The following is a 57135-nucleotide window of genomic DNA, read 5'->3' as shown; positions in this document are numbered from 1 at the left end:
CCGAGCAAACGCTCTAATTGCTCTTGGCGCCAGGACAGTGGCCGGGTCACACCACGGCCCACGATGTCCTTCATCTGGGAGAGCTGGTGGTTGCTGAAGCTCACAGGGGCTGACGTTCTGGCCAGACGGGTCTAGCAGTGGTGCAGCGGCACCCGAGGGATGAAACCAGCGCTGCCGTGGTGGTCCGGGACCGTCATCTACCAATTGATCGTGCGGAGCTATTCCGACGGGAATGGTGATGGCATCGGTGATTTCAAAGGCCTGGCGGCCCGATTGCCCTACCTGCGCTGGTTGGGGGTGAAGACGCTCTGGCTCACACCCATCTACCCCTCGCCGTTGCGGGATGGGGGATACGACATCACCGACTTCAAGGGCATTCATCCCGACCTTGGAGATCTGGCCTCCTTTCATCGCTTCCTGACCGCGGCCCATGGACAGGGCATGCGGGTGATGCTCGATCTGGTGCTCAACCACACCAGTGATCTTCATCCGTGGTTTCAACGCGCACGCTGGGCCCCACAGGGAAGTCCAGAACGGGATGTGTATGTGTGGAGTGACGACCCCCAGCGCTACAGCGATGCTCCGGTCTTGTTCCGCCATTTCGAAGCATCGAACTGGGAATGGGATCCGGTTGCGGAGCAGTACTACCTGCACCGTTTCCTCAGCCATCAGCCCGATCTCAACTACAACAATCCCTGGGTCCAGGAGACGATGCTGGAGGTCGTGGACTTCTGGCTGGAACGGGGGGTCGATGGCTTTCGCCTGGATGCCGTTCCTTTCCTGTTTGAAGCCGAGGGAACCCGCTGTGAAGGGTTACCAGAAACCCATGCCTTCCTGAAGCGCTTGCGGCAGAGGGTGGATGCCCATGGCCGCGAAGTTCTGCTGCTGGGAGAGGCGATTCAGCCTGTGGAAGAAGCCGCCCCGTATCTGGCGGATGATGAATTGCATGGGGCGTTCAATTTTGTTCTGACGGCCCAGCTGTTTGCGTCGATTGCCAGCGGCAACACCGGTCCCCTGCGGACGTGTCTTGATCAGGCTCAGAAGGCGGTGAAGGGTCCGCGCTGGGCCTTGCCGCTCCGCAACCACGATGAACTGTGGCTGGGTGATGGGCACTTGATTCCCCAGGAGGTTATTCAGACGATTCGGGTTGGTTTGCCGCAGGGGCAGGGGCATTGGTTGAACTGGGGCATCAACCGTCGCTTGGCCCCGTTGTTGAACGGCGACCCACGCTCCAACCGATTGCTCCACGGTTTGCTGTACAGCCTCCCGGGGATGCCATGTCTTTATTACGGCGATGAACTGGGCATGGGCGATTGGCCGGGGTTGCGCGATCGCGATCCGAACCGAACTCCGATGGCCTGGACGCCGGCAAGGAACGGTGGCTTTTCCACGGCCCCTGATCCGCTGCTGGTTCTGCCACCGATTACGGCCCCTGGCTACGACTACCGCGTTGTCAATGTGGAGGTGCAGAAGCAATTGCCCGGTTCCCTGTTGAACTGGCACCGGCGCATGCTCACCTGCCGTCGTCTGCTGCCGGCCCTGCGTCATGGGGATCTGCGGCTGTTGCCGAGCTCCCATCCGGGGGTTCTGGTTTACGTGCGTTTCACCGAGGCGATGACGGTGTTGGTGGCGGCCAATGTGACCGCGGCGGGTGCCTCCCTCGGTCTGGATCTGTCGGAATGGGAGGGCCAGAGGACGCGCGAAGTGATGTGGGGGTGTGAGTTCCCCTTGGCCGGCGAGAACTGGTTCATCAATCTCCCTCCCTATGGCTTCAACTGGTGGTTAATCGGTGAAGTGGAGCCGGAAGCGACGCCGGATGCATGAACAGCGAGCCTTCTGGCGAGGGAGGCCACCGGTTCCAGTCGCTGGAGATCGGCATGGATCGCGAGGCAGCTGAGCCCAGGCTTTCCCGAGAGGGGTATCAGTTCGATGGCTGCGTCGGTTGGACGTTCCTGCTGGGGATGGATCAGCCAGGCATCGAGGATGCGGTCCTTCAGCAGTTGCGTGAGGTGTTGGGTGCGCTGGATGCGGGAGCTGCCGATCAGCCATCCCGGCGGCAGCGCCAAGTTGAGTTTCGAGCCCTCCTGCCGATGGGCCTCAAGTCGGAGTCGCCTCTGATCGCGAAGCCGTGCTGCCTGATGAACCTCACGCTCCAGCTGCAGTAATTCGGTGTCACCGCTGATGCGCCATTCGCCTTGGCTTTTTCCCACCTGGATGGCAAAGACATCAGCGCATCTGCGCTGATGTCGGCTCACGGTTGTTTGGTGCTGGGCGATCGTTTGGGCGACGGACTGCCCTGCCTGGAGCCACATCAGGCAATCCAGGCTGCTCAGCTGTTCGACCGAAACCATGGCTCTGACTGCCCCCGCTGATCCTTGGTGGCGGTGCTGTGTGACGCAATCCCCACTAATGGGGAGATGGTGGTTGTTCAGCGATGTCAGCGCGGCTTGGGCAGCACCAGCGCGGCTCGGGTTCCAGCTCGATTCGGATTGTTGGTGAGTTCGAGTTGGCCGTTATGGCTTTCCATCGCCGACCGAACGATGAACAGCCCCAGGCCGCTGCCTGCTTCTTTGCTGGTGGCAAGCGGCAGATCCGTGCTGATGTTTTCAGCCAGGCCAGGACCGTTGTCGCTAACGACGATCGTCCAATGGTTCGGTTGCTCGATCAGCGTGAGCACAATCTCTGGCTGGTCGATGCTGCTGTGGGAGTGGCTGAGTGCTTCGATTGCATTCTTGAGCAGATTGATCAGGGCGATCTGCAGCTGGATCGCGTCACCGTCGATCCAGGCCGGTGGTCCGTCGCCACCGTCCAGAGGGGCCGGCGCTGTGATCCATGTCCGGGCGACTCGAACATTCGATCGGATGTACATCAGGCTGTTTTGGATGACATCGCGGAGGTCCAGACGGACGTGCTTTCCGGTGGAGCTGCGCAGCATCGCTTTGATCTGATCGGTGATCTGACCAACCCGCTCGGCTTGTTCGTTCAGCACGGCGATCTGCCGCTGCATCTCACGCGGAAGGGCCTGCTGTCCCTCGGAGTTCTGCGGCCTCAGGAGGGACTGTGCAGTCAGTTTGATGATGCTCAACGGCTGATTGACTTCATGGGCAATGGAGGCGGCTTCCAGGCTGACCTTCAATTTGTTGCTCATGAGGGCCAGGGTCTGTTCGTCCTTGGCGTGCTGTTCGCGGTACAGAGTCGTGATCTGCTTTTCTTTCGCGGACAGGTTGTCGGTCAGCTCATTGAATGCCTTCACCATGGCTTGAATGGCGGTGTTGAGCTCCAGGAGTTCCTGTCCGCTGTCCGGGTTGAGCTCGCAGCGATAGCCAAGGTTCAAGGTCTGAGGATCGCCGTGTCGGCGGATCTGTTCTTCGGTGCTCTGGCTGGCCTGCTGTAGGGCCAGCAGCGGCTGAAGAATGCGCTGGATCAGGCGTCTGTTGATCACCAGAGCGCTGGCCAAGGCCGTCAGGCTGATCGCCATGGCAATGCCCAGATTGCGATTGGCTTGGCCGATGGCACGATCGGCGCTGATGGCGGTGAGCAGAACCCAGTTCAGACCGTGTTCTCCGCCCCAAGGGGTTGCCTTCAGCATGAACGCGGATCCGTCCTGATGATGCAGCTGTGGTGCGGTGTTGAAGGACCCTTGTGCCCCTTGCTTGTTGGGCGTGCTCTGCGATGGGCCGATCAGGCGATGGAAGGCCTGAGGCAAAGGCTTGCGGATCTCACTTAATGACCTGCGCTTGGGTTGGCCTGCGCCTTGGGTGACTGGGATGGCGGGATTTGAGCTGGCGATCAAGGTGCCATCAGCTTCAACAATCAGTGCTAAGCCCACTTCATTGCGCCAGGCTTGCTGGAGCCAGGTGCTGAGCTGATTGATCACCATGTCAACCCCAATGACACCCAGGAGTTGTTGATCAGGGTTGTAAATCGGAGTGTTGTATGAGATCGAATGGATCTCTGGTTGATCTTCCCAGGAGTAGACCTTGCTCCATGTCGATGTTCCTGCACGAACGGTATCGACATACCAGGCTTCCTCGTGCGTGGCGCTCATTCCCGGGATGATGGCATCTTTCTGGTGACGTTTGCCGTCCTTGGAGAGGTTGAACACCGTGATTTGTCCGCGTCCAAACCGTTGGCTATCTTCGTTGTGCAGGAGCTGATTGTCTGCTGTTTTTTCTAGGCCGAGAAAGGACCCATCGGTGGCGCCGTAGTTGATGTAGTCGACGGAGAATGAATTGAGTTGTCGCCAGAAGCGAAGCCCCAACTTGTCGAAGTCCTTCAAGAGTGTTGGGTCCGCTTTGATCGCCGCTTGATTCAGCTCATTGAGGTGGATGGGTTCCCTCAGTTTGCTGCTGAGTTTTTCGGTGATGCGGACCACAGGGAGTGTGGTCCGGTGGTTTTCACTGCGCTGCAGTCCACTGTTTCGACCGAGTGAGTAAGTCAGAACTCCCAAGGCGCTGGCGACCAGGATCAGTTGCAGGCCCGTCGAGCGTGAAAGCTGTTGGGCAAGGCTCAGGGGGGCCCGTGGGCTCATGGCTGATGAAGAATCTGTCGGGTGAGGGAGGCCTCGCGGACCAATTCGGCTCCGCTGAGCTTCAATTTCTGAGCAATCGCCTTGCGATGGGATTCGATCGTGGATGTGGCGCTCTCAAGGATTAAGGCGATTTCCTTGGTGCTTTTCCCTTGACCAATCAGCTGGAAGACTTCCTGCTGACGTGGTGTCAGTGTCTGATAGGCCGGTTGAAGAATGTCATGGAGGCACTCCCGTAGAGCCTCAAAAGAATGGCGTTTGTCGATCACACCTCGGATTGCTTTTTTCAGGCTGTTTGGACACAGAAAGGTGTCGGCTGAGCCCGAGAGGATGATGAGCTGGATGTTGGGATTGTGCTGAATCAGTGTTTCGCCAAAGTCGCTGCCATTGCCATCGGGAAGTTGCAGGTCGAGGATGGCAAGGTCCATGGGGTGTTGGCAGAGAAGAGCCCCGGCCGCCTCAACTGTTTCTGCTTTGAAAACCTGCGTGACTTCGGTGAATGAATTCACAATGGTGCTGAGCAGGTCCAGAAGAATGGTCTGGTCTTCAACGATGAGGCAGCGCAAGGGTTTGCTCTCCTTGTTTCACATTAGATCCGATGATTGGTGCGAAGCACGCACACCTCAACAGTTCAGGGTCAAGTTGATTCCCGTCTGGTCTCCAATGGGGAAGCCTGCTTCGTCGAGCAAGGTTTCAACGGCGGGGCTCAGTGCATCGGCTTCCTTTTGATCCACCATCGCCAGGCGGCATCGACGGGCCAGCACGTCTGTGCTGTTGCGGGCGTGCTCGTGCTGGATGGCATGGCGGACTTCCGCTCGGCAGACCGGAATGACAGCGCTGAGGGGCTCCAGCTCAGCGGCAGGCTGCCCCCCGACGATCGCGAGGGCTTCGAGTCCAAAGCTGCTTTGCAGATGGTCGACCTGCGCCGTTCGATGTGGGGTGTCGGGCAGGGCCTCCTGCAGTTGGAGGCGTTGTTCCAGGAGCCCCTGTCGGGTCAATGCAGCAGTTTCAGCACAGCCGAGCAGCGGCATCGCTGTGGGTGGCGGCAGTTGGCATGCCAATTGCTGTTCCACCGCTTGGAGGGTATCGAGGGCCATGGGCCTGCAGGTGGTCCATTTCCCGCCCATAACACTCACCAGGCCACAGGGCAGGGATTCCACGTCGTGTTCCCGCACCACACGGCTGCTGTCGAGGTCGGCTCCGGCGGGTTTCAGCAATGGACGTCCTCCCGCCCATCGACTGGTCACGGTGGGGTTTTGGAGCGTTGGGAACCACGTCTTGATGTACCCCAGCAGGTACTGCTCTTCTGCCTCGGAGGGGCCTGTGGCCTCCTTTACCCCGCAGGATTCATCGGTGGTTCCGATCAGGGTTCGTCCGAAAAACGGGAGCATGAACAGCACCCGTCCATCCGCGGTTGAGGGCACCAACAGCCCGAGGCCGTCGGGACATAACTCTTCGGCAATGACCAGGTGACTGCCGCGGCTGGTCAGCATCCTTGGCTTCGCGCTCGGGTCGGCCATGCCGCGGATGGCATCGGCCTGAATACCGGTGGCATTCACGATGGCGGATGCTGTCCAGCGTTGCCGCTGGCCGCCACTGTCCTCGCTGATCGCGGCGGTGAGCCGTCCCTGGTGATTGCGCTCAAAATCCACCACCCTGCATCGGGTCTTGAGCTGCGCTCCATGCCGTTCGGCACTGAGCGCCAGCAATAGGTTCAGCCGTGCGTCGTCAAATTGCCCATCGCTGTAGGCCACACCGCTTAAGCCAGCCTTCAGTTGTGGCAGGGCCTGGGCCATGGCCTGCCGCGATAACAAACGACTGGATCCGATGCCCTGGCGCCCGGCCAAGGCGTCATACATCCCGAGGCCGAACCGGTAATAGGCCTGGTTCCAAATCGCTTGCGTCGGGAGTGCCAGTTCCAGGCGTCGGGCCAAGAAGGGTGCCTGCTCCAGCCAGTGTCCCCGCTCAAGCAGCGCCTCACGCACCAGCCTGAGCTGGGAGAGGTCCAGTGTTTTAAACGCCAGCTCCAGGTAGCGCACACCGCCGTGCAGCAGTTTTGTGCTGCGGCAGCTCGTGCCTCCGCCGATATCCCCGGCTTCGAGGATGGCAACCGAGAGGCCGCGGCGGATGGCCTCATAGGCGACGCTGGCTCCGCTGGCTCCACAGCCGATCACGAGTAGGTCGACGGTCTGATCACTCATGCCAGTTGAGGCTGCGGGTCACGGCGTCACTCCAGCGTTGACACCAGGTTTGGCGTTGGTCCTGGTCGATGGCGGGTGTGAACAACTGGGCTCCGTCTCGACGGGCGCTGTTGAGGCTCTCCAGGTTTGGAATCACGCCGGCTTGCAGACCCGCGAGGATGGCCACACCACGGGCCGTGCTTTCCAGGCTGGCGGGCCGCCGGACGGTGAGTCCTGTGCTGTCCGCCTGGGCCTGAAGCAGGGGATCCGATGCGGCGGCGCCACCGTCCACCGCCAGCTCGCCGAGACCGTGGCCAAGGGCCGTTTCGGCCAGCGCGACGAGGCTGGCCACGGACAGGGCAATGCCTTCGAGAGCGGCCCTGGCGATGTGGGGCCTACGGCTGTCACGGGTCAGGCCGATCAACAGTCCCCGGGCCTGGGGATCCCAGTGGGGTGTGCCCCAGCCGGTGAACGCTGGCACCAGCATCACGCCTGCGCTGTCGGGAACCTCCATGGCCAAGGCATTGATCTCCTGGGCCTCATCAATGATCTGCAGGCCATCCCGCAGCCACTGAATCACGGTGCCGGCGTTGAACAAACTCCCTTCCAAGCAGTAGGTGGGGCTGCCGGTGGCATCCGTCCAGCCCAGCGTGCTCAGCAACCCCGACGATGACCGCCGAATCTGGTTGCCAGTGTTGATCACCAGGAAGGCGCCGGTGCCATAGGTGCATTTGCTTTCCCCGGGTTGCAGGCAGAGCTGACCGAGGGTGGCGGCCTGCTGATCCCCCAGCAGGGCCTGGATCGGCAGCCCTGCGAAGGGCAGTTCTGGGCTGATCTTCCCAAAGTCTCCACGGCAGGGCAGCAGCTCCGGAAGAGCCTCCGCGGGGAGCCCGGTGTGCTCTCTGAAGGCGTCCACCCAGCAACGCTGCTCCAGGTCCATCAGCAGGGTCCGGCTGGCATTGCTCATGTCGCTGGCATGTCGCTGCCCACCGGTCAGGTTCCAGAGCAGCCAGGATTCCACCGTGCCGAAGCAGAGGTCACCGGCCTGTGCTGCTGCGGCGGCCTCGTCGTAGTGGTCGAGCATCCAGCGGATCTTGCTGGCACTGAAATAGGGGTCGAGCAACAGCCCCGTGCGCTGGCTCCATTCCTCGGCCAGACCTTGCCGCTTCCAGTCCTCACAGATGGCTGCGGTGCGTCCGTCCTGCCAAACCAGTGCCGGTCCGCAGGGCTGCCCTGTGCTTCGTCTCCAGAGGATGGTGGTTTCTCGCTGGTTGGTGATGCCGCAGCTCACCACCGCGTCGCGTTGCTGCGGGCTGATCGCCGCGTCCAGATCGCGCAAGGCTGCGCGTTGACTGCTCCAGATCTCCAGCGGGTTCTGTTCGACCCAGCCATCGGCGGGATAGTCGATCGACAACGGAGCACTGGCGCTGGCCACGGGTTCCCCGTGGGCATTGAACAGGACCGCCCGCGAGCTGCTGGTGCCTTGATCTAATGCCAACAGCAGAGGCTGATCTGTCATGGCCATTCCCTTTGTCTACTGCTAGCGAGAGGATCGTCAGCTGCAAAGGCCATGGGTCAGCCAACGCCGTTTCAGGACCCGCCGGCGTGGGTGGCAGACGCTGTGATTTACCAGATTTTTCCCGATCGATTTCGCCGCAGCGGTCGGGTTCATGAACAACGGCCACTCACGCTTCAGGCCTGGGGGAGTCCGCCGTCGGACCAGGATTTTCAAGGAGGGGATCTGTACGGGGTCATCGAGGCCCTGGATGGGCTGCAGGCGATGGGAATCACCTGTCTGTATCTCACACCGATTTTCAGTTCAGCCGCCAATCACCGCTACCACGCTTACGACTACTTCCAGGTTGACCCTCTGCTGGGGGGGAATGCCGCTCTCGATGCTCTGATCGTCGCGGTGCATCAGCGGGGCATGCGTCTGGTTCTGGATGGCGTGTTCAATCACTGCGGCCGCGGTTTCTGGGCCTTTCACCATTTGGCTGAGAACGGAGCCTCGTCGCCGTATCGGACTTGGTTTCATGTGCACCGCTGGCCGATTCAGCCCTATCCATCGGAAGGCGAGGACTGTGGTTACGCCTGTTGGTGGGCCCTCCCGGACCTACCCAAGTTCAACCATGCCGATCCAGGGGTTCGGCAGCATCTGTTGGCGGTCGGCCGCCACTGGCTGGAGCGCGGAATTGATGGCTGGCGTCTGGATGTGCCGGCAGAGGTTCCTGCGGACTTCTGGGTTGAATTTCGTCAAGTGGTCCGTCAACAGAATCCGGAGGCCTGGATCGTTGGAGAGGTCTGGGGGGATGCCCGGACCTGGCTGCAGGGGGAGCACTTTGATGGTGTGATGAATTACCGGCTCGGCTGGAGCAGCCTCTGCTGGGTGGCGGGGGACCAGTTGCGACAGACCTATCGCAATTCCGAGTACCCGCTGGAGCCCCTCAGCACTGAGGACCTTCTTGATCTCTGGACCACGACGCTCGGTTGGTACCGGCCTGCGGTGAATCGCGCCCAGATGAATCTGCTTGATAGCCACGATGTTCCCCGCGCACTGCATTCCCTCAACGGGGATGTGAGGGCCTTGAAGCTGGCGCTGCTGTTGTTATTTCTGCAGCCGGGTGCTCCCTGTGTGTACTACGGGACGGAGGCTGGCTTGGCGGGTGGTCCGGACGGCAGCATCGCCACAGGACCCGGTCCCAACTCGCGGGAAGCTTTGTCGTGGCAGGACGACTGGCCCATTGACCTGCGGACCTTCATCAGCGAGTTGACGACGCTTCGGCATCGATGGCCTCTGATTAAGGAGGGTGGCCTGGTCTGGAGCAGTGCAGGATCCGATGGTCTGGTGGGTGACGCGCCTGGGCTGCAGGTGGTGATCAATCGGAGCCGGTCGGATGTTCTGGAATCAGTCCATGGCGAAGGCTCTGTGGTTTGGAGCATCGGGTCGCGTTCGGAAAGCGATGCCCTTGGACCTCAATCCGCTCTGGTGCGCACCCACAACGAGCTCAACAACAGGGAGGTCGTCGCGAGCTCTTGACGTCACACCCGGTGCCTGGGTGTGAATGAAGCCCTTGACGAGACTTGAACTCGTGACCTCTCCCTTACCAAGGGAGTGCTCTACCGCTGAGCTACAAGGGCATGTGGAAGGTGGGCCGGGTTGGATTTGAACCAACGTAGGCAGAGCCAGCGGATTTACAGTCCGCCCCCATTAACCACTCGGGCACCGACCCGAACCACACCCCAAGAATTTACCAGGGGACGTGTCCCCTCCAGCGCAATCCATACGATGGGACCAGTTGAAATGGGCTCCAGGTCATGCACCTGCTGCTGCTGAACGGGCCAAATCTGAATCTGCTGGGTCAACGAGAGCCGGGGATCTATGGGCGAGACACCCTGGCCTCCATTGAGGCAGCCTTAACGGCCGAAGCGGGAGACCAGGGAGCCCAGCTCGAGTGTTTCCAGAGCAATTTCGAAGGTGCTCTGGTGGACCGGATTCACCAGGCGATGGGAATCAGCCAAGGCATCCTGATCAATGCCGGTGCCTACACGCATACTTCGATCGCATTGCGCGATGCGTTGGCGGGGGTTGCCATTCCCTATGTGGAGCTGCATCTCAGCAACACCCATGCGCGTGAACCCTTTCGTCACCGCTCCTATTTGGCTGATCGTGCCCTAGGGGTTGTCTGCGGGTTTGGCGCGCAGAGCTACGTTCTTGCTCTTCAAGGCTTGATTCACCACCTTCGTCAGCAGGAATGACAGCGCTGCTTCCCGATAAGACCGTGGCTTCAATCCGGTGGCTTGCCGCTCCAACCAGCTGGAGTTGGCTTGAGCAAGCCAACTCCAACCTGATCAACCTGCTGATTGACCATGCTCACTGTGAGCGCAAGGCCGCAGGTTCGGCTGTTCAGATGATGTTCCGGTATCTCTGTGAGCCGGGATTGGCTGAGGTTCTTAGTCCAATCGCGCAGGAAGAGCTCGAACATTTCGATCAAGTCCTTGCTTTGGTTAAAAAGCGTGGACGTTATTTAGAGCCTCTTCAATCACCTGAGTATGGAGCCAAGCTGGCTAAATCGATCCGTAAAGGCGAGCCAAATCGAATGCTGGATTCATTTCTCGTCGCCGGGTTGATTGAAGCGCGGTCCCATGAACGGATGGCTTTACTTGCCGAACATTGTGAAGATCAAGAGTTGCGATGTCTTTATTCTTCTTTGCTGACGAGTGAAGCTCGACATTTTGGTCAGTACTGGCTGTTGTGTGAACAGCGTTGGGATCGTGCTTTGGTTACGGCACGATTAGAAGAACTTGCCATCATTGAAGTCGAAGCATTAACGGGATCTCTCCAGAATCCAAGTGATGTGCGGATGCATTCTGTAGGCGTTGAGCCAATCAGCTGACATCCTTTTGGGCTGGGCTTAGCATGGGTTAGTCGTATTAATCCTAGGTGATACATCTCGATCCTGATTTTCGTTCCTTAAGCCTGCAGCAGCGAGAGACTGTTCTTCACTCTCTTTATGCCGTTGCTGAGCATGGCAAGGCTGAACGCAGTTCAGGAGTCATGCAGCGTGATTTGATTCATGCGATTGGTTCAAGTCTTTTGGCTGTGCAATCGCAACCTGATCCTGGTGCAGACTCATTGGATGCATTGCAGGCTGCAGTTAAAGACTTGCCTGAAACAGTCCGACATCGACTGTTTCATTTGTTTGTTTTGTCTGAGGTGATTTTAGATCCACTGCCTGCTGAAGCGACAAAGGCTTTGAAAGATGTTGCTGAATTGATGGGTATTAAGGACGACTTTATTGATGTTGTACGTGACTATGGACAGGGTGCCTATGCGATTGCCGCTTCTGATTTGCATCGTAAGGGCTACCTGGGGACTCCTCATTTGATTGAGAAAGGGTCACACATGATGCGAGTCCATAAAACGCTGACCGATCCATTTGAACAAGATGAAGAAGACCCTGACCTGTTGAAGCAATGGCTTGATCTGGAAGCTTGCTCAGAAGGGAGCCTTGGTCGAACCATTTGGGAATACTATTTAGGCCGCGGCTTTACTTTCACAGGGCAACAGGGCAGTGTGAATCCATCGATTGCTCAGCACGATTGGATTCATGTTCTTGCTGATTATGCAACGACCATTGAGGGTGAGTTAGAGGTCTTTTCTTTCATTGGTTCCGCTATTCCTGATCTCAAAGGATTTTCTTTTCTTGTTGCGATTATTGGATTATTCGAGACCGCTCGTTTGGAGTCGTGGGGCGGCGGTGTGCTGAATGCAGATCGTGGACATTTGGAAATCCCTGGCATGCCAGAACGGGTTGCTGACGCTATTCGACGTGGTCGGATCTGTAATTTAGACGTTATGTATGGAATTGACTATTTTGATTATAAGGATATGCCGATTGATGAAGTTCGTAAAACCCTTGGAATTGTCCCTAAGTCAAGTGATCTCGATTCTCCAGGGGTATGGCATCCCGATGGGATCACGAGTTATCAAAGGGAGCATGGAGACTCCAAATATCAGCCGCCTTTATCGAATTAGCCTGAAAAGGTGCTATCGATCTTGTGAATTGCTGGGTCTGAGTGCCCGTGCTCGAGCAATTAGATGTGTCAGGATATGACCATGGCTTGGCTTAGTCATGGTTGGTAAGACTAATATAAATCGATTTCTCTTCCTCTAATGAATTTATTTAAAGTCTCGCTCTTTGCGCCAGTAGCGTCCGCAGCCCTGCTGCTTTCAGGGCTGACCCCTGCGTCTGCTGAGACTCATTCCGGTATTGAGGATTCGCAGGCCTCGATCACTGAAGTCAATCAATATGCATCGTCCTCGGACGACCAAATCACCTCGGTCACAGCATTTGGGGACGTTTACCCCACAGATTGGGCCTATCAAGCCCTGAAAAATCTTGTTGAGTCATACGGCTGCGTCGCAGGATATCCAGATGGAACTTTTAAGGGCAATAGAGCAATAACTCGATACGAAGCTGCCGCACTGTTGAATGCATGCCTGGACAATGTCACAGCAATTACCGATGAGATACGAGCATTGATGCGAGAATTTGAAGTTGAATTGGCAGTCCTGAGAGGACGTGTAGACGGATTAGAAGCCAGAATTGGTGAATTAGAAGCAATGTCGTTTAGTACGACGACCAAATTCAATATGTTTGCTGCATTTACAGTGAACTCAATTGATTACAGCGGTAGTTCGGCCGCAAAAGACTATAAAACAAGATATGGCGGCACAACAATGAACTATTCATTGTTGCCGATTTTGAGAACCAGCTTCAGCGGTAAGGACATGCTGGAAGTCTGGATGCAAGCCAGTAATATCGGCGATGGTGAACCTGCTTATACCGGTGGTGCTGATAACCCAACCTGTGCTGCCGGATATGGTGGCACAGCATCTGCTTATTGTATTCCTGGCCCAAAAGACAATACGCTTAGTATTTATCGGATCTTTTACAAGTTCCCCATTGGTGATGATTTTACGGTGACTGTTTCTCCGTTGATGGATACCTTTGATTATTTAACTGTTGGCTCTGCTGCATTGTCGCCAAAAGCAGGTAAGTGGGTTGGTTTGAAAAACCTGTATACCGATGCCATCACCATGACAAATGTCCCTGGTGTGTATCCCTATGTTGTCGGTGGTGGTGCGGCAATTAAATATTCTAAAAATGGCTGGTCCGTCGATGCCGGTTACAACTCCAAATCAAGCAATTCTTCTGACCCCGAATTTGGTCTCTTTGGTGAGAATGCTGCAAACAAATATGCCGTCCAGGTGTCTTATACCAGTGAGAGAGCAGGTGTCCAGGCAGCATGGACACGTACCAAGTTCAACGAAATGCAAATGGCTTCGACCCATTACTACAACATGGGTACGCCATTAACGAACAATCCGTTTACGAATAATAGCTTTGATGGAACCTCTGAGATGGTTCTCAACACGGCTGGATTGGCGGGCTATTGGTACATCACTGAGGACTTCTCCTTGAGTGGTGGCATGTATCTCGGTTTCTATGAATCGACAGTCGATACAATGTATGCCGTTGATGGCGATCAAGCTGAGTCCAAAGCTTGGATGACAACCCTGCAGTGGGAACGGTTCCTTTCGGAGGATACCACCATTGCATTTTCATTCGGTCAGCCCAACTCTGTTTACTCCAATGACAGCAATCTTGGATCTGACCCCGAGCGCCCTTGGTTCGCTGTTGGTTCTTTGACCTGGCAAGTCAATAACAACATGACAGTGACACCCATGCTCTATTGGATGAAGGGTTTAGGTGGCAAACATGATCCCGATGGTTCTGCTTTGGGAGCAACTGTCATGACCAGCATCTATTTCTGATCACGACGCGTACTGATGATCAGCCGGGCACATACCATGCCCGGCTTTTTTATGTGTTCGTGATGTCTAGATGTCAGGTGAAGGTGGTTGAACTCCTTTGAACGCTGCAATAATAGGTGCCGTATCACAGTAAGACTTCCAGCGTGTGATTTTCCCGTGTTGGATGGTCATCCAAGAGGCGAAAATAATCTCAAATGTGATGTCTGTTGAGATTATTCTTGCTTTATCTCTGACTAAGCCAACGGCTGTATTTCCTTCGCAAACCAAGCCAGCACTCTTGAATTCGAGGACCTCACACACTCCATCGCGTTTCGAGAATTGCTGTTGAACTTGTTCAAGACCAATAGCAGTCCCAATCCAGGGAATAATGTCGCTGCCTTGTTGGATTGGTGGAACATTGATCCAGACAATGTCTGGATCAAGTAGGCTCATCGCCTTGGCATAGTCTGCTTGATCTAAAGCGTCAAACCAGGCTTCGGCAATCCGTCGTGTTTCAGTCATCTTGAAATGGTGAGAATGTTGTAAATTTACAGCCAATTGATCTTAACTCTGGCCGCTGCCATTGATGCGATGTTTGATCTTTTGAGTTAGGGGGTGAGTTGTGCCAAAAACCTGGCATGCGACGTCATATTCATTTTTACCGTCATGGGCAATATGCCCCAATGTGCAGAGTGGGTGCTCCAAGAGGATCTGTGCACACTCTTCGAAGCCATGCCATAAAGCATCAATTAAAGGTGTATATCCATTGATTTGCCCTTGAACATTGACGACAGCTTCTGTGATCTTGGGTGACTTAAGGATTTCCTTGAGAACATCTGCTCGACCATTATAAGTCGCTTTGTGAAGAGGATAGCCTTTAAATACCCAGTCGAAGACATCAACTTCTGCGCCCGCCTCGACTAAAAGTCGAACAATGTCGAGATGGTTGTCTCGTGCTGCAATGATCAGAGGGTTATGTCCATCACTAAAGGTGTTGACATGGGGATAAACAGATTCGATATCCTCTTGCTTCTCAATCAGTGCATGTACGCAATCTGAGTCGCCCTTCTGAGTTGCAGCCATAACTGTTTGCGACTTGATTCTCTTTTGACAGTTCTCTTGATAGCTTTCAAGGGCTGCCCTTATCTCTGCCATAATCTTTTTGCCAGTATCTGTTGACTGCACATTTGTTTCGTAGTCAAGATGATCCCAGAGAGAAAAGCCGTAGTGCGTGGTTGTATTGAGGTTTGGCTCGCATTGAACCAGATGTTTCACTACATCCGGTGCTAAATACCAAAGTGCATCCATAATGGGTGTATGCCCCATCGTGGGAGTTACAGCATCGATGAAGGCTCCTGCATCCGTCAAGATCTTGACAATGGTTGAATTTTGACCTTGGCAAGCTTTATGCAAGGCCGTAGCTCCTGTTTTACTATCCGCTGTATAAATGTCGGCCCCATGATCAACAAGGTATTGAACGGTCTCCACTTGTGCACGGCAAGCGGCCATCATTAAGGCCGTCAAACCTGTCTTTGCATCACGTACATTCACATCAAGACCTGATTCAACAAGCGACTTGATAGCAGCCAAATTATTGTTTTCAATCTCATTGATAATTTGTTGAGATTGTATGCTGCGTCGACGGGCTAATAATGGACTCCAGTCGACATAGCCCTTGATGGATTGAACAAAGCCAGCGCTGATCTGGACGACCAACAACTCATCGAGCGTAACGCTTTGGTTGGTTTCACGACAGATTGCGGATGTTTTGATTTCCGCCGTTAGTCGATCACCATCAAAGACACTATTTTTGATGTCATAAGCTCTGATATCAATTAACTCACTTTTTTTATTGAGGCATCTGCCAATGGCTTCAACCCCTTGGTGGCGACCCACAAAAGCTAAGGTGGCGTTGGACGTATTTTGGGGATACTCCAGAATACTTTGCTCAGACAAAAAAACTGCCAGCTGTTGGCAGTCCCCTTGGGCCAGTGCTTCAAGAATGGGCTGAACTGTCGTGATCTCTGGATTGTTGGAATCTCGCATGGCATCCGAAGCAAGTGTGTTGAGACGGTCTTGTTAATCATTGAGTGGACCAACAATCCATTCCGAGCGCACGGCAAGGCTGACAACTCCCCACCATTCGCTGAGACCTTCCAGCTCGGGGTTGAGAAGTTCCTGAAACTGCGTTGAGGTCACCATGGCCTTGAGCTCAAGGAGGCTTTTTGTACTGAAATGAGTGACTGCATCAAAGGGGGGCCGCCACATTGCATTGTCATAAAAACGCTCTCGAGTCAGGCAATGTAAAACACTTGTTAGCTGTGGAATTTTGGCATCTTTAATTCTTCTCGCATGATCTTTGGTGTAACGAGATCTAAATGTTTCTAGGTCCAGATCTCTACTTTTCTTGTGAAAAAGCAAAATCTTATAGTCTGGAAAATCTTGATCGCTGATATCGTCACCAAATGTTCTCTCTGGGTCCGTGTCAATGACGAGTGTTTGCCACGATGCGGCCCAATTGGGCTCGTCTCGAAGTGCTCCATCCAGGTATTCGGATGTCTTGAGTGAATCAGCTTGTGTTTGTTCATTTTCCAGCCAAACCTCAGCAATTCCAGAGTAATGAATCTCTTTCTCTTGACCAGGAATATTCATTCGTGAGCCGATTTTGTATTGCGCGACTTGTGGTATCTTGCGGGCATATTTTAAGGCGTGTTGATATCTCCAGTAATCCTGAAACTCTTCTTCTGTTAAGCCTGGTCTGGGGGAAGCAAGGATGTGTTGGTGAATCATGGATTTATTGTGGATGTAGCAATTTTTTGTTCATAGCATGCCATTGAATGATTTCATGATGTTGTGCTTTTGCTCTGCATCGAGTGAATTGCAAAGCAGCATGGATTTTATCTTTGAGAAGAATGCTCGTTGACTCCGCCAGGTTGGGAAAAATCTCTGGAGGATTCATAATATGGACAGACTTTGAGTTGATTTTTTGATTTGTTAAGTGGTGGATTTATTTCTTGCTGTCTTTATCAGATGTATGTGCTGATAAAAACATGCATTCGCTCGCGTGATTGCCAAACACTTTTCTGCAGGAGCATTTGGCAAGGCCATTGAACTTAAAATGAGTCGGTGCCCGTTTTAGAGCTTGATCCAAACATTCATGGCCCAACGCCTCGACGAGCTATCGTTTCCCCAACGGGCCCATTTCACGTCAGCCAAGTCATCCTCATGAACAAACGGTAGCGTGTTAGCCCGAGCCTCCAATGTATCCACTGTAAAGTTGATTCCATACGATTTAGCGATATCAATAACTTCCTGTTGGCTCTGGACGGCTTTGATTTTTTCTTGTAGCTCGTTATCAGATGCCAGCTTTTTCAAAAAAGTGGCTAGATTTTGCTGATTCTCAGATCGTCCCTCATCCCACGTCCAGACCTCGCCATAGGCTGTCGATGTTGAGGGCAGGTCGACGGTGTCGGGACCTTGAGAAGATTTGCTCATTGCGAAGCCAGTGTGATCTCTTCCTTACATGCTATCCACGGCAATCAATATGAACAACCATATCATTGAGTGCTGACTTGTTTTGTTTTGTCTAGTTAACCCACATTTGCCTGATCGGCAGTTGTCTTTTCGAAAGACAGAGAGACAAAGTATCACATCATTTTAGATAATGCTTTGTGAAATCCTTTGTTAGTTTGGATGATTTTTAGTATGACGAGTACAGCCTTCCCAAGCCCCACTCCATTTGGATAAGGCCCCATCCTGGTGAGGTGATTTGTTCTCTATCTCATTTCTACTATGGCAAATTTCACAATGTCCGCGACCCTCAAGGCTAAGCCTGAGTATCGAGACAGGATCATAGAAATCATGAAAAGCCCCAAAGGGGTCGTCGTCGGACGGGAGGCCAAGGGAAATATCTTTTTTGATATCAGTCTCGACGATCAGGACCCCAACCTCTTTCATGCCTATGAGAACTGGCATACCAAAGAGGAATGGGAAGCCTTCATGCAGCTCAAGGATGGTGATGGTGTTCTAATCGCGACCCATGGAATTGATTTCGACTGGTTGTCGGAACCTCCTGTCTTTAATCCAGGAACATCTCTTGGCTGAGTTTAACGATCATTTCTCGTCGGCTAAAAAATTTTAGACTTGAGAAATAAAAAAGCACAAGGTGTTCAACCTCGTGCTTTTTTCATCTGTTTGTAGACGATTCAGCTCAGAGCTGGTGAGCTACGCCAAAGTGCTTGTAGATCTGCTCTCCTTTCATTAACCACGTATCGGCAACAGCCCATCGCCCCGTCTTGCTTGATGTGATGACGGCTTGAAAAGAGATGACCTCTTCGGAGTCTAAAAAATTATAAAGACGCTCAACACCAATCTCACCTTGATAGTCTAAGTATTTTGTAAATGCATCAATCAATGCCTCTGTGCCTGTGATCACATTCGGAGGTGGAAGCTCCAGGAAAGGAAAGGCGTTGTAGAGCGTTGCGTCAGAGGTGTAGGTGTCTCGGACCATGCCAGCCATGTCCTTGGCACCGATGTATTCCATGTGCTTGTCAAAAAATGCTTTACCGTCGCCTGGCTTGTAGGACATTTTGGTTGGCAAAAAAAGAATCCTTTTCCTAATCTAGTCATGGCGTGGAGTGCAGTTAGGTAATTCTCTAATGTGTTGCGGAACTTAATTCAATGTGTTGCTTAGGTGTTGGCTAGCCGACAAACTGCGCGCATCAAAAAAGGAGGGAAGCAAATGCTTAGCCCTCCATCATGAATCCCCTGAGATTGCAAGCTGATCAATCAATGGATTGGCTTGCGTTCATTCATCTGTGAAGCCTTGACTAACTTCAATGATTCTCCCGTCGGGATCTTTGATCCAAGCTGTACGCCAGCCAGGGATAAATGCATCAAAATCCAATGGGCCCAGGGTAATGGTTAGCGGTGTTATCGCCGCCAGCTTTTTGTCGACGTCATCAACTTTAAAAGCTAAGTGACGAAAACCTGGAAAGGTATGGCCATCATTGATGGCGTCATCAACCGGTGAGTCCTGATCTGCGGCGAAGAGCTCGAGATAAAAGGAGGAGTCAGCCATCTTGATGAAAATGATTTCATTCCCATCAGGTAGTTTGGCAACTCTGGCACGCCGAAAACCGAAGTTCTTGCAATACCAATCCTCGGTTGTTTTCTGATCTTTGCAGGTTAGGGCAAGTTGTGAAATAATCTGTAGCATCGTGAATCAAGCGACTGACCCGTCGGGATATTGAGTCATTCCTGCAAAGTGAATCTGGATTTCTCCCTTGTCGTTGAGAACCCAGCTGTCTGCAAAGCGCATTTTTGCTTCACCATCTGGTGTTTGCATCGTAATGGCTTCAACAATCATTAGGGTTGTTGGATTCTCTGTTTCTGCCCAAAAAGCAATCTCAGTGTCTAATCCCTGGATGCCGAGGATGCCCTGAAAGTGAACCTCAAGCTCTTTGCGCCCGCGAAAATATTTCGGGGTTTTTTCAAAGCTTGATATGAGTAATCCGTCCTCTGCATACTGGGCCAGCAGGCCATTGACATCCTTTTTGAGGATTAGATTAATGTGCTCTCGATACAAATTGCCAAGCTTGGACTCAGGAACGTTTTTCATGGCTGATGTGAGGTTTACTGCAAAGAGGTGGGGCACCCGAAGCTTTTAAAGCTTGCAAGAACCTGGCTCGTAGGTCATTCCATTCACAATATATTTGGAAACCGCCAATTTGCCATCACTGAGGCGTTTGACCTCCCATGTTTGATCGGCATCCATCATGAGGCGGGTGCTTCGTGCTTCTGGGGCATTCCAGATGCTGGCATGCCAGTTCACCACAACATGGGCTTCACAAGTGTTATCACTTTGCTTGGTAATATCGGCGACCTTCAGTGTGTGCTCTTCATCAAAAAAGATATTGATGACATTGTTGTACCAGCCTGTATAGCCTTCAAAGCCCGTCACTGTGGCTTCTGGAAAGACCAGTTGCACATCGTCGGTTAACAGTGGTCGAAAGCTTTCCAATGGAGCATGAATGTCGAGCAGACGATACCAATTCGCCGCAAAAAACCAGAGCTCAGGATGGGTCAACATGGAGTAGTGGTGGTGAAGTTCTGTAAAGAGTGGTGTGCGGTCGCAGTCCTTGTCTTGGTGAATGATCAGTGGCTAACGCCAACCCTCACGATTCAACAAGGTGTCATTGACCGGTGCCCTTGAGGGCATTTCAACCGTTTTCTGCGAGAGAAGTTTGGCTTTTGCCGATCCACACTTGTGGTGCATTTCGAGCATAGCCAGGGTTTTTCGATCGACCACTCCACCCAGCCTTAACCGGTCGTGCAGCTCTGCATTCCATGTGTTTGGGCCCGTTTTTTTGAGGACTCCTTCCTTTGCTGTCAACGCGTCGTGTCACGTTCCGCATCATTGCTTGCACTGTGTAGCGCCTTGATTGATCAGCTCTTTTGGCGGCTCGGGCAAGTCAACTTGTTTTCTCAATGTTTGTGCTACGGCCTTGCAGCTTTCTGCGCCTTGTGGTGCGCGCTGTGTAAATTTGTCGCCAACATTGTGGCGAATCCTTTTAGTGTGAATCTGCGGGTCTTATCGATCTCCCGTCAAGATTCACGATCTCATTGACTTGTCTCACTCCACCTCGCTGCTTGGTTGCCTGAGATTTTCGCTGGAGCAGGACCAACCGATTGCTCTGGCCACGGTGGTTGGGATTCAAGGTTCTGCTCCGAAGCCCCTCGGCTCCAGCCTTGTGGTTCGTTCTGATGGCACGGTCATCGGTGCCGTGAGTGGTGGCTGTGTGGAATCTGAGGTCGTACTGGCTGGAGAGCGTGTGCTGGCGTCCGGTCAGTCAGAGCATTTGACGTTTGAGGCTGCCGATGGTGATGACCCCTTTAGTACAGGTCTGACCTGCGGAGGGGTGATTCAAATCGTGGTTGAAAGGGTCGATGCTGATCGATGGCCGTATGCCAAAGAACTGCTTGATGCGATCGACTGTGATCAGCCATTGATGTTGGCAACACGGCTTGATCGACCTGGGCAACAATTGTTACTGACCCGTGATGGTAGTTATGGCTCACTCGAGCTTCCACAACTCGAAGCGCAATTAACAGATTCCTGGACCCATCGCCCTCGACCGAGTTTCTCGAGGTCATGGCCGAGCCATGCCTCTCTTGCGTTTGATGAGGAGGGTGTCACCGTTGTGATTCGTGAGTTTTTTCCACGTGCTCAGCTTTGGATTTTCGGTGCGATTGATATCAGCCAGTCTCTCGCACTCTTAGGCCGAGATTTAGGCTTCTGCGTGACTGTCTGTGATGCAAGACCTATTTTTGCCACGGAGGCCCGCTTCCCAATGGCGGATCGTGTCGTTTGTGAATGGCCTCATCACTGGCTTGAACAGCAGACGATTAGCGAGCAGACGGTTATTTGTGTGCTCACGCATGATGCCAAATTTGATCTTCCGATTCTAAAAGTCGCCCTACGCAGTGAGGCTCAATATGTTGGAGCAATGGGTTCGCGAAAGACGCATGCTGATCGGATGTCCCGCTTGATTGATGCTGGCTTGACTCAGGATGAGCTTGCACGATTGCGTTCACCCATTGGACTTGACCTGGGCGGTCGTTCTCCACAGGAAACTGCCCTTTCAATTCTTTCCGAGGTTGTGATGTTGCGTGAAGCACGCACCGGACGCCCTCTGATGGACATCCAGGGAACAATCCACTCGTCCATTGAATGACCTTGCACAATTTTGGATTGGTCTTGGCTGCCGGCTGTGGCCGTCGTTTTGGTCAGCCCAAGGCTGGTGTCATTTTTAACGGAGAGCGTCTTGTTGATCGTTCAGTCCGGTTATTGCATGAGGCTGGTTGCGACAGTGTCACCGTTGTTCTCGGCGCCTGGATCCAGCCGCTCACCGATTGCCATGTCGTGGTCAATGCACACTGGTCATCTGGCCTAGGGTCATCACTTCGCTGTGGCTTGCAGACACTCACCCGTCAGCATGGTGAACTTGAATCTTCATCTTCCAGGGCCGTTATAACTCTGGTTGATCTGCCTGGTTTGACCACCGCTGCGATTCAAAGAGTGTTGGATGTTGAGAGCGGACTCGTTGCGGCAAGTTACTGCGGCCAGCAGGGTCATCCGGTTGTGATTGGCCAGTCCCATTGGCCTGCCGTCATTCCATTCCTCGAAGGCGATCGTGGTGCCGGCAGTTATCTCAAGAGGCACCGTGATGAATTACGCCTGGTGGAGGTGAGTGATCTCGCTTCAGGGGAGGATTGGGATGAGCCTTGGCTTTCTCCTTGGGGTCGTGCTTAACAGATTGGGTGGCTTCAACGAAAGCCTTCCATCCCAGGCTGGCGCACCGTGTGCGACCCGGTAATTTGCTTAGGGGGGAGAGTGCTTTCAGTGGATGTTGCCCATGGAAGTGATGTGAATGATTGAGCATCTGTTGGAAGTTATGAAAAATTTGATGTGCCTGATCGATGGTTTTGCCATGAATGGCGTCAATCATGAGTTCTGTTGAGGCGATGCAAACGGCGCATCCCTCGCTCATATGGCAGGCTTCGCTGATGCACTCTTCCTCGTCAGACACCTTGATCGTGATTTCAACAACATCTCCGCATAATGGATTGATGGCATATCCTCGGCCTGTGTATGCATCCACGCGTCCGCGATGACGGGGGTGGCTCGATCGTTTACGAATGATGTCTCTGTAGTTGTTTCGTTCGTGTTCGGTCACTAGTCGTGAGGGTGGAAATTGACATCATGTTTCTAGTTCGGATTCTAGTGACATCCCCCTAAAATTCACTCTGTATTGAAGTCGTGTTGGATGTGGCTGTTTCCATGGATACCCAGGGCCGTCCCCTTGGTGTTTTGCGTTTATCTTTAACAGCTCTTTGCAATCTTGCCTGTCCCTATTGTTGCCCTGACGCGCTGGAACCACCTGGTTTACTGACGCTTTCACAACGCGTTCAACTCGTCGAAGCCTTCGTGGCCTTGGGAGGCCACACACTCCGTTTGACGGGTGGAGAGCCCCTCTTGTATCCAGATCTTGAGGCGCTGATCCGGGAACTGCAGCGTCTGAAACACGCGAGCTCTTCGGCAAGGTTACGAGAGATTGCTCTCACGACGAACGGAGTTTTGCTGTCGGAGCAGCGAGCGATTCAGCTTCGCGAGGCTGGTCTCGACCGGATCACGTTCAGTCTTGATGGCACAACGGCGGAGGCTGTGGCTCGGATGGCTGGTCTGAAGGGTGGAGACGCCGCTGGTCAAATTGTGCTCAACAAGGTTGTGGCTGCCATTGAGCATGCACGTCATGCGGGATTCGATCCTGATCGGGGACAGATCAAGCTCAATGCTGTGATGACACGTTCTGGGAATGCTGATCAGTTGCTTGGATTGGCGTCTCTCGCTCGACAGCGTGGTGTTGAACTTCGTCTGATTGAGTTCATGGATGTTGGCAATCGCAATGGCTGGAGTCCTGAGGGTGTTCTGACTGCTGATGAGATGGTGAAGACCATTGATCATCACTGGCCATTGGATCCCCTTGATCGTCACCCCCACGGCACCACCCTGCGTTGGCGATATCGGGATGGCCATGGCCTGTTGTCTGTCATTGCCTCAATCACGTCGCCCTTCTGTGGTGACTGCAATCGTCTTCGTGTTACCGCTGATGGCAAGGCCTATACCTGTTTGTTTGCCACTCCCGAGAGTGGTATCGACCTCAAGCCATTGTTCGATGCCTCTCTTGGTTCTGGAGCTCTACGGGACGGGTTGCTGGCTCTCTGGTCGCGCCGCCAGGATCGTTACAGCGAAGAACGGATGGAGCACAGATCTGATCACAGTGTTGAACAGTCGGCTGAACCACGTGCGGAAATGGCTTATCTCGGTGGCTAGTGATTCAGCTAAAGCGGTGCAAGACCTAAAAGCTTGATGGACGCAAAGACAAGCACAAGTGCGAGACAACGCCGGATCCAGGTCACGGGCCAATGACGACTTCCCAGACGGGATCCGATTGCTCCAGCAATCAAAACAATGATCACCCACGTCAGCAGGTTCTGACCCATCAGCTGCTGGAGTCCTGAAGGGTGTGCCAGCGACCAGCCTGTCAGGCCAGCGGCGGAGTTAATCAAAATGAACAGAACGGAGACGGCAGACGCTTCCCGTGTGGAACACCATCGGCACAACAACATCAGTGGAGTGAGGAACACGCCACCACCTGTCCCTGTACAACCTGCGAGAAGTCCCAGTGCCCCACCAGTGGCGAGCACAACTGATCGTGCAGGTCGGGTCAGCCGGATCGGATCCTGTACTTCGGTCCCGATCCGCCAGGCTGAAAGCAAAAGGACCCCGCCAACGAGGGGACGAAACCAATGGCTTGGGAGATTGATCCACCCGCCAAGAACCGCCATGGGAAGCGACAAAAGGTAGACCGGCCAAAGGTCTCTCCAGGGCAAGTGACCTGCCCTCAGAAAATTCCAACAGCCAACACTGGCTACCACCAAATTCAAGATCAATGCAATTGGTTTGATTTGCTCTGGTGTGGCATTGGCCAGGGCAAACACCGCAATGTATCCCGATGCTCCAGCATGTCCGACAACGGCATAGGCAAAGGCCACGATTGCCAACGCCATAGAAACGAGCGGCATCCCAATTTCTGATGGTGGCAAGAACCCTACGAGTGGCGTCGACATCAAAGCCACCACAGCTGAGATGATGACAGTTGTGAATGGAAATTTCGACTCATCCCCTGAGATTTCACGTCACGTTTAAGACATTGTGTTGGGATCAGGTCCAATACGCTGCCCCTTCTCAAGTGATTGAATCAGATTGAGGTCTGACTGATCCAATACGATCTGGCTCTCTAAATTCTGCTTGATTCTGCTTGGATGAACGGATTTGGTGACGGGTAAATTTCCTATTTGGTGATGCCAAGATAGGATGACCTGTGCTGTGGTGGACTGATATTTTTTGGCAATACTTTGAATTATTGCGTCTTCGAGGAGGCTCCCCCTTGCGAGGGGACTCCAGCTCACCGTTGCGATCCCGAGATCAGCATGATAATTCCTAAGGGACTCTTGTTGGAGCCATGGATGACATTCAATTTGATTGAGTACTGGGGTTTCTCCCGTGCTCTCAATGAGTTGCTTTAAGTGTTCTTGATTAAAGTTGGAGACACCGATTGATTTGACTAGTCCTTCATCCCTTAAGGCAATCATTTCCTTCCATGTCTCGATAAACAGACCGCGTGAGGGTACTGGCCAATGGATCAGCAGGCAATTAAGGTATGTGGTGTTCAGCTTCTCTAGGCTTTCAAGACAAGATTGCCTGGTTCTGTCACGACCTTGCGAATCATTCCATATCTTTGTTGTTATGAATAAATGATCTCGATGAACACCACTGCGCTTAATTGCCTTGCCCACACCTTGCTCATTTTTGTAGATCGATGCAGTATCGATGTGCCGATAGCCGATATCAATCGCCGATAAGACCGGATCCTCGACCATGTCATCGGGAATCAGGAAGACGCCAAACCCATCGGCTGGGATCTTATTTCCGTCTAGCAGTTGTCTGGTTTTGCCCATGGCTGAGAAGTGGTTAATTTAATTGACTTGCTGCATTGCTTTTTTGGTGAATGAACAGACAAGATTTGTCAGATAGTCGGGATTAGCCGATGAGTTTTTGATCGCCGGAGTTAATGCTTTGCCAACTATTTTCGGGTCGATTGAGGTTGCGCTTCTTGCTTCCTGGATATGCGTCTCGACTGCCGGTAATCTTGAAGGTATAATTTCCCGTCCATACACGATAAAGTTTTCAGCTTGAACTTGGCTTGGATTGCCAGATATCATTGTTGCGATTCCGCAAAGAGGTAAACGGCTGACTGGATCTGTAACTTCTTGGACAAATACGCTGCCCTGGTATTTCTGAAGGTGGATTGCCGTGAGAACGGATTGTTTGGGTTTCTGCTCCGGATGTGAGACTGTCATTGCCTCTTTCCCATTGGAGAATTCAAACGTGGCTCCATGGCTCAGAAGCACGGCAAGCACTCCCATGGAACTGCTTGCATAGGAGAATTCATCGCCGATGCTTGTTTGATTACAGTATTGACGGTTTCCTATTGTTCCAATCGCTTTCTTTAATGCGGGGAATGTTTTGCCGATAGAATGATGATCCAGAAGAGTTGCTAAAGAAACGGAGGATCCGATTTCGACTGCCCCGTCACCTTTCTCATTGATCAGTTTAAGGCTTTCGATGCGATCTACTGAGATAATTGCATCTGGATTAATGGCTCCTGACTTGAGCAAACCAATCAGAGAATGACCTCCAGACAGGATCGCCACATCACGATGAGTATGCAGTTCTTTGAACAGTTCCTTGATTGTTTGCGGTGCTTTGAATTGAAATTCGGAGGTGATCATGAGGTGTTGTTGTTGAATTCCTAGGATCTGTTTGTCGTGAATGAATTATGGTTTCGACTGCATCGCCATCCATACTTTTTCCGGAGTTAATGGCGTATCAATGTGTTTGACTCCAATGGCATTGCAGACAGCACTGACGACTGCTGGTGGGACACCATTGATGGCCACATCACCAGCGCCCTTTCCCCCATGTGGAGTATGTGGTGTTGTTGTTTCTGTCCTTGTTACATCAAACAGTGGGAGATGAGATGGGCGCACAGACCCGTAGTGCAACTCAAGAGAATTAATAACCACTCCATTCTTGTCGTGGACAATTTGTTCCATTAGTGCTTGTGAGAGGCCTGCGTAGATATTGCCATGGGTTTGCCCATCAACAATTCCCGGATTACAGACCTTGCCGAAGTCATCGACTGCGATGTATTGAACAACATCAACTTCTCCCGTGTCCTGATCGATTTCGACAAATGCAACATGACTGCCGAAGGGGAATGCAAAATCTTTGGGATCCCAGTAAGCAATCATTTCTAGGCCTGGATCGAGCCCTTCAGGCAGATCCCATGCATTGTGCAAAGCGTTTGAAATCTCAGGCAAGGTGACTTTTTTACTGGCATCTGTACGGACTGAATATTCACCTTGCTGATGAATAATGTCCTCTGCACGACAACCCAGCATATGAGCAGCCATGGTGGTTGCCTTTGCCTTCACCTTTTGGCAGGCAACGGCAACCGCTCCACCTTCAATTTGATAAGAGCGCGACCCATAACTGCCGCCGATGGGGAGATTCCCTTTGGTATCTGAATGAATCACTTCAATTCTGTCCAGATCAATCCCCAGTTCTTCGGCGACAACCTGTGAGAACACAGTCACGTGTCCTTGACCATGGGGCTGACTGCCGATGTGTAACTGTGCATCCCCACTCTGATGCACTCTTAAATGTGCCGTTCCATAGGTTCCTCCATTCAACCCAATGACGTTATGCATGTAGGGAGATGGACCTACTCCTGTGACTGCTGCATAGGAGGAAACACCAAATCCAAGTAATTTGCCTCGCGTGGCGGCCTCTTGACGCTTCTGTTCTATTTCTTTGAGATTAGCTTTGTCCAATGCTTGATCCAGTGCTAGTTCATAATTTCCAGAGTCATAGGTAAAACCAAGTCCATTCTTGTAGGGGAAATCGTCGTTTTTGATGTAATTGATCCTTCTGACATCGACTGGATCCATTCCAATTTCGTCGGCATATAAATCAATGAGTCTTTCGATGACATAAAGTCCTTCGGTTCGGCCTGCACCACGCATTGGTCCAACCATCTGGCGGTTGGAGTATGCAATGTTGACTTCGTAGAATGGATGCTCGATGGCATAAGCGCCCGTCACACTCATCCCCGTCAATGCAGCTGGGGCTCCGGGTCCGTTGAATGTGGAGTATGCGCCTAATGTGGCAAAGTTGCTGCAATAAAGCGCCGATATTTTGCCCGATTTGTCTCCTGCAATGGTTGCATCAACATCTGAACCCCTGGCATGGGTCGTTCGTCGATAGAGTCCTTCGCGTGTATCCACCCACTTGACTGGTCGACCGACACGCTTGGCCATGACCAGCGCAACGGCTGTGTCGTTGTAGATGTATCCCTTACAGCCGTAACTTCCTCCAACCTCGGGAACCACGACACGTAATTTGTTGAATGGAATGCCTAGGACCAGACCACAAAGTGCTGCTCTATTGATGTGTGGAATCTGTGTATTCGTCCAGAGGGTATAGTCTTCTGTGGTGGAATCGTAATCAGCAATAGTAGATCTCGTTTCGACTGGGCAGGCGCTGACCAATTGATAAGGAAGGTGGTGATTGACAACTACTTCTGCCTTCCCAATCGCTGCTTGTGCCGCTTCTTTATTGCCCCAGCTTACGTATTGGCAAACGTTATCTGGAATATTGTCGTGAACGATGGGTGCACCGTCCTTCAGGGCCGACCTGGCATCGAGCACATGCGGTAAAACTTCGTAGTCAACCTGAATGTTCTTCGCAGCCCTCTGTGCGGCTTCAAGGGTTGTCGCTGCCACCGCTGCGACTGTTTCACCAATATGTCTGACCTTATCAACCGCAAGAATTGTTTGCCCGGCAGGGAATCCCCAAGGATGTGGAGGGAATTTCCCTTTCTCACCCGCTGGATTCATTAAGACCGGCAGCGGGTTGTACTGTTTAATGTCCTCTCCTGTGATGATATCTAAAACACCCTCAATTGATTTTGCTTTGTCTAGATTTATTTTCTTGATCTTTGCATGAGCATGTGGGCTATCCAAAAAGACCATATGCACCATTCCTGGCATGCTCAGGTCAGCCATGAACTTGGCGGACCCATTCAGCAGAGCTTTGTCTTCTTTCCGTTTGACTGGAGATCCAAGAATTGGTGAGTTGGTCATTGCTTAAGAAACCGTCTTTGGATGGATTGGTCTTAGGAACTACCTGAATAATGCCGTGTTTACTGTTGGCCTTTGGCTGCATCCAGTGCCGCAAGAACAATGTTTTGAAAGCCAGTGCAACGACAAAGCACACTGTCCAACTGTTCTCGAACCTCCTGCTCCGTTGGTTGGGCGACACGGTCCAGTAGTTCTGTTAAGACGAGCAGAGCTGCTGGAGTGCAATATCCGCACTGAACGGCATGAAATGCTTCAAATCGGCTCTGGAGATTGTTTAGTTCTTGATCATCAGACAGGCCCTCAACGGTGATAATCGCTTTGCCGTCAGCCTGAACGGCAAGCATCATGGAACTTTTGACAGCCTGTCCATCTAATAGGACAGTACAAGCACCCGTCTGCCCAAAATCGAGTGGATTCTTGGTTCCTGTTAATCCAAGATCTTCTCGCAGAAAATCGACAAGAAGCTTGTTTGGTTCAACATGTGCCTCAATCGATTTGTTGTTGACTGTGCAAGTGATGTTCACCGTTTTAGAAAGCGGAAAGATTTGTTTGCTGTTGTCAATTAATTTGATGCAGCCAAGCTTCTCATCACATCTGACCTAGAAGGTTGCTCGCGTGATGAGAAGCTTGGTTTGATCTGCCGGCTGTTTAGCTATCGGCTTTTATGAGGTCAGCACCTTTTTCTCCAATCATGATGCAAGTTGCATTGAGATTGCAGTTGACAATAAATGGCATGATCGATGCATCAATTACGCGAAGACTGTCGACACCATGTACTTTTAATTTGGGGTTGACTACGGCCATTTTGTCGTATCCCATTTTGCAGCTGCAAGAAGGATGCCATTGGGTGAATGACGTGTCGCGGAAATACTCTTTCAGGCTTTCATCAGACTGTTTGTCTGCCCCTGGCAGCACTTCTTCCCCTCGAAGATGATCAAATGCGGCAGAATTGACAATGTCACGAGCCATCCTGAATGCCTTTAAGAGCACATTCATGTCTTCTTCACTCTCGAAGTAGTTGTGGACTACTTTCGGATTGTCGAATGGGTTTGAGGATGCGAGTTTGACACTTCCAGTGCCTTGGGCCTGGACCACTGCCGGAACCACTGTAAATCCAGGGTCTGGAGAGACGTCAGGGAACATGAATCCTCCGACGCAGAATTGAATGTCTGGAGATGCCGCTTTTTCGAGCCCTGCTCGTGAATAGGTGAAGTGCATATTTTCGCTAATAATCGAAGGAACATTTTGTGTGCTCAAGTCCACATTCTCGTTGAACTTCCATGCCATTCGACCAACGATATGGTCCTGGAGGTTCTGGCCGACCCCTGGGAGATCTTTCACCAGAGAGATGTTGTGCTCTGCAAGGTGATCCTTCGGTCCAATGCCTGAAAGCATCAGAATTTTTGGAGACTGATATGGACCAGCGCTAAGGATCACTTCTTTATTGACCCTAATGTTCTTGTACTCAGGAGTACCACGAACTTCTGAACCCAAGCGATCAAGGTTGCTTGCATATTGGATGCCAATTGCCTTAGCACCGTCCAGAATGATTTTGCTGACCTCACATTTTGTTCGCAACGTGAAGTTGCTACGATCCATTGCTGGATGAACATAACCAACAGCGGTGCTATTTCTTAGACCATCTTTTGTTGTTGCTGATTGCGTCAGTGTGGCAGTATTTCCTTGCTCGAGACTGTTGTAGTCGTAGTCAGTGGCCCCGCCATATCCTTGTTGTTTTGATGCTGCGACCCAGGCCAGGGCTGTGGGGCTTGGATCTTTCAACTTGGCGATATGGATCGGTCCTCCTACGCCGCGTGTTTCTGATGCGCCTCCTTCAAAATCTTCGAGCTTTTTAAAATAAGGGAGGACGTCCTCATAGGCCCAACCCTCATTGCCGAGATGTGCCCAATTGTCGTAATCACGTCGATGGCCCCGGACAAAAATACGTCCATTGACCGTTGATCCACCTCCAAGGACTCGGCCTTGAATCAGAGGCTTCTTGAGATTTTTGCAGTAAGGCTCTGGCTCTGTTTCTAGCCCCCAGCTCAATTCTGGCTTCCAGACTTTGAACAGGTCTGTGACCGCAGTCTCTTTGATCGCGGGGTCAACATCCATATCACCCGCTTCCAACAAAAGCACCTTGATGTTGGGATCTTCGCTTAAGCGACTGGCAACGACTGATCCAGACGCCCCAGCACCGACCACCACATAATCGTAAGTTTCGTCGAACTGAGTGTTGGTCGACATGTTACTTATGTTGAACTCAGCCTAAAGCTAGCCATGCCTCCTTTACCGGGCCTCATCCTTTACATTTTTATATGCTGCATTCAATATTTAGTGTTTTCTCGGCACACATTTGCCAACGTCTCTTATCCTTCGATCTCATTAAATAGCCGTCAAGTCATTGAAGGCTTGACGGCTTGGTTGGTTTTGTTTATCTAGATCCTATTACTGGCCGCAATGGACGCCGATCAGATCGGGTCGTACCTGGCCATCCAGCACGAGGTTGATTAGATACGGTCCGTCATGTGCCAACATTCTAGAAATGGCATCTTTAACCTGGTCTGGTCTTACGACTTGTTCCCCTGCTACTCCAAAGCTATTTGCGATTTCATTAAAGCAGATTTCAGGTTTTGAAAGATCAAATGCTATGGGGAAGTCTCTTCCCTCGATCCCTCGTTCTTGCCAGAATTTGCTGATATTCGCTTGCAGTAACCGGTAGGATCTGTTCTGACAAACTATAAACTTAGCAGCCACGTTATGCCTTGCGGCCGTCCATAAGCACTGAATGGTGTACATGCTTCCTCCATCGCCGGAGAAGCCAACAACGCATCGATCGGGATGTGCAATTTTTGCACCAATGGCTCCTGGGAAACCCGTCCCCAATGACCCCCCACGAGTCAACATTCGTTCACCAGGTTCTCGGCCGGGAAGGTATTTGTTGACGGGGGGGGAGTTGGTCAGTGCTTCATCAAAGATAATTCTGTTTTCGGGCAGCATTTCAGAGAGCGTCTTAATGAAATAGCCCGAACGCATTGATAGCTTTTTGCCGTCGTACTTCTCACTTGCATGTTGTGGGACAACTTCATAATTGTTGTCGACGTCATTGTTGATGACAGGGGATTCGCTTTCTAGTTTTTTTCTTCTCTCTTGTGCAGCATTGTGCCAGTTTTGTGGCAGCTGTTTGACCAGGGGAATTAAACCCTCGATCACAGTATGTGGCTCGGCGACGTATGAAATGTCGACCCGATGATTCTTGGCAATGTTGTTGACATCAGTGTCCACATGAATCACCGTTGCCTTTGCATCAAAGATGTCCCCTAGATGGGGAAATACTTCCGGTAGTAAATATGCTCCAAGTGTGATGCAGAGATCACACCCTTTCATGATCGGCAGGCTTGCATCCCCGAACATGTGACCTGTACTTCCGTAGTTGAGAAGGTGATCATCGGGAAAGTTGATCTCACCGCCGTCTGCCGAATATACTTTCGCACCCATTGTTTCAGCCAATTCCACCACGCGGTCGACTCCGCCGGTCCAGGCCACCCCGTCGCCTACCAGGATGATTGGATTGTTGGCCTGTTCAATCGCGGAGGCTAACTTCTCTAAATCATGATCCCTTGGCTTCGTTGCCAAGCTGGGCACATGGGCCGCGAAAATCTCTTCTGTGACCTCGGCATCCAGAATATCTTCAGGCAGGCAAAGATAGACCGGCCCACAGGGAGGAGTCGAAGCGATTTTAATGGCTCGTCTTACCATCCGGAGCAAGCTCGACGGATGCTGAACCATTGCAGACCATTTTGTGACGGGTTCCGCCATCGCCACAAGATCAGCGGCCATCTGGGCATCCATGGCCTGATATTTGATTCCTGCATCCCCGCCAATCACGACCAGCGGCGCTTGCCCCCGCATCGCTTGGTACAGATTGCCAATCGCGTTGCCCAGTCCCGGTGAACTGTGGATCTGAACCAATGCTGGTTTTAATCGTGCTCTCGCATAGCCGTCTGCACACAGGACCGCAATTGATTCCTGAAGGGTGAGGATGTACTTCATCTCTGGCACATCAGCCAGAGCATCCAAAAAACCCTGTTCGACAGTCCCTGGGTTCCCAAACATATGGTCCAGGCCATTGGCAAGAAACTGCCTCAGGATCGCCTCATGTCCTTTCATAATTGCTCGAGATGTGAGTGAAGAACGAGGCGCCTTCTAAGGCGCCCTTTTATTGTTTGGTTTACCAGCCGTAACGGCGGAGACCGTCTTCTAGAACTTTGCGCACCAGCTCTCCAACCAATGCAGAGTCTTGTGTAGAACGACCTGTCAGGAAGGGGTAATCAAGAATGGTTGACAGATTTTTGCCTACACCTCCGTGGTACTTGCCCTTGGGGCCAGTCGCATCACGAAGAATGTATTCCAGAGGGTAGAACGGAGGTCCGAAGTTAGCCGTTGTATTCATTGGCTCTCCATCAAATCCATACATTTGGGCAAAACCCGTATTCTCTTTGTAATCGTATTCTCTGGCATGTCCCGTAACATTTTTCCCCCAAATAATGCTTTTTCGATCTGTCCACTCTCTCGCAAATGCCAGACATGTCACGCAATAGCATTCCGCGGCAATCAACTTGTCTCGGTTGACATATCCGAGAATGAGATTATGCAACCTCTCATTGTTGACCATGTCTGCCATCGGTCCACTACCACCTGGCAGTAGTAGCGCATCGTATGGGTCAACAAATTCTTGCCAGAATTCTTCGCGCCTCTCATGAAAAGCTGCTAATTCGAGGCCGAAATTTTCGCCATTGAAGTATGGCATCAGAGAAATCTTCTCTGACAAATTAATTGGACTGTTTAGCAGGGTCGATTCATGGACCTCTGTCGTCCTTTTTGCATAATGTGCATCAGTAACAACTTTGTGCAGTGGTGGGTCGAAGTAGCCTTCCTCCATGCTCGGAGGTAATGCAGGTGGCTTCCGACCGAAGGGTGTCATGAAGTCGAGTTGGTACCCGGCCTTCGTCAGAACATCAAGGGGCCCTATGAGCTCCTCGCCCCAGTAGCCCCACTCTGAGAGCACAACTAGAATTCTTTTTGCCATAGTCAACCCCTGAAATTTTAGAGTGGTTGATTCACTCTTTTGGACTATAGGCATCCTGTCCGTCTTTGGCAGTCAATTGCTGTGCTTAGCGCTACTTCTTAGACTTGCCTTTATCTTTTCAGAGGCCATGCTTGGTTTATTTTTTCTTTCGTCTAACTTAACCTTCTGTTGAGTCTTGTGGTTGCGAAAAGTGTGTCATCAGTTGCGGTTTGGTGTCATTCCAGCTACTGATGGCCTACATGCAATTGGAGATCGTCCATGTTTCTGCTGCCATCTTTTCGCTCCCGCCATCTTGATGCTGATGCCATCGAGTCTGTGAGCTTACTGGGAACGATTCACCGTCGGCGTTGGAAGTGGAACCCATTTGATTCGGGTTTGGATATGGTTCAAATCTCTGACACGATTTGGCAAATCTCCCATCCCGTTGTTGGTCCTCAACCCCCTGATGTGAGTGGTCTCTATACCATTCGTCTTGTGGTTAACCATTCCCCAATGCGTCAACTTAAGACCTCTCTATCTTCCAAGTCTAATGGTGTTTGGGATCTTGAGGAAACGCGCGACGGTCGTTCCACTCGTAATATCAATTTCAAGGTTGACGTCAGTCAATCCCTTCTTTTTGAGTTTAATTCGTCGACGATGCAATTAACCATTATCCCTAGTGCAGGCGCTGAAACACTTCACCATATTGATGACTTTAGTTCCTTTCAGCTCAATGGTTTTCCATGGGATGACTTAGACATGTTCGAAAAGTTTGACTGTCGTATTAGAGGACGTGAATTCATTCAGTCTTCAGACGATTTATGGTCTATCGATGTGCCATTGCTCAAGACAGGAGGGATTGACTTCCGCGCTGATGGTGTTTATCAGTTTCTTATCCCTTCCAATCGTGACGAGGACTATGGCTTCTCTGGCTTAAATGATGGCACAAACTCTCTTGTTCAAGGTACTGGATTTGGAAGCAGTCATGGAACCTCTTTACACTCAGGCTGTACAATTAAAGTTTTTAGTGATGGCCTTTATCGTTTTAACTTACATTCTCCCAGTTCTTCCGATCCAAAATTCACTGTTGAGCCCTCTCCATCCAATCCTTCTCTTCCTACACCAAAGGTTCTCAATTTCCGTGATTCTTTTCAACTTTTAGGCAGTATCTTCCCTGACAACCAATTTGATCCTACGAATGCTGATCGTCAGATGAAGCCGCTGGCAGATGGAGTCAAGCATTCGCTTTCGACTTCCGTTCAAGCCGGTTTTCACGTTGTCAATGTTGCCATTAGTTCTGAGCTCTTCTTGGACACTATGGGCCTGGGGTGTTGGCTCGATATCCAGGATGGAGTAGCTTCAGATTCCATTGAATGTGTTACATGGCATGGAAAGCCACATGAACTCAACATTTGTTTTGAGCTCGATGTTGATTCTGACCTTGAGTTCATTTTTGACTCAAATACTGATCGACTATCCATCAAGGTTATCTCTGGTCCTGGCACCCTAAAACCTGTCTCTTCTATCTCAGAGATGTCACTCGTCGGTTCATTCGATGACGCTAAGCAAATGGATCCTTGGAATCCAACGTCATCTCTCAATTTAATGAATCCATTGCTCCCTGGATGTTTCGAGAAAGTGGTTCATCTTGTTGCAGGCAAAACCTATAGTTATAAATATGTCGCCAATCGATCTCCTTGGGCCTTGGTTTACGCGGATTATGAACTAGATTGTCATGGCTATGATTTTTCTGGAAGCATACCCGACGCTGCAGATCCTAGTAAACGTTCTCTAAAACGTTTCGGTCAATTGACCTCGCATGGAAATCCACCTGCACTCGAGTTCACGGCCACTCATACAGGCCAATATCGCTTTTACGTTGATGTTGTTTTTGGTGGATACTCGGTTAAGCCATTTGTCTAAGTTTTATACCAGATTGAAAGCAATGCAGATCCGCTCCTCATTGCTTTTGGTTGGTATCGTTTCATGTGCTAGATACGATGGGAACAAGACCACCATTCCTTCTTTTGGTGTGATTTCCAACGACTCATTGCAGGGGAAGACTAAATTCCCCTCTTTTTTTTGTCTCGAGCCTGTTTCTTCTGGAACCTTGATGTATAAAACACCACTGACAATGGCTTCCGGATGAATATGTCTTTTTTGGTATCCTCCCTGTTCTAAAATAACGGCCCAGCCACTGAGCTCATTCTTTAAACCTTTTTCTTGGCTAATCTTTCTCAAAACCGGTTTGTTAGCCATATATTCTTTTATTGTTCTTTGGAGTCTTGTCTTTGTTTCTTGGATAACACCTTCTTGGTTTCCCCTTAGTAATTCATATGTTTGACTTCCTTGGCGTGTTGGCTTGCCTGCACGATTCCACACAAGGCTTTCATGTCCTTTGATGGCGTCCTCAAGTTGGTCTAGTTCTGCTGAATTTTGTTCATAGATCTCTAAGCATTCGACCTGTTCATCCTTCTCTAGCTGGTCGTATCCCTCAACTTTGCTTCTGATCTCCTTTGGTAGTTCTTTGATCGCGGCCCAATAACGGATTGGTTCAATATTGCTTTTTTCTTCGTCTAGGATGGCAACGGCTTTTTCGTATCTGCCTGTCTCTATTGCTCCATAAATATTGGAAAGTTGGTTGCCTTGGTTTCGCTTTATTTGATTTAATTGATCAACCGCTTCCGGTGCCCCTGGCACGATTTTTAGACATTTCTCGTAGAAATATATCGCCTCTTTTGTTTCTCCTAATGCCGACAGAAATTGAGCATAGTTATAGTTGCTTATGAATGTTTCGCCATGTTCATCCACGAGTGTTTGATGGATTCTTCTGGCTGCTGTGTACTCACCTAGCTCACTTTCCGTGATTGCAAGTTGTGTTCTTACGCTGGGATCTTTGGGATTGAATCGAAGTGTCTCCATTAATATTCTTTTGGCTTCTCCTAGGCGCCCGCTTTTAATCAGTAACTGAGAATATGTGCATGTTGACTCTATATTCTCAGGATGCTTTGAGTGCAAATTTCTATAGCAATCCAATCCAATCTCTGTTGCCCCTGCCTTAATCGCACTTTCTCCTGCCATGTAAGTTACTTGTGGATGCAGAGCCTCTGCCGGTATATGTTGTATTAGTCTCTTGTATAGATCAAGGGCTTCGAGATGTCTCGATTGCATATGGAATAGACGCAGCAGGTTAAATCCCCCATTTCCCCAGTCGTTATCTCCATCTATGGCTTTTTTAAAGTATTTTTCGGCTGATTGCATGTCATTTTTCATCGCTGCTTCCACCCCTTTTCTCGTGTTGCTTTCTTTTGAATCGTTCATTTGATTTCAGTCAAAAAAAAGGCATGCGTCAAGCATGCCTCCATGTTATCTTGTTTTAAGTCGACTCTTTGTGGCTTAACTAAATTGTCGTGAACTCTTCATCTAGTTCTGCGTCTTTAAGTGATTGCGTTATCTCTGGATTCATCCCTTTTAAGGAGAGACTAAATTCTGCCCCTCTTTGTTGTTTCGTGAAGAGCAGGTAGTTCCAGCCTGTGTCGTCCACTGTTTTAAGGTTCGTCATATCCAGTACCATTCCTTTTAGCCCATTAAGCTTTTCCACCTCTTTTTTGAGGAGAGGTAGTTTGCAACGAGTTAGTTCACCATCGAGTGCAAAATTAACGATTCCATTTTCATAGTTCATTAAATCTGCACTGAATCCCAGCCCCGCGGGCTCAATTCGCACCCTTACACGCACTGCGCTCTCTGATTCTGGAAGATTAACGATTAGTTTCTTGCGGTCGAAGTCCGTATATGTTTTGTCATCGATCCAGACTTCGCTAAGTTCCACACTTCCTTCTGGTAGCAGATCGGGTGCCACGCGAAGTTTGTTGTCTGGCCATGCCTGTGGGTCAGGCTGGAAGTAGAAATCCATCGGCTCCTTATTAACCAGCAGATTCGAATAGATGGCTGCCAAGAAGCACAATTCAAAGGAATGATATCCAGCCATCGAGTGGCTGCCCTTTCCTCTTTCACCGCCCAGCGAATAGGGTTGTCCGTTCGCTAGAACATTGAAATAGATTCCACCTGCATCGTAGTCAAGGAACCAGCCGTTGTAGAACGCTGACCCTTCTCTTGCATAACGGAGATACTCTGGCTTGTCGTTGTAGACGCCAGCCATGATGTAGTAGGCGAGAATTCCCTGTTCCTGTTGCCACCAGGCTTTGCGATCATGCCATACACGCCGATAGTGCTCTTCGCCATCTTTTAGGGTTCGCTCCATCATGTCGTACCAACCACCACGTTGGTTGTCGCATCCAGCCCCTGGGATGGCATCTGCAATCTGGTGTGCAAATGTCTTGTAGCTCTCTTTCGGCATGAGGCTATGCATTCTGGTGAGGTTCCAAGCCACTTTCAGGTTGTGTCCGACAACGCATCGGGCTTGATGGATTCCCCACTTCAGGTCATGGGTCCAGTCCTCATAGAACTTCTCATTCATGAAGGGGCTGTATCCATAATCTGGAAAATGTTCGCAGATTGTGTCAAACGTATCTTCTAGGAACTTTGCATAGTCATCATCTCCTGTTGCCAGATACAAATTGATTAAATAGGCTGGAGCATGGTCACCAACAGAGTTCCAGTTCTTCTTTGCTTTGTTGACGCCTAACGACTCTGCTTTTGCATCAAAAGTGACAGGATCAACGTGCGAGTAATACCCTCCGTAGGGACCATGGTCCTTGTAATATCGATTAAGGAAGGAAATGGTGTCATCAATATCTTGCTTGATTGATTCTCCACCAATCAGTCTCCAGGTTTGTGTCGGCCCTGCCAAGGCATAAATTTGCTCGTAGCACGGAATTGCATTTCCACCTTCATCTCCCCCAGCAGTGGAACCCATATACTTCCGTACACTTCCGTCTTCCTGGATATCGATCTGGCTGTACCAGTAGCAAATCCCTTCGCTCTTGTTCTGATGCCTGAAATGACGTTGCATATATTCCGTGCCATTCTTCGCCGCTTCTAATGCTCTTTCATCTCCTGTGATCATATAGGCCGTCGCAAATCCGTAGATCAGCCGTGAGATCGTGTCAAGATTTTGGACCCCATCTTGTTTCTTGCCTTCAGCGCTCAGGTCTGTTCTGAACTTCTTGAAGTCAATTTTTTCGCCCTCAATGACTTTGAATTGTGCCTCCAAATAGAAGTTCAATAACTGTTGAATTTGATGTATCCACCAGTTCTGGTCTTCAAAGCGTAGATCTTCTTTCCCTCGGCCAAATAGAAGCATGTGTTTTGCTTCAAACTTGAGCCGATCACTCTCTGGATAGAAGAGACCGTAGACATGAATGAACCGATCTTCAACAAGAATTTGGCTTAAGTCTGGGGCCATTTGGAATGGCTCTCCCAGATTTCTTACCAGTTCAGCATATGCTGCATCGGTGACCTTAACTGTGTACATCCTGCCATCGGATGTTTCGAGTTCGATCTCTCCTTTGCAATCAAAAGTTTCGGGGTATGAGACACTTCTGATGTAGCCAGCAATCAGGTCTGAAAATGGGAAATTGACTTGGTTCTGGGTGGCCATGGAATTTTGGTTTGGTTTGGTGTGGTGTGTCTTGTACTTTGTGAAGTGGTTCCTAGATCATGTTGGCTTGCTGACAAGAACAACAATGCTCCTGCCTCCAACCGTATAGCTATTCCCGCTGATCCTGACCATATTTTCCCGCTCCGAGATATCGTTTGGTGATGGTTGCGCGGTATCGATTGAGCGATACCAACTCAGGCCCTGTAACTGCGGCAGTTCGAATTCAATACCTTCCCAATACATATTGAACATACAGTGGATATTGGCCGTTTGGTCTGTATCCTCAGCCGTATCTCCATAGGTCACAGCGAAGCACCGTGCGTCGGCATCTTGCCAACCTGGTTGATTCACTTTTGTGCCATGCCAGCTCACCTCACTTAATCCGTATTTATTTGTTTGACCAGTAAAGTACCTTCCTTTGAAGTGGTTGATATAGAGTGTTCTTTTTTTAATTAGCATTGACCAGAATCGAATCATTTCCTGGCTTGTCTCGTTCTGGATTTGATCCCAGTTGTACCAGTTGATTTCGTTGTCATGGCAATATGTGTTGTTATTTCCTCCCTGGCTGCGCATGTATTCATCTCCGCCAACGATCATTGGTACGCCCATCGAGAGCATATGAATCGTGGCAAAGTTCTTGTTTTGTTTCTTTCTCAGGTCATTGACCCATTGGTCATCTGTTTCCCCTTCTACCCCACAGTTCCAACTTAGATTGTCGTCAATACCATCATTGTTGCCTTCACCATTGGCCCAATTGTGTTTTTCGTTGTAAGCTGTTAGATCGTACAACGTAAAGCCATCATGTGCCGTGATGAAATTAACGCTATTGATGGGTTGCTCATGTCTTCCTTGGTAAAGATCAGCACTTCCTGTCATTCTGGATGACACTTCGCTGATGATTCCTGGTTCTCCTTTGATGAATCTCCTGATGCAGTCTCGGTACTTCCCATTCCATTCAGCCCATCGAGCACCTGGGAAGTAACCAATTTGGTACAACCCGGCTGCATCCCAGGCTTCTGCGATCACCTTGCTTTTGCCAAGAACATCGTCTAACTCGATTGCCCAGATCACTGGCGGATGTTCCATTGGTGATCCATCTTCCCCTCGACTTAAAACCGACCCCTCGTCAAATCTGAACCCATCCACATGCATCTCTTCAACCCAAAACCTCAATGAATCGAGGATCAGCTTTTCTCCAACTGGGTGGTTGCAATTGAATGTGTTTCCACATCCCGTGTAGTCATAGTAAAATTCTTTACTTCCATCGGGTCCAGTAAGGTAGTAGTAAGTTGCATTGTCAATTCCTTTGTAGCTAAACATTGGCCCCTGATGATTCCCTTCGTCGGTATGGTTGTAGACCACATCGAGAATCACCTCAATCCCCGCTCTGTGAAGGGCTTTGACCATATCTCTAAATTCCTTGATATGGTTGCCTGCTGTTTCGTCTACACAATATCCTTGGTGCGGTGCGAAATATCCCATCGTGCTGTAGCCCCAGTAATTAACAAGTTTCTTTCCATCGTGCTCTTTTAGGACGTCTGTGTGGTCATAACTGCAGCAGGGCAGTAGCTCTACGGCTGTTATTCCAAGTGATTTCAGATATGGAATCTTTTCAATCAGGCCCAGGTATGTACCAGGATTTTTGACTCCACTCGTTGGACTTTTTGTGAAGCCCCCTACATGCATCTCATAAATGACGCTGTCGGCCATATCTCGGTTCAGTGGTTCATCTCCCTCCCATTCATAATCATCTAAGTCGATGACGACGCTCCTCATACTCGTCTCGATATTGTCTCCTGGAACGCATGCTGAGCCTCGATTCCAAAGCTCTAATGAGTTTCCGTTTGAGTACGGGTCGACGAGAACCTTTTCCGGATCAAATCGATGTCCATTCCAGGGTTCCCGCGGTCCATCGACTCGATAGGCATAGCCCATGCCAGGCTTTACACCCTCGACATACGCGTGCCAGATGTTGAAGCTCCGATTATCACCTGGGTCAAGATCGACAACCTTGATCGGCTGCTTGTCACTTGGATTTGTAAAAATTAAAAGTTGAACGGCGGTTGCATTCGCGCTAAACAGTGAAAAATTTGTTCCCTCACTGGTCGGAGTGCTTCCAAATGGATGGGCCGAACCCCTGAATCGGCGGAACGGTGTTCCCGCCGGCTCCAGTGGACGACTTTTGAAACTTGTCTCTTGGGAGGCTTGAGTCAATGTCATGCCAGAGCAACGTTTGTCCAGTTGGTTAATATCGTCAGGAATTTCAGCTTCTAATATGTATCAAGGCTTACATGCCTCAACTTTAGTGCTGATCATTAACTCCCGACATTGTTTTCTAGCAACGCTGTTACCGCTTGCCGTGTTTTTTACAAGCCTTTACAGCCCCTAGGGTTTTCGGTGCTGTTTTTTAGTGCTGATTGGTTGACGAATGTGTTTACTTAAGCTTTTCTACGCATTTTTGTATTGCGGATTTCATGTTGTCCGTATATTCGCTGTTAATGCCCACCTTTTTTAGCCTCGCTTTCACTGCACTATTGTTGCTCGCAATAAAGCATCGCTGAGTATTTGATTCCGCCTCATGCACGATTCTCTCGATGGCTAGGGAGGCTGTGACTCCGACCCTTGGAACCTCGGTCAAATCCAGAATTAATGCCTTGTACTTTTTGATCAGACCCATGCGCGAGCTGATCCCTTTGGCCGCTCCAAAGCTTAACGGCCCCCTGAGCTTCAGCACCATAATATCTTCTTTGTAATCCTGCAGGAGTTTCTGCGATTCGTCCCTTGGGCCTTCTCGTCCGACACTTTCTGCGTTCTCTGGGTTGTCTTGCTCGATCCCTTCCAGTTGAACCTGCGTAATGCTGTCGACTGTCAATAGATTTGCAACGAACATTCCGATCAAGACACCCCAGATTAAATCCCAGAAGAGTGTCATCAGAAGAACGCCGTACATCAGTACAGCTGTTTTGGCTGATAGTCGGTGAGCTTTGAATAAAAACCCCCAGTCGATAATGTCTAGGCCAACTTTGATCAGGATTCCTGCCAACAGCGCCGTTGGGATCTGCTCGGCGAGCCGTCCTGCCCCGATCAGGATCACTAACAACACCACTGAGTGGGTCATTCCCGACAGTGGTGTTTTTCCACCCGATTTGATGTTGATCACCGTTCTCATGGTGGCCCCAGCCCCGGGTAACCCTCCCATGAAACCTGCGGCTGTATTGGCGATGCCCTGCCCAATCAATTCCTGATTGGAGTCGTGTTCCGTCTGTGTGATGTTGTCCGCCACCAATGACGTCAACAAGGAATCAATCGCACCGAGGAGTGCCAGCACCCCTCCTGCTTTCAGGATTTCCGTTGTGTGCCCTCGCCATTCTGGAAGACTGAATTGCAATCCTCCTTCAGGAATGCTGCCAATTCTTGCCACTGCTTCGTGGTCAAAACAGATGATTGAGACTGGTGTCACGATCAACAGTGCCAGCAGCGGTGACGGTATCCATTGCCTGACCCGTCCTGGTGTCAAAAAGACAATTCCCAGTGTCATCACACCGATTCCAATGGCCGCTCCATTGATTGATCCACTTGTGATTAATCCGTTGAGTGTCTGGATGACTCCTCCCGATGTCTCAATCCCTAGAAAGGGCCCTATTTGTAAGACCAATATGATGATCCCTATGCCTGACATGAAGCCTGAGACAACGGAATAGGGCACGAGCGTTATATATCTTCCCAGTCGAAATAAACCCAGGGCCATTTCCAGCACACCGCCCACGACGACAGCTGCCATGACGATTGGCAGTAATTCGCCGGCGTTCAGGTCTTGTGCAACACCCGCGGCCGCGAGGCTGCTGACCACTCCTGCCACGGTGACGCTCATTGGTCCTGTTGGTCCGCTGACCTGGGCAGGGGTTCCTCCAAAGATTGCCGCGACAAAGCCCGTGACAATTGCCCCGTACAGTCCATAAATTGCTCCGCCCGGCCCCAGCGCTGCGTTTCCGAACGCCAGGGCCAGGGGCAGTGCCACAACAGCGGCTGTCAGTCCTCCGAGTAGGTCGCCCCTCAGATTTCTGGTGCTCAACCTCTTAAGCAGATTCATTTTCCGTTCTTGCTCATCCATTCAGCAAGTTGATCGAGTTGTTGGAGGCCAACTCTCCGTTCGCCATTCGGCAAGATCCATGTTGGAACGGCGGTGATTTTTGATTCCTGGCAAAGCCGATGCTCTTTGGGTTGCTGCTTCGGTCGATCACATTCGATGTAGTTCACCTCTGCCCCGGCTTGTTTGCCAAACAAGCTCATTTGTTGAAAGCAAGCCGGGCATTTCCAGGATCCGTAAAATCTGGCCCCAATGTCTTTGAGTTGCTTGACAACTGTCAGTGCCTCTTGCGTTGAATCTCGAAGCGGTTCACCGATGCTTCCTGTCCATTCCTTGGCCTGCAGTTGACCGCAGCTCAGGGTGATCCCTAGACCAACGGCACACCACCACAACGGCTGAGTGCTCGTTTTTGCCACCGAGCGCTGGTCTTTCATCGCGACGTTCAATTTCAGCCTTGGACCGACGCTAGGTCGTGTCCCTGCGTACGGGCATCCCCCCATGGTTGTCGTGCCATCTCTTCGCGTCAGCTGAAAGACTGATTTACCTGTTTTCGTGCTCGTCAGACGCCATGGCCGGCAGTGGATATAAGGATTACTTTCAGGTTCTTGGTGTCCAGCGTTCGGACGACACGGACACGATCAAGCGCTCCTTCCGCAAGCTCGCGCGTCAGTACCACCCCGATGTCAATCCGGGTGATCGGTCTGCGGAGGCCAAATTCAAGGAAATCAGTGAGGCCTACGAGGTCCTGTCCGATCCCGAGAAGCGTCGGAAGTATGAGCAGTTCGGCCAGTATTGGAATCAAGCTGGTGGCATGGGTGGAGCCGGTGCTCCCGGTATGGATGTTGATTTCGGTCGTTACGGCAATTTTGATGAGTTCATCAATGATTTGCTCGGACGGTTCGGTGGCCCTGGTTCAGCCAGTGGCTTCCAATCCGGTGGATTTCCAGGTGGTGGGTTTCCAGGGGGCTTTGCCCGGAATCCTTCCGGAGCACGTCCTCCCGTGAATTTGGATGCAGAAGCATCTGTCAACGTTTCCTTTGCAGAGGCCTTTCGGGGTGGTGAACGCACTCTTTCCGTCAACGAAGAGCGCGTTCAGGTCCGCATTCCCCCCGGTGTGAAATCCGGATCAAGGCTGAGGCTCAAAGGCAAAGGCAACCTCCAGCCGGGGACGGGTCGTCGCGGTGATCTGTATCTCAACCTCACGGTGCAGTCGCATCCCATTTGGCGTCTTGATGGCGATCAATTGCGCGCTGATCTTCCCGTCAGCCTTGATGAATTGGCTCTCGGTGGTGCGGTCAGTGTGATGACACCCGATGGTGAGGCTCAAGTGTCCATTCCAGCCGGCACCAGTCCTGGTCGCAGTTTGCGCCTCAAGGGCAAGGGTTGGCCCGGTCGTTCTGGGCGAGGGGATCTCCTTCTGACGCTGTCATTGCGTCTTCCTTCCAGTTGGTCGGATGATGAGCGTCGCCTGCTGGAGCAGCTCCGCTCCAATCGCCGGGAAAGCCCTCGTCAAGACTGGCTTCGCTCCGCAACCCTCTGAGGGGCTCTCGCATTACGATCGGCTGCTCAGACCTGACATTGATGGAGCTCACGTACCGCCCCCGCCGCCTCCGGCGTACCCCCGCGCTCAGGGGAATGGTTCGTGAGCACAGCCTTTCAGCGGCCGATTTCATTTATCCCCTGTTTGTGCACGAAGGTGCCGATGTCGAGCCGATCGGCGCCATGCCCGGTGCCAACCGCTGGAGTTTGGCGTCTCTAACGGGCGAGGTTCAGCGCGCTTGGGATCTGGGTGTTCGTTGCATTGTGCTTTTCCCGAAGGTCTCGGAAGGGCTCAAAACTGAGGATGGAGCCGAGTGTTACAACGAAAATGGTTTGATCCCTCGAGCCATCCGTCAACTCAAATCCGAGGTGCCGGAGATGGCGATCATGACGGACGTCGCTTTGGATCCCTACTCCTGTGATGGCCATGACGGCATCGTCAGCGATGAAGGTGTTGTCCTCAACGACGAAACGATTGAATTGTTGTGCCGTCAGGCTGTGGTTCAGGCCCGTGCTGGGGCCGACCTCATCGGACCCAGCGACATGATGGATGGCCGTGTTGGTGCGATCCGTGAAGCCCTCGATGACGAGGGCTTTGAACATGTCGGCATCATTAGTTACACCGCTAAATATTCTTCTGCTTATTACGGTCCGTTCCGCGAAGCCTTGGATTCAGCTCCCCGGGCGGCGGGCTCAAAACCCATCCCGACGAATAAAGACACCTATCAGATGGATCCCGCCAATGCACGGGAAGCCATCACAGAGGCTCAACTCGATGAGCAGGAAGGGGCTGACATCATGATGGTGAAGCCTGGACTGGCTTACCTCGACATCATTCATCGTCTCCGCGAAGAGTCGGAGCTGCCGATCGCGGCTTACAACGTCAGCGGTGAGTATTCGATGGTGAAAGCAGCGTCCGAGCGCGGTTGGATTGATGAGCGGGCCGTTGTGCTGGAAACCTTGCTGTGCTTCAAGCGAGCCGGCGCTGACCTGATCCTCACCTATCACGCTTGCGACGCCGCCGCTTGGCTGCGTGAGGGGTGATCCATGGCATCCGTTGATCGGCTGGGACACGTTGCGATTCGCGTTCAGGACGTCAATCGCGCCGTTGCCTTTTACACAGGCCTTGGCATGCGTTTGGTCTGGGAAGCCTCAGATTGGTGTTATCTCGAAGCTGGCCCAGGCCGAGATGGATTGGCGTTGTTGGGTCCTGACTACAAAGCGGCAGGGCCCCATTTCGCCTTCCATTTCCAAGATCGTGCGGATGTGGATACCGTGCACGCCAAGCTGAAAGCTGACGGCGTTCACGTTGGTGCTGTCCATGACCACAGGGATGGCACCGCTTCCTTTTATTTGAAGGACCCGGAAGGCAATTGGTTGGAAATGTTGTATGAACCTCCCGGTGGTATCCCCTCCAATCACAGCTGAGGCCGCACTGGGCAGGGCGCAGGCGGAGCGGGAAACGCTCGATTTGCTGGAGTGGCCTCGGGTCTGCCAGAACCTGGCGGACTTCGCCAGCACCCGGATGGGTGGAGATGCCGCGCGCACGCTCTCTCTGCCAGCAACCCTGGCGGCCAGTCAGACCCTGCTCGCGCGCACCGTCGAAATGGCCGTGCTGGACGACCTCAGCGAAGGCGGACTCAGCTTTCGCGGTGTGCAGGATCTGACGGCTGTCTTACTGCGTTGCGTCAAAGGCGGTGTCGCGTCCGGTGAGGAGTTGCTTGGGGTGGCGGAAACCCAAGCAGCGGCCCGTCGGCTTCGCCGCCAGGTCGATGATCCTCAGCTGCGTCCGTCTTGCACGGCCCTGATCGAGGCGATGGTGACGTTGCCCGAGCTGGAGCAGCGCCTCAAATTCGCCATTGAAGAGGGTGGCCGCGTCGCAGACAGGGCCAGTCCCTCGTTGGCTGGATTGCGTCAGCAGTGGCAAAGCCTGCGCCAGGAGCGTCGCGACACCTTGCAGGCGCTGCTCCGCCGCTTGGCTCCCTTCCTTCAGGACACGGTGGTGGCCGAGCGACATGGTCGTCCCGTGCTGGCGGTGAAAGCCGGCGCCGTGGGGCAAGTGCCCGGTCAGGTGCACGACAGCTCGGCCTCCGGCAGCACGGTGTTCGTGGAGCCGCGATCTGTGCTCAGTCTTGGCAACAAACTCACGGCCTTGGATGCACGTATTCGTGAGGAAGAGCTTCGCGTGCTGGCGGAGTTGAGCGCAGCCGTCGCTGAGGATGCTGACGATCTTCGCGTCCTCGTGGACGTGTTGCTTCAGTTGGATTTGGCCTTGGCCCGCGGTCGCTATGGCCGTTGGCTTGGTGGAACAGCTCCCCACCTGGAGTCCGACCCTGAGGCACCGTTTCGTTTGAAGGATCTCCGTCATCCTTTGCTGGTCTGGCAGCAGAAACGCAGCGGAGGTCCAGGCGTGGTCCCCATCAGCGTTGACGTCACGACAGATCTCAGGGTGGTGGCCATTACCGGGCCCAACACCGGCGGCAAAACGGTCACCTTGAAAAGTATTGGTCTGGCGGCCCTCATGGCCAGAGCCGGGATGCTGCTTCCTTGCTCTGGTCAGCCGTCCTTGCCTTGGTGCGCCCAGGTCTTGGCGGATATCGGTGACGAGCAGTCCCTTCAGCAAAGTCTGTCGACCTTCAGTGGCCACATCAAACGGATCGGGCGCATCCTCGATGCGTTGAAACGGGGCCCAGCGCCTGCCCTCGTCCTTCTGGATGAAGTGGGAGCTGGAACCGATCCAAGTGAAGGAACGGCTTTAGCCACAGCGTTGCTGAGGACTCTGGCCGACCGGGCTCGCCTCACCATCGCCACCACCCATTTCGGGGAGTTGAAGGCGCTCAAATACAACGACGATCGTTTTGAAAATGCCTCCGTGGCTTTCAACGCTGAAACGTTGTCTCCCACCTATGAACTGTTGTGGGGAATTCCCGGTCGCAGCAATGCGCTGGCGATTGCGACACGCCTCGGCCTTGATGGCCAGGTGTTGGATCAGGCCCGCGACCTGTTGGCACCAGCTGGTGATGGTGAGGTGAACACCGTGATCCGTGGTCTGGAAGAGCAACGGCAACGCCAGCAGGCGGCGGCTGAAGACGCCGCAGCTCTTCTCGCGCGGACTGAATTGCTGCACGACGAGCTGCTGCAGCGCTGGCAGAAGCAAAAACAGCAAACCGCTGAGCGTCAGGAGCAGGGCCGTCAACGGCTGGAGCGCTCCATTCGTGAGGGGCAGAAGGAAGTGCGATCTCTGATTCGTCGCTTACGCGATGAACGGGCCGATGGGGAGACGGCACGACGGGCCGGTCAACGCCTGCGCAGCCTTGAAGGCAGCCACCGTCCGGCTCCAGAACGGCGTCAGCCAAAACCGGGTTGGCAGCCGGCGATCGGTGACCGCATTCGCCTGCTGGCTCTGGGGAAGGCGGCTGAAGTGTTGGCGATTTCTGAGGATGGTCTCCAGCTCACCGTGCGTTGCGGTGTGATGCGCACCACCGTTGATCTCACGGCGGTCGAAAGCTTGGATGGTCGTAAGCCGCAGGCACCACCTGCACCTGTGGTCAAGATCAAGGCGCGCGTGGCCTCGGGGGGGGCCCAGGTGAGGACCAGCCGCAACACATTGGACGTGCGAGGCATGCGCGTCCATGAAGCGGAGGCGGCCGTGGAGGAGCAACTGCGAGGTGCGACAGGTCCGGTTTGGGTGATTCATGGCATCGGCACCGGAAAACTCAAACGCGGACTTCGTGAGTGGCTCGACACGGTGCCCTATGTGGATCGCGTCACGGACGCCGAGCAAGGGGATGGTGGACCCGGCTGCAGTGTGGTGTGGGTGCGTTAGGGCAGCACCGGTAGTTGGGGGCCATCCTCTTCGGCATTCGGCTCGGGACGGTTGATGGCTTCTCCATCGGCTTCAAAGAAACGCCAACCGCTCGGATCCGGATCGAGATGCAAGGTTTCTCCGACGGTGATGGTCTGATCAGTCGCTGAACGAACTTGCACGAGATGTCCGCCGGCTTGAAGGCGGCAGGTGATCAGCTGCTCATTGCCCAGCACCTCGCAATGGCTGACATCGGCCTCCAGGTTGCGATTGGTGGCCGGTCCGATGCGCCAATGTTCTGCCCGTAGTCCAGCTGTGAGCGTGTCGCCCTCCCTTGCGGCCAAAGCGGCCGCAAGAGGTCCCTCCACGGGGAGACGGCGGTCGCCCAACAGCAGCGTGCTGCTTGCACCGACACGGATGGGCAGCAAGGTCATCGGCGGTGTGCCGATGAATTGCGCAACAAACAGATTGGACGGCCAGCGGTAGAGCTCCATGGGCGTTCCGAGCTGCTGCAGACGCCCCTGGTTGAGCACAGCAATGCGGTGACCCATGGTCATCGCTTCGACCTGGTCGTGGGTGACATAGATGGTTGTTGTTCCCAGATCGCGCTGGAGTTCGACGATCCGGGTTCTGGTGCTGTTGCGAAGCTTGGCGTCCAGGTTGCTCAGGGGTTCATCCATGAGAAACACCGCCGGTTGCCGCGCCATTGCCCTGCCAAGGGCCACCCTCTGTTTTTGGCCTCCGGATAATTCTTTGGGCAGACGATCCAATAAAGGTTCGAGCTCCAGGGCCTCCGCGACGGCTGTCACCCTGTGAGCGATCTGCTCCTCACGGGGTGAATGCAAGCGGAGGGGCTGGGGATATCGCTCGGTGAGTTGATGCAGTTGATCCTGCACCTGTTGCACCCAGCTGCGCTTGCGGCTTCTTCTGAGGCCGAAGCTGAGATTTTGTCTGACCGTGAGATGGGGATAGAGCGCGTAGCTCTGAAACACCATCGCGACATCGCGTTGTGCTGGTCGCAAGCGACTGATGGGTTGCGAGCCGATCACAATTTCGCCTGATGTCGGGCGATCCAGCCCAGCGAGCAGCCTGAGCAACGTGCTTTTACCGCAGCCTGATGGACCCACCAGCACGAGGAATTCGCCGTCTTGAATCTCCAGGTTCAGCGCGCGGATCACCTCCACCGCTGATCCACCTCGACGGCCTGGATACGACTTGCTTAGGGCTTCGAAGCGGACGCCGGCCAAGCGGATGTGTGCAGCAGTGAAATCTTAGGGTTGATGGTTGGATCGATTCGGCGGCGCCGTGCAGTTCATTGATCAGGCACGCATCACTGTGCGAGGCGGCCGAGGTGGCGATGGCATTGCCGCATTCCGCCGGGAGAAATATGTGCCTGCAGGCGGGCCATCCGGGGGGGATGGCGGCCATGGCGGCCATGTTGTTCTCGAGGCAGACGGCAATCTGCAAACGCTGTTGGATTTCAAATACAAACGGTTGTTTGCCGCCGACGATGGACGTCGTGGCGGGCCCAACAAGTGCACGGGGTCTTCTGGACAGGACTTGGTGATCAAGGTGCCCTGTGGCACGGAAGTGCGGCACCTCAAATCAGGGATCCTTCTGGGCGATCTCACCCAGGGGGGAGAGCAGCTTGTGGTGGCGTTCGGCGGCCGCGGTGGCCTCGGCAATGCCCATTACTTGAGCAATCGGAATCGGGCTCCTGAGAAGTTCACTGAGGGGCGTGATGGAGAGGAATGGCCCGTCCAGTTGGAGCTGAAGTTGCTGGCCGAGGTGGGGATCATCGGCCTGCCCAATGCCGGTAAAAGCACCTTGATCGCTGTGTTGTCAGCCGCTCGCCCCAAAATTGCCGATTACCCGTTCACAACTCTGATTCCCAACTTGGGCGTTGTGCGCCGCCCCAGTGGCGATGGCACGGTGTTTGCCGACATTCCCGGACTGATCGCTGGAGCAGCCCAGGGGGCCGGCCTGGGTCACGACTTTCTGCGTCATATCGAGCGAACGCGACTGCTGATTCATCTCGTGGACGCAGGGTCAGAAGACCCGGCCAAGGATCTGCGCATTGTTGAACAGGAGTTGGAGGCCTATGGCCACGGTCTGGTGGATCGTCCGCGCCTCCTGGTGCTCAATAAGCAGGAGCTTGTGCCCGACGATCTGATGCCTGAGGTCATTCAAGACCTGGAGTCTGCGAGCGGCGGTCGGCCTGTCATGACGGTTTCTGCCGCTATGGGGCGTGGCTTGGACACCATGCTCGAGGCGGTGTGGTCAAGCCTCGGAATCTGAAGATCCTCCGCACAGGCTTAAAGATGGTTGTTGGCACCTCCGGTCGACGCCATAACAGGAACAGCAGTCCTGTTGAGGAGCCATGACCTACTACACATGCTTCGACCAAGGCGGCGCTGTGATCGCTCGCTGCCAGACCGAACAAGACATCGACGTCTTGCGTCAGATGGGTCGTCCCATCTCAAAAATTCAAAAGATGCGTCAGGAGGAAGCTGTCGTCTGTTCGCTGACGGGAAGCCCTGCTGAATATGACGATGAGGTCTGATCATCACAGTCCTTAGCGGTGGTTGCCACCGCTAAGGACGGAATCACGACAATCAATCGTCGTAGACGCGGCACTCATCGGCATCGGGGTTCGCGTCGCAATAGAGCTCGAGCGGAGTGGGATCGTGCTTGTCCTCGGGGTTGTGCTCCTTGTACTCCTCGAGTGATTTGAGCTCCTCGGTGAAATGACGGACCTTGGCCTGATCACCAGACGCTTTGGCAGCTTCAATCTCGCCTTGGTCTTTTTTGATGTGTTCGTCGATGGATTTCATCAAATCGCTCAAAAAGCCGCCGCGAATACTAGAGCGAAATCGCCGAGAACAGTCGGTTGAGGAGCACTGCTGAGATCGGATCACCGAACGTCATGACCCAAGTCATGGATCCAGTTCGCTGAGTTCCAGCCAGCGTTCTTCTGCACTTTCAATGGTGGAGATCAGCTCTGCCAGTTCCAGGCTGAGTTGGGTGATGTCCTCGCCATTGCTGCTGATGGCCTGCTCGAGTGCCTGTTTCTTGGCCTCGTATTCCGGCAAGTCCCGATCCAGCCGTTCCAGTTCGCGCGCTTCCTTGAAACTGCGTCGTTTGCGCGCTGGGGGGGGACTGGTTTTGCGCTTGGCTGTCGGTTTCGCAGCATCGCTTGGCCCGGACGTTCCCGGCTGGGTGCGCTCCGTTTGACGTTGGGCGTCGAGAAATTCGCTGTAGTTGCCCTCGAACCGACGCAGACGACCGTTCTCAAAGCAGAACAGACGATCCACGGTGCGATCGAGGAAATACCGGTCGTGTGAAACGACGATCACACAGCCACGAAAGTCTTCGAGGAAATCCTCCAAAACACTCAGCGTCTGGATGTCGAGGTCGTTGGTCGGTTCATCCAGCAGCAGCACGTTCGGTGCCTGGATCAGCATCCGACAGAGGGTCAGTCGGCGACGTTCGCCTCCAGACAGCTTTGCTAAGGGACTGTGCTGTTGGGCGGGCGGGAAGAGGAAGCGTTCCAGCAGCTGAGAGGCGGTCACCTGCTCTCCACCGAGGTCGATTCGGCTGGCGGCCTCTTCGACGAAGTCAATCACCTTGCGTTCCATGCCTTTGCCTTCCAGGAAGGCTTCGGTGTGCTGATCGAGATAGCCGATGTGGACGGTTTCCCCGAGGCGCAACGCTCCATGGGTGACGCTGCGGCGTCCCGCAATCAAATCCAAAACACTGGATTTACCGCTTCCATTGGGGCCAATGATTCCCACGCGGTCTTCCGGACTGAAGCTGTAGGTGAAGTTCTCGAGCAGTGTCCGTCCTTCGGCTTGGCCGTCTGCCGTGACGCCCAGAGCTTCCGCTTCGATCACCTGTTTCCCGATTCGACGGCTGACACTCGCCATGGCCAGGGTGGCCTTCGGCTGTGCGGGCTTCTCCTCGCGCATGGCTTCAATGCGCTGGAGTCGTGCCTTTTGTTTGGTGCTGCGTGCCTTCGGCCCTTGACGCAGCCAGGCCAACTCGCGCCGCATCACGCCACGAAACTTGGCTGCTGAGGCGGCTTCCGAGGCGTCCTCATCGGCCTTGTGTTGGAGATACGTGCTGTAGTTGCCCTGATAGGTCCGGGCACGTCCTCTATCGACTTCGACCATGCGTTGGGTCACGCGGTCGAGCACGTAGCGATCATGGGTGACCAGCACCAGCGCACCGGGATAACGATCGAGCCAGCTTTGAAGCCATTCGACGGCCGCGGCATCCAGGTGGTTGGTGGGCTCATCGAGTAACAGCACATCTGGGCTTGCCACCAGTGCTGATGCCAAGCCGACCCGTTTGCGATACCCACCTGAGAGGGATTCGACCGGTCGTTGGAGATCGCTGATGCCCAGTTTCTGCAGCACTTCTCGACATTGCTGCTCCAGGCTCCAGGCCTCTTCCTCATCCATGCGCTGACTGAGAACCCCCAGCTCAGCCAGCAGAGCTTCGTCGTCGGGGTTCGCGGCAATCGCGTCGCTCAGTGCCGTGAATCGCAACAGAAGTTCGCGTTTGGTGCCGCAGCCCTCCAGCACTTGCTCGAGCACGGTCAACCCCGGGGTCACCTGGCTGTCCTGCCCGACCAGGGCCACCCGCAGGCGAGGCGAACAACGTCGCTCCCCGTGGCCCAGGGGTTCGAGTCCGGCCAGGACCTTCAGCAGTGTTGATTTACCGGCACCATTGGGTCCGATCAGGCCGAGACGCTCACCGTCGCTGATGTGCAGATCCAGATCGGCAAACAGGGTGCGGATCCCAAAATCTTTGGCCGCATCCACCAGGCTGATCAAACTCACGGGCCGTCGGCGGACACTTGGCCGTCCAGGTAAGCAAAGACACTTTTATCTCCCACATCTGCGGCCGCTTCGGTTCCGAATTTGCGGAGGGCCAGCACGACGAACAGGCCAGCAGCGATCAGCAACATCCCAAGGCTGGTTGCGGCATCAATCCACTGCAGCAGTCGTCCCAGCAAGGCGATGGGAAGCAGCAGGGTCAGACCGATGGCTTCCACTCGACGGAAACAGAAGAATTCCTTGAAGCCGATGCCGGCCATGGCCGCGAAGAGGGGGCCGATGGCGAGGATCCAGAGGGGTTGATCTGCGATGCGTGCCAACGCCTGCCCGGGACCGTTGAGGGCGATCAAGCCAAGCCAGCCCACACAGCCGAGCAACCAGAACAGTTGCAGGGCCCTGTGCAGGGGGCGGAGATAGATGTGAATGGTTTGCAGAGCCACGCCCAAGCCACCGCAGAGCGGCACCAGCCACAGCCAGGCCCATTCCCCCCCCAGCTGCCACCACTGCGTGAGCCCAGCACTGAAGGCCAGCCCGCTCATCAACAAAGCGAACCGGTAGGACTGGACGTCCTTCCGATCCGATGCCGTGATGGTGTAAGGGCCGTAGACGCCCTCGAACTGGGGATCGACTGCGCTGCTCATTGCGGGATCCGGCTTGTGACCAGTCTGGTCAACTCTGGAGCCGACGGAACAATTCCCCCTGGATTCAGGGGGAACAACGCTCCGAAGTAGTCCTGTCGCCAGGCCACCGCATCGCAGGTCTCCTTGACCCCTGGATGGTCGAAGAACCGTCGTCTCCAGTCCCAGAGCTGGGGGAATTGCCACAACGGTTGACGGCTGCAGCCAAACAGCGGGGCATAGACCGTGTCCCAGCGGATCAAGGTTGGAAACAAACGCACATCAGCCAGCGTCAACCGCTCGCCGCAGAGCCACGGTCCGCCTGTGCGCAGGCTGGATTCCACCTGCTCTAGGGCGGCGAACAGTGCTGATTCAGCGCGGTCGAAGGCGGCTTGATTGCGTGCAAACCCACAGCGATAGACGCCATCGTTGACGGCCGGTTGCAGCAGGTCCTGCCACGTCGCGATCGGTTCATGGAGTTCTGATGGGTTGAGGTCTGGCGCGGTCTCTTCCGCAGGCCACTGGTTGAGCACGTCCACCATCGGGGCGCTGTCGTTGCAGAGAATTTGCGGCCGGATGGGGTCGACTAACACCGGGACCGTGGCTCGGTGCGAGGGGGGGGCATTGCAGTGGCGATAGAGGTCCAGCAGGCTGTGACAGCCGTTCCAAGCTGGGGAAAGAACCCAACGCCCGCCGCGATGGTCCGCCGTCGCCATCAACAGGTTGAGACGGCCCTCCAGTCTCCGCAGACGGTGCACGAGCCAGGCGCGATGGGCCCATGGGCAACTGCGTCCCACGATCAGCAGGGGGCGCTCGTGCTCGTCTCGCCCCTCGAGCTCGGCCCGATCTGGAGCGTCATTGTTGAGATGGTCGCTGACTGGGCGTCGGTAATTGCCGTCGGCGTCGGCGGGCCCAAGGCCTCCCATGAGTCGCTGCCACTGCCAATGCCAGCCAGATCGAGCGGTCTGGACCACAACGGGCGGGATCGCCATCGCGCAGCTGTTGAGATACCACCACACTGACGCCCATGCTTCAGTCAGGCATCTCTTTGAACGGCACGATGGCGGACCCTTCGGTGCTTGTGGTCGCCGGAACCCATGGCAATGAGGTGAATGCTCCATGGTTGTTGGAGCAATGGCAGCAGGAGCCTTCCCTCCTTCAGACCTCCGATCTCAACGTGCATGCGGTGATCGGTAACCCTGAGGCTCGCCAGGCGGGGCGGCGTTACATCGACCGCGATCTCAATCGAAGTTTTCGGGCTGACCTCTTGGCGAGACAGGGTGAGGACATGGGCCCTCTCGAGGTTGATCGAGCCCGCGCACTGTTGGCGGCCCATGGTCCCGAGGGCCGTCTGCCCTGCTCCGTTGCCCTTGACCTACACAGCACCACGGCCGCGATGGGGAGCTGTTTGGTGGTGTATGGCCGCCGACCCGCTGACCTTGCCTTGGCCGCGCTGGTGCAAGGGGCGTTGGGGCTGCCCATTTATCTCCATGAGGCCGATGCCGCGCAGACAGGATTTCTGGTGGAGTCCTGGCCCTGTGGTCTGGTGATTGAAGTGGGTCCAGTGCCCCAGGGGGTCTTTGATGCGCGCATCGTGCGGCAGACGCGTCTGGCCCTGGAGACCTGTTTCACCAGTCTGGCTGCCGTTGTTTCGGGACGATTCCGTTTCCCCCATCAACTGGTGGTGCACCGCCATCTGAACAGTGTTGACCTGCCGCGTGATCCGGATGATCAGCCCAGTGCCCTTTTGCATGACGAGCTCCATGGGTCGGACTGGCGCCCCTTGGATCCTGGCCAGCCAATGTTTGATGCCTGGCCGCTCGGGTCCTCCGGCGGTGCCAAGGGCCCATCCCTGGAGGGACAGATCCCGGTGTTCATCAATGAAGCCGCTTATGTCGAAAAGCGCATTGCTCTGTCGTTGACACAGCGGGAGGTCTGGTCGGTTGAGCCGGGCTGGGGCCTGGCTTTGCAGAACCTCCTGAAGGACTGATTCCGGTCGCGGTTATCCGCAGGCCCAGGTGCTTTGCCCTTCCTGGTTGCAAAGCAGATCACTGGTTTGCCCGTCGGCCCAATACATCCGTAATCGGTCGTCCGTCGTTCCAAGCCGAAGGGTGAGCGACCGGAGAGGACCGGCGGGGGTTTTGTTGTCTGACGCAGGACCGCCTTCGACGACACGCAGCTGTTGTTCGAGCTGGTCGAGACGGCGTTCCAAGGCCCTGATTTGTTGGTTGGACTGTGCCTCTGGGGAGGGGTTGGTTCCCCGATCAGAGGCCATGCAGCCACTGATCGACAACAGAATCAGGCCAGCGACCCAGGGAGTGTGACGACTGGCCATGGTGGTGGATCACTGGAACACCTGAATTCAAGCGCGGGTGAGACGCTCGCTCCAATAGACGATGGCTCCCTGGGAAATCAGCTCGTTGTGGCGATGTCGAGCTTCGGCGAGGGGCACTGTGGCTTCCAAGCGACGCCCGTCGTGAAGCCAGCGGATCAAGACCAAAACACTCCCCTCGGGAACATTCAAATCTTAAATCTTCCTGAGCCCGCCAGGCCTGGACTGGGAAGTGGGCGCCGCCGTTGCGCAATGTGCGTTTACCTCCCGCAATGTTGCTTTACAATGGGTTCAGGCAGGGTTCCTGCCCTTCCTTAAACCGTCCTCTCGGGGACATTTCTTTCCGTTCTCATGACCACCACCCTCCAGCAGCGCTCCGGCGCTTCCAGCTGGCAGGCCTTCTGTGAGTGGGTCACCTCCACCAACAACCG

The 57135-nt window shown here is 53.2% G+C and carries 52 protein-coding genes and 2 tRNA genes (1 of these 54 only partly in view); 18 read left to right on the top strand and 36 right to left on the bottom strand.

Annotated features, from left to right (window positions below; genetic code table 11):
• Positions 1 to 74: the start of an aldehyde dehydrogenase family protein gene (locus tag ACGVKB_RS02300; protein ID WP_392349661.1), read on the bottom strand. Its footprint begins 1276 nt before the window's first position; only the first 74 of its 1350 coding nucleotides appear in the window; its start codon is at positions 72 to 74; the stop codon falls past the left edge of the window.
• 85 nt (positions 75 to 159) lie between these two features.
• On the opposite strand from ACGVKB_RS02300, the gene ACGVKB_RS02295 reads away from it, so the two are divergent.
• Positions 160 to 1824: an alpha-amylase family protein gene (locus ACGVKB_RS02295; protein ID WP_392349652.1), complete on the top strand. Its 1665-nt coding sequence runs from the start codon at positions 160 to 162 to the stop codon at positions 1822 to 1824.
• On the opposite strand, the gene ACGVKB_RS02290 is transcribed toward ACGVKB_RS02295, so the two are convergent.
• The 5 genes from ACGVKB_RS02290 to glpK all read right to left on the bottom strand — a co-directional run bounded on the left by ACGVKB_RS02290 (position 1764) and on the right by glpK (position 8227).
• Positions 1764 to 2351, bottom strand: coding sequence for a hypothetical protein (locus ACGVKB_RS02290; RefSeq protein WP_392349651.1), 588 nt, complete (start codon positions 2349 to 2351; stop codon positions 1764 to 1766). The two genes, ACGVKB_RS02295 and ACGVKB_RS02290, sit on opposite strands and share 61 nt — an antisense overlap.
• Positions 2352 to 2437: 86 nt before the next feature.
• Positions 2438 to 4531 (bottom strand): ATP-binding protein, encoded by a 2094-nt coding sequence (locus tag ACGVKB_RS02285; protein WP_392349650.1) that lies wholly within the window; start codon positions 4529 to 4531, stop codon positions 2438 to 2440.
• Entirely contained in the window at positions 4528 to 5094 is a 567-nt protein-coding gene (locus ACGVKB_RS02280; RefSeq protein ID WP_392349648.1) for a response regulator, read from the bottom strand. The genes ACGVKB_RS02285 and ACGVKB_RS02280 overlap by 4 nt, the downstream gene beginning before the upstream one ends.
• 57 nt (positions 5095 to 5151) lie before the next feature.
• The gene (locus ACGVKB_RS02275; RefSeq protein ID WP_392349647.1) at positions 5152 to 6729 is read right to left on the bottom strand and encodes an FAD-dependent oxidoreductase; all 1578 of its coding nucleotides are present in this window, start codon (positions 6727 to 6729) and stop codon (positions 5152 to 5154) included.
• Positions 6722 to 8227: a glycerol kinase GlpK gene (gene glpK / locus ACGVKB_RS02270; protein ID WP_392349646.1), complete on the bottom strand. Its 1506-nt coding sequence runs from the start codon at positions 8225 to 8227 to the stop codon at positions 6722 to 6724. Before glpK ends, ACGVKB_RS02275 begins: the two co-directional genes overlap by 8 nt.
• A 51-nt stretch (positions 8228 to 8278) precedes the next feature.
• Between glpK and ACGVKB_RS02265 the strand changes: the two genes are divergently transcribed.
• Complete coding sequence (locus ACGVKB_RS02265) at positions 8279 to 9745, top strand: glycoside hydrolase family 13 protein (protein ID WP_392349645.1); 1467 nt, start codon at positions 8279 to 8281, stop codon at positions 9743 to 9745.
• A gap of 29 nt (positions 9746 to 9774) precedes the next feature.
• Here ACGVKB_RS02265 and ACGVKB_RS02260 read toward each other — a convergent pair.
• Both ACGVKB_RS02260 and ACGVKB_RS02255 read right to left on the bottom strand, forming a co-directional pair.
• A tRNA-Thr gene (locus ACGVKB_RS02260) sits at positions 9775 to 9846 on the bottom strand.
• A 10-nt stretch (positions 9847 to 9856) separates the two neighbouring features.
• A tRNA-Tyr gene (locus ACGVKB_RS02255) sits at positions 9857 to 9938 on the bottom strand.
• A gap of 85 nt (positions 9939 to 10023) precedes the next feature.
• Here ACGVKB_RS02255 and aroQ point away from each other — a divergent pair.
• From aroQ to ACGVKB_RS02235, 4 genes are all read left to right on the top strand, one after another.
• The gene (gene aroQ / locus ACGVKB_RS02250; protein WP_392349644.1) at positions 10024 to 10464 is read left to right on the top strand and encodes a type II 3-dehydroquinate dehydratase; all 441 of its coding nucleotides are present in this window, start codon (positions 10024 to 10026) and stop codon (positions 10462 to 10464) included.
• Entirely contained in the window at positions 10461 to 11102 is a 642-nt protein-coding gene (locus ACGVKB_RS02245; RefSeq protein WP_392349643.1) for a tRNA-(ms[2]io[6]A)-hydroxylase, read from the top strand. Before aroQ ends, ACGVKB_RS02245 begins: the two co-directional genes overlap by 4 nt.
• A 47-nt stretch (positions 11103 to 11149) precedes the next feature.
• Entirely contained in the window at positions 11150 to 12244 is a 1095-nt protein-coding gene (locus ACGVKB_RS02240) for a hypothetical protein (RefSeq protein ID WP_392349642.1), read from the top strand.
• 138 nt (positions 12245 to 12382) lie between these two features.
• Positions 12383 to 14047, top strand: a complete 1665-nt coding sequence (locus ACGVKB_RS02235; protein ID WP_392349641.1) for an iron uptake porin — start codon at positions 12383 to 12385, stop codon at positions 14045 to 14047.
• A gap of 66 nt (positions 14048 to 14113) precedes the next feature.
• Here ACGVKB_RS02235 and ACGVKB_RS02230 read toward each other — a convergent pair whose 3' ends face one another.
• The 4 genes from ACGVKB_RS02230 to ACGVKB_RS02215 form a co-directional block, all read right to left on the bottom strand.
• Entirely contained in the window at positions 14114 to 14548 is a 435-nt protein-coding gene (locus tag ACGVKB_RS02230; protein ID WP_392349640.1) for a nuclear transport factor 2 family protein, read from the bottom strand.
• A 42-nt stretch (positions 14549 to 14590) separates the two neighbouring features.
• Positions 14591 to 16072: an ankyrin repeat domain-containing protein gene (locus ACGVKB_RS02225; protein ID WP_392349639.1), complete on the bottom strand. Its 1482-nt coding sequence runs from the start codon at positions 16070 to 16072 to the stop codon at positions 14591 to 14593.
• Positions 16073 to 16105: 33 nt separating this feature from the next.
• A complete protein-coding gene (locus ACGVKB_RS02220; RefSeq protein WP_392349638.1) occupies positions 16106 to 16816 on the bottom strand; it encodes an EthD domain-containing protein in 711 nt (236 codons plus the stop codon).
• 345 nt (positions 16817 to 17161) lie between these two features.
• The gene (locus ACGVKB_RS02215; RefSeq protein ID WP_392349637.1) at positions 17162 to 17521 is read right to left on the bottom strand and encodes a Nif11-like leader peptide family natural product precursor; all 360 of its coding nucleotides are present in this window, start codon (positions 17519 to 17521) and stop codon (positions 17162 to 17164) included.
• A 312-nt stretch (positions 17522 to 17833) separates the two neighbouring features.
• Here ACGVKB_RS02215 and ACGVKB_RS02210 point away from each other — a divergent pair, with 312 nt between their 5' ends.
• The gene (locus ACGVKB_RS02210) at positions 17834 to 18130 is read left to right on the top strand and encodes a putative quinol monooxygenase (RefSeq protein WP_392349636.1); all 297 of its coding nucleotides are present in this window, start codon (positions 17834 to 17836) and stop codon (positions 18128 to 18130) included.
• Positions 18131 to 18236: 106 nt separating this feature from the next.
• Here ACGVKB_RS02210 and ACGVKB_RS02205 read toward each other — a convergent pair whose 3' ends face one another.
• From ACGVKB_RS02205 to ACGVKB_RS02190, 4 genes are all read right to left on the bottom strand, one after another.
• A complete protein-coding gene (locus ACGVKB_RS02205; protein ID WP_392349635.1) occupies positions 18237 to 18614 on the bottom strand; it encodes a hypothetical protein in 378 nt (125 codons plus the stop codon).
• A gap of 219 nt (positions 18615 to 18833) precedes the next feature.
• On the bottom strand, positions 18834 to 19244 hold the full coding sequence (locus ACGVKB_RS02200) for a VOC family protein (RefSeq protein WP_392349634.1): 411 nt from the start codon (positions 19242 to 19244) through the stop codon (positions 18834 to 18836).
• Between the two features lie 6 nt (positions 19245 to 19250).
• Positions 19251 to 19646 (bottom strand): hypothetical protein, encoded by a 396-nt coding sequence (locus ACGVKB_RS02195; protein WP_392349633.1) that lies wholly within the window; start codon positions 19644 to 19646, stop codon positions 19251 to 19253.
• A 45-nt stretch (positions 19647 to 19691) separates the two neighbouring features.
• Positions 19692 to 20117, bottom strand: coding sequence for a hypothetical protein (locus tag ACGVKB_RS02190; RefSeq protein WP_392349632.1), 426 nt, complete (start codon positions 20115 to 20117; stop codon positions 19692 to 19694).
• Positions 20118 to 20655: 538 nt separating this feature from the next.
• Here ACGVKB_RS02190 and ACGVKB_RS02185 point away from each other — a divergent pair.
• Together ACGVKB_RS02185 and ACGVKB_RS02180 are read left to right on the top strand one after the other, a co-directional pair.
• Positions 20656 to 21762 carry an XdhC family protein gene (locus ACGVKB_RS02185; RefSeq protein WP_392349631.1) on the top strand — a complete coding sequence of 369 codons (1107 nt, stop codon included), beginning with the start codon at positions 20656 to 20658 and terminating at the stop codon, positions 21760 to 21762.
• Complete coding sequence (locus ACGVKB_RS02180) at positions 21759 to 22340, top strand: NTP transferase domain-containing protein (RefSeq protein ID WP_392349630.1); 582 nt, start codon at positions 21759 to 21761, stop codon at positions 22338 to 22340. The genes ACGVKB_RS02185 and ACGVKB_RS02180 overlap by 4 nt, the downstream gene beginning before the upstream one ends.
• Here ACGVKB_RS02180 and sufU read toward each other — a convergent pair.
• Entirely contained in the window at positions 22240 to 22764 is a 525-nt protein-coding gene (gene sufU, locus ACGVKB_RS02175) for a Fe-S cluster assembly sulfur transfer protein SufU (protein WP_392349629.1), read from the bottom strand. The two genes, ACGVKB_RS02180 and sufU, sit on opposite strands and share 101 nt — an antisense overlap.
• 104 nt (positions 22765 to 22868) lie before the next feature.
• On the opposite strand from sufU, the gene ACGVKB_RS02170 reads away from it, so the two are divergent.
• Entirely contained in the window at positions 22869 to 23921 is a 1053-nt protein-coding gene (locus tag ACGVKB_RS02170; protein ID WP_392349628.1) for a GTP 3',8-cyclase MoaA, read from the top strand.
• A gap of 8 nt (positions 23922 to 23929) precedes the next feature.
• On the opposite strand, the gene ACGVKB_RS02165 is transcribed toward ACGVKB_RS02170, so the two are convergent.
• The 8 genes from ACGVKB_RS02165 to ACGVKB_RS02130 form a co-directional block, all read right to left on the bottom strand.
• A complete protein-coding gene (locus ACGVKB_RS02165; protein ID WP_392349627.1) occupies positions 23930 to 24673 on the bottom strand; it encodes a sulfite exporter TauE/SafE family protein in 744 nt (247 codons plus the stop codon).
• Between the two features lie 120 nt (positions 24674 to 24793).
• The gene (locus tag ACGVKB_RS02160) at positions 24794 to 25609 is read right to left on the bottom strand and encodes an aldo/keto reductase (RefSeq protein WP_392349626.1); all 816 of its coding nucleotides are present in this window, start codon (positions 25607 to 25609) and stop codon (positions 24794 to 24796) included.
• 18 nt (positions 25610 to 25627) lie between these two features.
• The gene (locus ACGVKB_RS02155) at positions 25628 to 26443 is read right to left on the bottom strand and encodes an FAD binding domain-containing protein (RefSeq protein ID WP_392349625.1); all 816 of its coding nucleotides are present in this window, start codon (positions 26441 to 26443) and stop codon (positions 25628 to 25630) included.
• 45 nt (positions 26444 to 26488) lie between these two features.
• On the bottom strand, positions 26489 to 28858 hold the full coding sequence (locus tag ACGVKB_RS02150; RefSeq protein WP_392349624.1) for a xanthine dehydrogenase family protein molybdopterin-binding subunit: 2370 nt from the start codon (positions 28856 to 28858) through the stop codon (positions 26489 to 26491).
• A gap of 59 nt (positions 28859 to 28917) precedes the next feature.
• Positions 28918 to 29379, bottom strand: a complete 462-nt coding sequence (locus ACGVKB_RS02145) for a (2Fe-2S)-binding protein (protein WP_392349623.1) — start codon at positions 29377 to 29379, stop codon at positions 28918 to 28920.
• A gap of 124 nt (positions 29380 to 29503) precedes the next feature.
• Positions 29504 to 31102 (bottom strand): GMC family oxidoreductase, encoded by a 1599-nt coding sequence (locus ACGVKB_RS02140; protein WP_392349622.1) that lies wholly within the window; start codon positions 31100 to 31102, stop codon positions 29504 to 29506.
• Between the two features lie 201 nt (positions 31103 to 31303).
• Positions 31304 to 33025: a thiamine pyrophosphate-binding protein gene (locus ACGVKB_RS02135; protein WP_392349621.1), complete on the bottom strand. Its 1722-nt coding sequence runs from the start codon at positions 33023 to 33025 to the stop codon at positions 31304 to 31306.
• 61 nt (positions 33026 to 33086) lie between these two features.
• Entirely contained in the window at positions 33087 to 33944 is an 858-nt protein-coding gene (locus ACGVKB_RS02130) for a type 1 glutamine amidotransferase domain-containing protein (protein ID WP_392349660.1), read from the bottom strand.
• Positions 33945 to 34202: 258 nt separating this feature from the next.
• On the opposite strand from ACGVKB_RS02130, the gene ACGVKB_RS02125 reads away from it, so the two are divergent.
• Positions 34203 to 35846: a hypothetical protein gene (locus ACGVKB_RS02125; protein ID WP_392349620.1), complete on the top strand. Its 1644-nt coding sequence runs from the start codon at positions 34203 to 34205 to the stop codon at positions 35844 to 35846.
• Between the two features lie 3 nt (positions 35847 to 35849).
• On the opposite strand, the gene ACGVKB_RS02120 is transcribed toward ACGVKB_RS02125, so the two are convergent.
• The 4 genes from ACGVKB_RS02120 to ACGVKB_RS02105 form a co-directional block, all read right to left on the bottom strand.
• A complete protein-coding gene (locus ACGVKB_RS02120) occupies positions 35850 to 37208 on the bottom strand; it encodes a 2OG-Fe(II) oxygenase family protein (protein ID WP_392349619.1) in 1359 nt (452 codons plus the stop codon).
• A gap of 115 nt (positions 37209 to 37323) precedes the next feature.
• Positions 37324 to 39483, bottom strand: coding sequence for an AGE family epimerase/isomerase (locus ACGVKB_RS02115; protein ID WP_392349618.1), 2160 nt, complete (start codon positions 39481 to 39483; stop codon positions 37324 to 37326).
• 57 nt (positions 39484 to 39540) lie between these two features.
• Positions 39541 to 41703, bottom strand: a complete 2163-nt coding sequence (gene glgX / locus ACGVKB_RS02110) for a glycogen debranching protein GlgX (RefSeq protein WP_392349617.1) — start codon at positions 41701 to 41703, stop codon at positions 39541 to 39543.
• Positions 41704 to 41917: 214 nt separating this feature from the next.
• The gene (locus ACGVKB_RS02105) at positions 41918 to 43573 is read right to left on the bottom strand and encodes a SulP family inorganic anion transporter (protein ID WP_392349659.1); all 1656 of its coding nucleotides are present in this window, start codon (positions 43571 to 43573) and stop codon (positions 41918 to 41920) included.
• A 565-nt stretch (positions 43574 to 44138) separates the two neighbouring features.
• Here ACGVKB_RS02105 and ACGVKB_RS02100 point away from each other — a divergent pair.
• Genes ACGVKB_RS02100 through ACGVKB_RS02085 form a run of 4 tightly spaced genes read left to right on the top strand, consistent with a single transcriptional unit; the run spans position 44139 to position 48935 of the window.
• The gene (locus ACGVKB_RS02100; protein ID WP_392349616.1) at positions 44139 to 45110 is read left to right on the top strand and encodes a DnaJ C-terminal domain-containing protein; all 972 of its coding nucleotides are present in this window, start codon (positions 44139 to 44141) and stop codon (positions 45108 to 45110) included.
• A gap of 41 nt (positions 45111 to 45151) precedes the next feature.
• Positions 45152 to 46153 (top strand): porphobilinogen synthase, encoded by a 1002-nt coding sequence (hemB, locus tag ACGVKB_RS02095; RefSeq protein ID WP_392349615.1) that lies wholly within the window; start codon positions 45152 to 45154, stop codon positions 46151 to 46153.
• A gap of 3 nt (positions 46154 to 46156) precedes the next feature.
• Positions 46157 to 46537 (top strand): VOC family protein, encoded by a 381-nt coding sequence (locus ACGVKB_RS02090; protein ID WP_392349614.1) that lies wholly within the window; start codon positions 46157 to 46159, stop codon positions 46535 to 46537.
• Entirely contained in the window at positions 46500 to 48935 is a 2436-nt protein-coding gene (locus ACGVKB_RS02085) for an endonuclease MutS2 (RefSeq protein ID WP_392349613.1), read from the top strand. Before ACGVKB_RS02090 ends, ACGVKB_RS02085 begins: the two co-directional genes overlap by 38 nt.
• Here ACGVKB_RS02085 and ACGVKB_RS02080 read toward each other — a convergent pair.
• On the bottom strand, positions 48932 to 50161 hold the full coding sequence (locus ACGVKB_RS02080) for an ABC transporter ATP-binding protein (protein ID WP_392349612.1): 1230 nt from the start codon (positions 50159 to 50161) through the stop codon (positions 48932 to 48934). The two genes, ACGVKB_RS02085 and ACGVKB_RS02080, sit on opposite strands and share 4 nt — an antisense overlap.
• Before the next feature lie 58 nt (positions 50162 to 50219).
• Here ACGVKB_RS02080 and cgtA point away from each other — a divergent pair, with 58 nt between their 5' ends.
• Complete coding sequence (cgtA, locus tag ACGVKB_RS02075) at positions 50220 to 51212, top strand: Obg family GTPase CgtA (protein WP_392349658.1); 993 nt, start codon at positions 50220 to 50222, stop codon at positions 51210 to 51212.
• 82 nt (positions 51213 to 51294) lie between these two features.
• Complete coding sequence (locus tag ACGVKB_RS02070) at positions 51295 to 51477, top strand: hypothetical protein (protein WP_392349611.1); 183 nt, start codon at positions 51295 to 51297, stop codon at positions 51475 to 51477.
• Between the two features lie 52 nt (positions 51478 to 51529).
• On the opposite strand, the gene ACGVKB_RS02065 is transcribed toward ACGVKB_RS02070, so the two are convergent.
• The 4 genes from ACGVKB_RS02065 to ACGVKB_RS02050 all read right to left on the bottom strand — a co-directional run bounded on the left by ACGVKB_RS02065 (position 51530) and on the right by ACGVKB_RS02050 (position 55364).
• Positions 51530 to 51748: a CP12 domain-containing protein gene (locus ACGVKB_RS02065; RefSeq protein ID WP_392349610.1), complete on the bottom strand. Its 219-nt coding sequence runs from the start codon at positions 51746 to 51748 to the stop codon at positions 51530 to 51532.
• Positions 51749 to 51850: 102 nt separating this feature from the next.
• Complete coding sequence (locus tag ACGVKB_RS02060) at positions 51851 to 53758, bottom strand: ABC-F family ATP-binding cassette domain-containing protein (RefSeq protein WP_392349609.1); 1908 nt, start codon at positions 53756 to 53758, stop codon at positions 51851 to 51853.
• Positions 53755 to 54396: a DUF2301 domain-containing membrane protein gene (locus ACGVKB_RS02055; RefSeq protein ID WP_392349608.1), complete on the bottom strand. Its 642-nt coding sequence runs from the start codon at positions 54394 to 54396 to the stop codon at positions 53755 to 53757. The genes ACGVKB_RS02060 and ACGVKB_RS02055 overlap by 4 nt, the downstream gene beginning before the upstream one ends.
• Positions 54393 to 55364, bottom strand: a complete 972-nt coding sequence (locus ACGVKB_RS02050) for a glutathione S-transferase C-terminal domain-containing protein (protein WP_392349607.1) — start codon at positions 55362 to 55364, stop codon at positions 54393 to 54395. The genes ACGVKB_RS02055 and ACGVKB_RS02050 overlap by 4 nt, the downstream gene beginning before the upstream one ends.
• A 35-nt stretch (positions 55365 to 55399) precedes the next feature.
• Here ACGVKB_RS02050 and ACGVKB_RS02045 point away from each other — a divergent pair, with 35 nt between their 5' ends.
• On the top strand, positions 55400 to 56362 hold the full coding sequence (locus tag ACGVKB_RS02045) for an aspartoacylase (protein ID WP_392349606.1): 963 nt from the start codon (positions 55400 to 55402) through the stop codon (positions 56360 to 56362).
• Between the two features lie 12 nt (positions 56363 to 56374).
• On the opposite strand, the gene ACGVKB_RS02040 is transcribed toward ACGVKB_RS02045, so the two are convergent.
• Positions 56375 to 56707 carry a hypothetical protein gene (locus tag ACGVKB_RS02040; RefSeq protein WP_392349605.1) on the bottom strand — a complete coding sequence of 111 codons (333 nt, stop codon included), beginning with the start codon at positions 56705 to 56707 and terminating at the stop codon, positions 56375 to 56377.
• Positions 56708 to 56734: 27 nt separating this feature from the next.
• Positions 56735 to 56866 (bottom strand): hypothetical protein, encoded by a 132-nt coding sequence (locus tag ACGVKB_RS02035; RefSeq protein WP_392349664.1) that lies wholly within the window; start codon positions 56864 to 56866, stop codon positions 56735 to 56737.
• Positions 56867 to 57135 lie beyond the last annotated feature (269 nt).

Origin of the sequence: Parasynechococcus sp. (assembly GCF_042954325.1) — a bacterium.
Taxonomy (GTDB): Bacteria; Cyanobacteriota; Cyanobacteriia; order PCC-6307; family Cyanobiaceae; genus Parasynechococcus.
The sequence above is the reverse complement of the archived record's forward strand: the minus strand, read 5'-3'. Positions and strand labels throughout refer to the sequence as shown.

Excerpts from the sequence above, each read along its gene's own strand:
- ACGVKB_RS02295 (WP_392349652.1), top strand. The coding sequence starts at position 160 with ATGAAACCAGCGCTGCCGTGGTGGTCCGGGACCGTCATCTACCAATTG.
- ACGVKB_RS02290 (WP_392349651.1), bottom strand. The coding sequence starts at position 2,351 with ATGGTTTCGGTCGAACAGCTGAGCAGCCTGGATTGCCTGATGTGGCTC.
- ACGVKB_RS02285 (WP_392349650.1), bottom strand. The coding sequence starts at position 4,531 with ATGAGCCCACGGGCCCCCCTGAGCCTTGCCCAACAGCTTTCACGCTCG.
- ACGVKB_RS02275 (WP_392349647.1), bottom strand. The coding sequence starts at position 6,729 with ATGAGTGATCAGACCGTCGACCTACTCGTGATCGGCTGTGGAGCCAGC.
- glpK (WP_392349646.1), bottom strand. The coding sequence starts at position 8,227 with ATGACAGATCAGCCTCTGCTGTTGGCATTAGATCAAGGCACCAGCAGC.
- ACGVKB_RS02265 (WP_392349645.1), top strand. The coding sequence starts at position 8,279 with ATGGGTCAGCCAACGCCGTTTCAGGACCCGCCGGCGTGGGTGGCAGAC.
- aroQ (WP_392349644.1), top strand. The coding sequence starts at position 10,024 with ATGCACCTGCTGCTGCTGAACGGGCCAAATCTGAATCTGCTGGGTCAA.
- ACGVKB_RS02245 (WP_392349643.1), top strand. The coding sequence starts at position 10,461 with ATGACAGCGCTGCTTCCCGATAAGACCGTGGCTTCAATCCGGTGGCTT.
- ACGVKB_RS02235 (WP_392349641.1), top strand. The coding sequence starts at position 12,383 with ATGAATTTATTTAAAGTCTCGCTCTTTGCGCCAGTAGCGTCCGCAGCC.
- ACGVKB_RS02230 (WP_392349640.1), bottom strand. The coding sequence starts at position 14,548 with ATGACTGAAACACGACGGATTGCCGAAGCCTGGTTTGACGCTTTAGAT.
- ACGVKB_RS02225 (WP_392349639.1), bottom strand. The coding sequence starts at position 16,072 with ATGCGAGATTCCAACAATCCAGAGATCACGACAGTTCAGCCCATTCTT.
- ACGVKB_RS02220 (WP_392349638.1), bottom strand. The coding sequence starts at position 16,816 with ATGATTCACCAACACATCCTTGCTTCCCCCAGACCAGGCTTAACAGAA.
- ACGVKB_RS02215 (WP_392349637.1), bottom strand. The coding sequence starts at position 17,521 with ATGAGCAAATCTTCTCAAGGTCCCGACACCGTCGACCTGCCCTCAACA.
- ACGVKB_RS02210 (WP_392349636.1), top strand. The coding sequence starts at position 17,834 with ATGTCCGCGACCCTCAAGGCTAAGCCTGAGTATCGAGACAGGATCATA.
- ACGVKB_RS02205 (WP_392349635.1), bottom strand. The coding sequence starts at position 18,614 with ATGTCCTACAAGCCAGGCGACGGTAAAGCATTTTTTGACAAGCACATG.
- ACGVKB_RS02200 (WP_392349634.1), bottom strand. The coding sequence starts at position 19,244 with ATGCTACAGATTATTTCACAACTTGCCCTAACCTGCAAAGATCAGAAA.
- ACGVKB_RS02195 (WP_392349633.1), bottom strand. The coding sequence starts at position 19,646 with ATGAAAAACGTTCCTGAGTCCAAGCTTGGCAATTTGTATCGAGAGCAC.
- ACGVKB_RS02190 (WP_392349632.1), bottom strand. The coding sequence starts at position 20,117 with ATGTTGACCCATCCTGAGCTCTGGTTTTTTGCGGCGAATTGGTATCGT.
- ACGVKB_RS02180 (WP_392349630.1), top strand. The coding sequence starts at position 21,759 with ATGACCTTGCACAATTTTGGATTGGTCTTGGCTGCCGGCTGTGGCCGT.
- ACGVKB_RS02170 (WP_392349628.1), top strand. The coding sequence starts at position 22,869 with ATGGATACCCAGGGCCGTCCCCTTGGTGTTTTGCGTTTATCTTTAACA.
- ACGVKB_RS02165 (WP_392349627.1), bottom strand. The coding sequence starts at position 24,673 with ATGCCGCTCGTTTCTATGGCGTTGGCAATCGTGGCCTTTGCCTATGCC.
- ACGVKB_RS02160 (WP_392349626.1), bottom strand. The coding sequence starts at position 25,609 with ATGGGCAAAACCAGACAACTGCTAGACGGAAATAAGATCCCAGCCGAT.
- ACGVKB_RS02155 (WP_392349625.1), bottom strand. The coding sequence starts at position 26,443 with ATGATCACCTCCGAATTTCAATTCAAAGCACCGCAAACAATCAAGGAA.
- ACGVKB_RS02150 (WP_392349624.1), bottom strand. The coding sequence starts at position 28,858 with ATGACCAACTCACCAATTCTTGGATCTCCAGTCAAACGGAAAGAAGAC.
- ACGVKB_RS02140 (WP_392349622.1), bottom strand. The coding sequence starts at position 31,102 with ATGTCGACCAACACTCAGTTCGACGAAACTTACGATTATGTGGTGGTC.
- ACGVKB_RS02135 (WP_392349621.1), bottom strand. The coding sequence starts at position 33,025 with ATGAAAGGACATGAGGCGATCCTGAGGCAGTTTCTTGCCAATGGCCTG.
- ACGVKB_RS02130 (WP_392349660.1), bottom strand. The coding sequence starts at position 33,944 with ATGGCAAAAAGAATTCTAGTTGTGCTCTCAGAGTGGGGCTACTGGGGC.
- ACGVKB_RS02125 (WP_392349620.1), top strand. The coding sequence starts at position 34,203 with ATGTTTCTGCTGCCATCTTTTCGCTCCCGCCATCTTGATGCTGATGCC.
- ACGVKB_RS02115 (WP_392349618.1), bottom strand. The coding sequence starts at position 39,483 with ATGGCCACCCAGAACCAAGTCAATTTCCCATTTTCAGACCTGATTGCT.
- glgX (WP_392349617.1), bottom strand. The coding sequence starts at position 41,703 with ATGACATTGACTCAAGCCTCCCAAGAGACAAGTTTCAAAAGTCGTCCA.
- ACGVKB_RS02105 (WP_392349659.1), bottom strand. The coding sequence starts at position 43,573 with ATGAATCTGCTTAAGAGGTTGAGCACCAGAAATCTGAGGGGCGACCTA.
- ACGVKB_RS02100 (WP_392349616.1), top strand. The coding sequence starts at position 44,139 with ATGGCCGGCAGTGGATATAAGGATTACTTTCAGGTTCTTGGTGTCCAG.
- hemB (WP_392349615.1), top strand. The coding sequence starts at position 45,152 with ATGGAGCTCACGTACCGCCCCCGCCGCCTCCGGCGTACCCCCGCGCTC.
- ACGVKB_RS02090 (WP_392349614.1), top strand. The coding sequence starts at position 46,157 with ATGGCATCCGTTGATCGGCTGGGACACGTTGCGATTCGCGTTCAGGAC.
- ACGVKB_RS02085 (WP_392349613.1), top strand. The coding sequence starts at position 46,500 with ATGAACCTCCCGGTGGTATCCCCTCCAATCACAGCTGAGGCCGCACTG.
- ACGVKB_RS02070 (WP_392349611.1), top strand. The coding sequence starts at position 51,295 with ATGACCTACTACACATGCTTCGACCAAGGCGGCGCTGTGATCGCTCGC.
- ACGVKB_RS02065 (WP_392349610.1), bottom strand. The coding sequence starts at position 51,748 with ATGAAATCCATCGACGAACACATCAAAAAAGACCAAGGCGAGATTGAA.
- ACGVKB_RS02055 (WP_392349608.1), bottom strand. The coding sequence starts at position 54,396 with ATGAGCAGCGCAGTCGATCCCCAGTTCGAGGGCGTCTACGGCCCTTAC.
- ACGVKB_RS02050 (WP_392349607.1), bottom strand. The coding sequence starts at position 55,364 with ATGGCGATCCCGCCCGTTGTGGTCCAGACCGCTCGATCTGGCTGGCAT.
- ACGVKB_RS02045 (WP_392349606.1), top strand. The coding sequence starts at position 55,400 with ATGCTTCAGTCAGGCATCTCTTTGAACGGCACGATGGCGGACCCTTCG.
- ACGVKB_RS02040 (WP_392349605.1), bottom strand. The coding sequence starts at position 56,707 with ATGGCCAGTCGTCACACTCCCTGGGTCGCTGGCCTGATTCTGTTGTCG.